The organism is Enterobacter sp. ECC-175 (assembly GCF_043968675.1).
GTDB lineage: Bacteria > Pseudomonadota > Gammaproteobacteria > Enterobacterales > Enterobacteriaceae > Enterobacter.
The window spans coordinates 284520-340321 of the sequence record NZ_CP143776.1; the positions used below are offsets into that span (position 1 = coordinate 284520).

General features: G+C 57.9%; 56 protein-coding genes (2 of these 56 cut by a window edge). 20 read left to right on the forward strand and 36 right to left on the reverse strand.

All coding sequences use genetic code 11. The annotated features are described in order from the left end of the window. The 6 genes from ugpB to livK form a co-directional block, all read right to left on the reverse strand. Window positions 1–325, reverse strand: the 5' portion of a protein-coding gene (gene ugpB / locus V1599_RS01440) for a sn-glycerol-3-phosphate ABC transporter substrate-binding protein UgpB (protein ID WP_112011815.1). Its footprint begins 992 nt before the window's first position; 325 of the gene's 1317 nt are visible here — the first part of the coding sequence; the start codon lies at window positions 323–325; its stop codon lies beyond the left edge, outside the window. Window positions 326–665: 340 nt separating this feature from the next. Beyond that, a complete protein-coding gene (livF, locus tag V1599_RS01445; RefSeq protein ID WP_112011816.1) occupies window positions 666–1379 on the reverse strand; it encodes a high-affinity branched-chain amino acid ABC transporter ATP-binding protein LivF in 714 nt (237 codons plus the stop codon). A 1-nt stretch (window position 1380) separates the two neighbouring features. Further along, window positions 1381–2148, reverse strand: coding sequence for a high-affinity branched-chain amino acid ABC transporter ATP-binding protein LivG (gene livG / locus V1599_RS01450; protein ID WP_297117216.1), 768 nt, complete (start codon window positions 2146–2148; stop codon window positions 1381–1383). Next, window positions 2145–3422, reverse strand: coding sequence for a high-affinity branched-chain amino acid ABC transporter permease LivM (locus V1599_RS01455; RefSeq protein ID WP_112011818.1), 1278 nt, complete (start codon window positions 3420–3422; stop codon window positions 2145–2147). The genes livG and V1599_RS01455 overlap by 4 nt, the downstream gene beginning before the upstream one ends. Then, window positions 3419–4345, reverse strand: a complete 927-nt coding sequence (gene livH / locus V1599_RS01460) for a high-affinity branched-chain amino acid ABC transporter permease LivH (RefSeq protein WP_010436488.1) — start codon at window positions 4343–4345, stop codon at window positions 3419–3421. The genes V1599_RS01455 and livH overlap by 4 nt, the downstream gene beginning before the upstream one ends. A gap of 46 nt (window positions 4346–4391) precedes the next feature. Continuing rightward, window positions 4392–5501 (reverse strand): high-affinity branched-chain amino acid ABC transporter substrate-binding protein LivK, encoded by a 1110-nt coding sequence (gene livK / locus V1599_RS01465; RefSeq protein ID WP_112011819.1) that lies wholly within the window; start codon window positions 5499–5501, stop codon window positions 4392–4394. Window positions 5502–5925: 424 nt separating this feature from the next. Between livK and panM the strand changes: the two genes are divergently transcribed. Further along, entirely contained in the window at window positions 5926–6315 is a 390-nt protein-coding gene (gene panM, locus V1599_RS01470; protein ID WP_395300914.1) for an aspartate 1-decarboxylase autocleavage activator PanM, read from the forward strand. Window positions 6316–6437: 122 nt separating this feature from the next. Here panM and livJ read toward each other — a convergent pair whose 3' ends face one another. The 6 genes from livJ to ftsY all read right to left on the reverse strand — a co-directional run bounded on the left by livJ (window position 6438) and on the right by ftsY (window position 13429). After that, window positions 6438–7538, reverse strand: coding sequence for a branched chain amino acid ABC transporter substrate-binding protein LivJ (gene livJ / locus V1599_RS01475; protein ID WP_146745777.1), 1101 nt, complete (start codon window positions 7536–7538; stop codon window positions 6438–6440). A 197-nt stretch (window positions 7539–7735) separates the two neighbouring features. Beyond that, on the reverse strand, window positions 7736–9001 hold the full coding sequence (locus V1599_RS01480; RefSeq protein ID WP_395300915.1) for a 4-aminobutyrate--2-oxoglutarate transaminase: 1266 nt from the start codon (window positions 8999–9001) through the stop codon (window positions 7736–7738). Window positions 9002–9135: 134 nt separating this feature from the next. Beyond that, a complete protein-coding gene (rpoH, locus tag V1599_RS01485) occupies window positions 9136–9993 on the reverse strand; it encodes an RNA polymerase sigma factor RpoH (RefSeq protein WP_006177943.1) in 858 nt (285 codons plus the stop codon). A 253-nt stretch (window positions 9994–10246) separates the two neighbouring features. Further along, window positions 10247–11302: a permease-like cell division protein FtsX gene (ftsX, locus tag V1599_RS01490; RefSeq protein ID WP_112011822.1), complete on the reverse strand. Its 1056-nt coding sequence runs from the start codon at window positions 11300–11302 to the stop codon at window positions 10247–10249. Beyond that, the gene (ftsE, locus tag V1599_RS01495; protein WP_006177946.1) at window positions 11295–11960 is read right to left on the reverse strand and encodes a cell division ATP-binding protein FtsE; all 666 of its coding nucleotides are present in this window, start codon (window positions 11958–11960) and stop codon (window positions 11295–11297) included. Before ftsE ends, ftsX begins: the two co-directional genes overlap by 8 nt. Before the next feature lie 2 nt (window positions 11961–11962). After that, on the reverse strand, window positions 11963–13429 hold the full coding sequence (ftsY, locus tag V1599_RS01500; protein ID WP_395300916.1) for a signal recognition particle-docking protein FtsY: 1467 nt from the start codon (window positions 13427–13429) through the stop codon (window positions 11963–11965). A gap of 127 nt (window positions 13430–13556) precedes the next feature. Here ftsY and rsmD point away from each other — a divergent pair, with 127 nt between their 5' ends. Then, window positions 13557–14159 (forward strand): 16S rRNA (guanine(966)-N(2))-methyltransferase, encoded by a 603-nt coding sequence (gene rsmD, locus V1599_RS01505; RefSeq protein WP_112011824.1) that lies wholly within the window; start codon window positions 13557–13559, stop codon window positions 14157–14159. Continuing rightward, window positions 14143–14424 (forward strand): DUF1145 family protein, encoded by a 282-nt coding sequence (locus tag V1599_RS01510; RefSeq protein ID WP_010436509.1) that lies wholly within the window; start codon window positions 14143–14145, stop codon window positions 14422–14424. The genes rsmD and V1599_RS01510 overlap by 17 nt, the downstream gene beginning before the upstream one ends. 58 nt (window positions 14425–14482) lie before the next feature. Here V1599_RS01510 and V1599_RS01515 read toward each other — a convergent pair whose 3' ends face one another. From V1599_RS01515 to V1599_RS01525, 3 genes are all read right to left on the reverse strand, one after another. Continuing rightward, a complete protein-coding gene (locus V1599_RS01515) occupies window positions 14483–15805 on the reverse strand; it encodes an MFS transporter (protein WP_297117248.1) in 1323 nt (440 codons plus the stop codon). Between the two features lie 261 nt (window positions 15806–16066). Beyond that, window positions 16067–17092 carry an inner membrane protein YhjD gene (yhjD, locus tag V1599_RS01520; protein WP_112011826.1) on the reverse strand — a complete coding sequence of 342 codons (1026 nt, stop codon included), beginning with the start codon at window positions 17090–17092 and terminating at the stop codon, window positions 16067–16069. Between the two features lie 49 nt (window positions 17093–17141). Continuing rightward, window positions 17142–18041 (reverse strand): LysR family transcriptional regulator, encoded by a 900-nt coding sequence (locus tag V1599_RS01525; protein WP_297117252.1) that lies wholly within the window; start codon window positions 18039–18041, stop codon window positions 17142–17144. A gap of 119 nt (window positions 18042–18160) precedes the next feature. Here V1599_RS01525 and V1599_RS01530 point away from each other — a divergent pair, with 119 nt between their 5' ends. After that, window positions 18161–18919, forward strand: coding sequence for an SDR family NAD(P)-dependent oxidoreductase (locus tag V1599_RS01530; protein ID WP_395300917.1), 759 nt, complete (start codon window positions 18161–18163; stop codon window positions 18917–18919). Window positions 18920–19142: 223 nt separating this feature from the next. Then, window positions 19143–19748 carry a response regulator transcription factor gene (locus tag V1599_RS01535; protein WP_395300918.1) on the forward strand — a complete coding sequence of 202 codons (606 nt, stop codon included), beginning with the start codon at window positions 19143–19145 and terminating at the stop codon, window positions 19746–19748. On the opposite strand, the gene V1599_RS01540 is transcribed toward V1599_RS01535, so the two are convergent. Beyond that, complete coding sequence (locus V1599_RS01540; protein ID WP_395300919.1) at window positions 19727–20065, reverse strand: lysozyme; 339 nt, start codon at window positions 20063–20065, stop codon at window positions 19727–19729. The two genes, V1599_RS01535 and V1599_RS01540, sit on opposite strands and share 22 nt — an antisense overlap. Before the next feature lie 86 nt (window positions 20066–20151). Then, window positions 20152–20676, reverse strand: coding sequence for a GNAT family N-acetyltransferase (locus V1599_RS01545; protein WP_395300920.1), 525 nt, complete (start codon window positions 20674–20676; stop codon window positions 20152–20154). 151 nt (window positions 20677–20827) lie between these two features. On the opposite strand from V1599_RS01545, the gene V1599_RS01550 reads away from it, so the two are divergent. Then, the gene (locus V1599_RS01550) at window positions 20828–22420 is read left to right on the forward strand and encodes an STY4199 family HEPN domain-containing protein (protein ID WP_112011832.1); all 1593 of its coding nucleotides are present in this window, start codon (window positions 20828–20830) and stop codon (window positions 22418–22420) included. Between the two features lie 16 nt (window positions 22421–22436). Here the strand turns inward: V1599_RS01550 and tusA are convergent, their stop codons facing one another. Then, on the reverse strand, window positions 22437–22682 hold the full coding sequence (gene tusA, locus V1599_RS01555) for a sulfurtransferase TusA (protein ID WP_112011833.1): 246 nt from the start codon (window positions 22680–22682) through the stop codon (window positions 22437–22439). Window positions 22683–22850: 168 nt separating this feature from the next. Between tusA and V1599_RS01560 the strand changes: the two genes are divergently transcribed. Together V1599_RS01560 and V1599_RS01565 are read left to right on the forward strand one after the other, a co-directional pair. Beyond that, complete coding sequence (locus V1599_RS01560) at window positions 22851–23516, forward strand: 7-cyano-7-deazaguanine/7-aminomethyl-7-deazaguanine transporter (protein ID WP_112011834.1); 666 nt, start codon at window positions 22851–22853, stop codon at window positions 23514–23516. A gap of 72 nt (window positions 23517–23588) precedes the next feature. Continuing rightward, the gene (locus V1599_RS01565; protein WP_112011835.1) at window positions 23589–24146 is read left to right on the forward strand and encodes a DcrB family lipoprotein; all 558 of its coding nucleotides are present in this window, start codon (window positions 23589–23591) and stop codon (window positions 24144–24146) included. Window positions 24147–24149: 3 nt separating this feature from the next. Here V1599_RS01565 and V1599_RS01570 read toward each other — a convergent pair whose 3' ends face one another. After that, window positions 24150–25367, reverse strand: coding sequence for an MFS transporter (locus V1599_RS01570; RefSeq protein WP_395300921.1), 1218 nt, complete (start codon window positions 25365–25367; stop codon window positions 24150–24152). Between the two features lie 140 nt (window positions 25368–25507). On the opposite strand from V1599_RS01570, the gene V1599_RS01575 reads away from it, so the two are divergent. Continuing rightward, window positions 25508–26557: an AI-2E family transporter gene (locus tag V1599_RS01575; RefSeq protein ID WP_112011837.1), complete on the forward strand. Its 1050-nt coding sequence runs from the start codon at window positions 25508–25510 to the stop codon at window positions 26555–26557. Between the two features lie 103 nt (window positions 26558–26660). Next, window positions 26661–27260, forward strand: a complete 600-nt coding sequence (gene acpT / locus V1599_RS01580) for a 4'-phosphopantetheinyl transferase AcpT (protein ID WP_112011838.1) — start codon at window positions 26661–26663, stop codon at window positions 27258–27260. On the opposite strand, the gene arnF is transcribed toward acpT, so the two are convergent. From arnF to V1599_RS01620, 8 genes are all read right to left on the reverse strand, one after another. Continuing rightward, window positions 27211–27615, reverse strand: a complete 405-nt coding sequence (gene arnF / locus V1599_RS01585; RefSeq protein ID WP_112011839.1) for a 4-amino-4-deoxy-L-arabinose-phosphoundecaprenol flippase subunit ArnF — start codon at window positions 27613–27615, stop codon at window positions 27211–27213. The two genes, acpT and arnF, sit on opposite strands and share 50 nt — an antisense overlap. Beyond that, window positions 27612–27950, reverse strand: a complete 339-nt coding sequence (gene arnE, locus V1599_RS01590; RefSeq protein ID WP_112011840.1) for a 4-amino-4-deoxy-L-arabinose-phosphoundecaprenol flippase subunit ArnE — start codon at window positions 27948–27950, stop codon at window positions 27612–27614. Before arnE ends, arnF begins: the two co-directional genes overlap by 4 nt. Next, window positions 27947–29602 carry a lipid IV(A) 4-amino-4-deoxy-L-arabinosyltransferase gene (gene arnT, locus V1599_RS01595; protein WP_395300922.1) on the reverse strand — a complete coding sequence of 552 codons (1656 nt, stop codon included), beginning with the start codon at window positions 29600–29602 and terminating at the stop codon, window positions 27947–27949. Before arnT ends, arnE begins: the two co-directional genes overlap by 4 nt. Then, a complete protein-coding gene (arnD, locus tag V1599_RS01600) occupies window positions 29599–30501 on the reverse strand; it encodes a 4-deoxy-4-formamido-L-arabinose-phosphoundecaprenol deformylase (RefSeq protein WP_395300923.1) in 903 nt (300 codons plus the stop codon). Before arnD ends, arnT begins: the two co-directional genes overlap by 4 nt. After that, window positions 30498–32480 carry a bifunctional UDP-4-amino-4-deoxy-L-arabinose formyltransferase/UDP-glucuronic acid oxidase ArnA gene (gene arnA, locus V1599_RS01605; RefSeq protein WP_395300924.1) on the reverse strand — a complete coding sequence of 661 codons (1983 nt, stop codon included), beginning with the start codon at window positions 32478–32480 and terminating at the stop codon, window positions 30498–30500. The genes arnD and arnA overlap by 4 nt, the downstream gene beginning before the upstream one ends. Beyond that, window positions 32477–33460 carry an undecaprenyl-phosphate 4-deoxy-4-formamido-L-arabinose transferase gene (arnC, locus tag V1599_RS01610; protein ID WP_395301553.1) on the reverse strand — a complete coding sequence of 328 codons (984 nt, stop codon included), beginning with the start codon at window positions 33458–33460 and terminating at the stop codon, window positions 32477–32479. Before arnC ends, arnA begins: the two co-directional genes overlap by 4 nt. A gap of 1 nt (window position 33461) precedes the next feature. Next, window positions 33462–34601 carry a UDP-4-amino-4-deoxy-L-arabinose aminotransferase gene (gene arnB / locus V1599_RS01615; protein ID WP_395300925.1) on the reverse strand — a complete coding sequence of 380 codons (1140 nt, stop codon included), beginning with the start codon at window positions 34599–34601 and terminating at the stop codon, window positions 33462–33464. Between the two features lie 324 nt (window positions 34602–34925). Next, on the reverse strand, window positions 34926–35432 hold the full coding sequence (locus tag V1599_RS01620; RefSeq protein WP_297117298.1) for a phenolic acid decarboxylase: 507 nt from the start codon (window positions 35430–35432) through the stop codon (window positions 34926–34928). Window positions 35433–35531: 99 nt separating this feature from the next. On the opposite strand from V1599_RS01620, the gene V1599_RS01625 reads away from it, so the two are divergent. Beyond that, window positions 35532–36392 (forward strand): LysR family transcriptional regulator, encoded by an 861-nt coding sequence (locus V1599_RS01625; protein WP_297117301.1) that lies wholly within the window; start codon window positions 35532–35534, stop codon window positions 36390–36392. 53 nt (window positions 36393–36445) lie between these two features. Continuing rightward, the gene (locus V1599_RS01630; protein ID WP_395300926.1) at window positions 36446–37240 is read left to right on the forward strand and encodes an SDR family NAD(P)-dependent oxidoreductase; all 795 of its coding nucleotides are present in this window, start codon (window positions 36446–36448) and stop codon (window positions 37238–37240) included. Between the two features lie 4 nt (window positions 37241–37244). Here V1599_RS01630 and V1599_RS01635 read toward each other — a convergent pair whose 3' ends face one another. Continuing rightward, on the reverse strand, window positions 37245–37772 hold the full coding sequence (locus V1599_RS01635; protein WP_395300927.1) for an NlpC/P60 family protein: 528 nt from the start codon (window positions 37770–37772) through the stop codon (window positions 37245–37247). Window positions 37773–38002: 230 nt separating this feature from the next. Here V1599_RS01635 and V1599_RS01640 point away from each other — a divergent pair, with 230 nt between their 5' ends. Next, window positions 38003–38665 (forward strand): HAD family hydrolase, encoded by a 663-nt coding sequence (locus V1599_RS01640; RefSeq protein WP_112011850.1) that lies wholly within the window; start codon window positions 38003–38005, stop codon window positions 38663–38665. Between the two features lie 57 nt (window positions 38666–38722). Here V1599_RS01640 and V1599_RS01645 read toward each other — a convergent pair whose 3' ends face one another. Both V1599_RS01645 and V1599_RS01650 read right to left on the reverse strand, forming a co-directional pair. Beyond that, window positions 38723–39748, reverse strand: a complete 1026-nt coding sequence (locus tag V1599_RS01645; RefSeq protein ID WP_112011851.1) for a TerC/Alx family metal homeostasis membrane protein — start codon at window positions 39746–39748, stop codon at window positions 38723–38725. Between the two features lie 96 nt (window positions 39749–39844). Then, a complete protein-coding gene (locus V1599_RS01650) occupies window positions 39845–41044 on the reverse strand; it encodes an NAD(P)/FAD-dependent oxidoreductase (protein ID WP_297117312.1) in 1200 nt (399 codons plus the stop codon). 229 nt (window positions 41045–41273) lie between these two features. Between V1599_RS01650 and pitA the strand changes: the two genes are divergently transcribed. Further along, window positions 41274–42773, forward strand: coding sequence for an inorganic phosphate transporter PitA (gene pitA / locus V1599_RS01655; protein ID WP_395300928.1), 1500 nt, complete (start codon window positions 41274–41276; stop codon window positions 42771–42773). 87 nt (window positions 42774–42860) lie between these two features. Beyond that, window positions 42861–43274 carry a hypothetical protein gene (locus tag V1599_RS01660; RefSeq protein ID WP_395300929.1) on the forward strand — a complete coding sequence of 138 codons (414 nt, stop codon included), beginning with the start codon at window positions 42861–42863 and terminating at the stop codon, window positions 43272–43274. Window positions 43275–43314: 40 nt separating this feature from the next. On the opposite strand, the gene uspB is transcribed toward V1599_RS01660, so the two are convergent. Further along, a complete protein-coding gene (gene uspB, locus V1599_RS01665) occupies window positions 43315–43650 on the reverse strand; it encodes a universal stress protein UspB (protein ID WP_102890054.1) in 336 nt (111 codons plus the stop codon). Between the two features lie 282 nt (window positions 43651–43932). Between uspB and uspA the strand changes: the two genes are divergently transcribed. After that, window positions 43933–44370, forward strand: a complete 438-nt coding sequence (gene uspA, locus V1599_RS01670; RefSeq protein ID WP_003861223.1) for a universal stress protein UspA — start codon at window positions 43933–43935, stop codon at window positions 44368–44370. Between the two features lie 68 nt (window positions 44371–44438). Here uspA and rsmJ read toward each other — a convergent pair whose 3' ends face one another. Next, window positions 44439–45203, reverse strand: a complete 765-nt coding sequence (rsmJ, locus tag V1599_RS01675) for a 16S rRNA (guanine(1516)-N(2))-methyltransferase RsmJ (RefSeq protein WP_395300930.1) — start codon at window positions 45201–45203, stop codon at window positions 44439–44441. A gap of 7 nt (window positions 45204–45210) precedes the next feature. Next, window positions 45211–47253, reverse strand: coding sequence for an oligopeptidase A (gene prlC, locus V1599_RS01680; RefSeq protein WP_395300931.1), 2043 nt, complete (start codon window positions 47251–47253; stop codon window positions 45211–45213). Between the two features lie 204 nt (window positions 47254–47457). Here prlC and V1599_RS01685 point away from each other — a divergent pair, with 204 nt between their 5' ends. The 4 genes from V1599_RS01685 (at window position 47458) to V1599_RS01700 (ending at window position 52127) form a co-directional block, all read left to right on the forward strand. Further along, window positions 47458–48300 carry a 23S rRNA (adenine(2030)-N(6))-methyltransferase RlmJ gene (locus V1599_RS01685; RefSeq protein WP_297117327.1) on the forward strand — a complete coding sequence of 281 codons (843 nt, stop codon included), beginning with the start codon at window positions 47458–47460 and terminating at the stop codon, window positions 48298–48300. A gap of 71 nt (window positions 48301–48371) precedes the next feature. Further along, on the forward strand, window positions 48372–49724 hold the full coding sequence (gene gorA, locus V1599_RS01690; RefSeq protein ID WP_112013237.1) for a glutathione-disulfide reductase: 1353 nt from the start codon (window positions 48372–48374) through the stop codon (window positions 49722–49724). 180 nt (window positions 49725–49904) lie between these two features. After that, window positions 49905–50186 (forward strand): monooxygenase, encoded by a 282-nt coding sequence (locus V1599_RS01695; RefSeq protein WP_258458771.1) that lies wholly within the window; start codon window positions 49905–49907, stop codon window positions 50184–50186. Between the two features lie 291 nt (window positions 50187–50477). Next, the gene (locus V1599_RS01700; RefSeq protein ID WP_395300932.1) at window positions 50478–52127 is read left to right on the forward strand and encodes an alpha,alpha-trehalase; all 1650 of its coding nucleotides are present in this window, start codon (window positions 50478–50480) and stop codon (window positions 52125–52127) included. Here the strand turns inward: V1599_RS01700 and aceK are convergent. The 3 genes from aceK to aceB all read right to left on the reverse strand — a co-directional run. Continuing rightward, window positions 52124–53851, reverse strand: coding sequence for a bifunctional isocitrate dehydrogenase kinase/phosphatase (gene aceK / locus V1599_RS01705; protein ID WP_395300933.1), 1728 nt, complete (start codon window positions 53849–53851; stop codon window positions 52124–52126). The two genes, V1599_RS01700 and aceK, sit on opposite strands and share 4 nt — an antisense overlap. 68 nt (window positions 53852–53919) lie before the next feature. Continuing rightward, window positions 53920–55224: an isocitrate lyase gene (gene aceA / locus V1599_RS01710; protein ID WP_395300934.1), complete on the reverse strand. Its 1305-nt coding sequence runs from the start codon at window positions 55222–55224 to the stop codon at window positions 53920–53922. Between the two features lie 31 nt (window positions 55225–55255). Beyond that, a protein-coding gene (gene aceB, locus V1599_RS01715) for a malate synthase A (RefSeq protein WP_395301554.1) crosses the window boundary here: on the reverse strand, window positions 55256–55802 show its end. The gene runs 1055 nt beyond the window's last position; the window shows 547 of its 1602 coding nt (coding positions 1056–1602); the start codon falls outside the window, past its right edge — the gene reads right to left on this strand; its stop codon occupies window positions 55256–55258.

Consider the following 55802-nt stretch of genomic DNA (forward strand, 5'->3'; position numbering starts at 1 on the left):
TGAACACTTCGTAGACCGGCTTGATGGCTTTGGAGGCCATCATAGTGGCGGTACCCACTTCGTAAACCTGTAACAGGGCAGGCGCGTTGCCGGTACGGAAGGCGGCGATGCCCGCGCTCAGGCTCTGCTCGTAGTTGCCTTTGTACACCGGCACAATTTTGTAATCCGGATGAGCGTCGTTGAAACGCTGCGCCAGGGAGTCAACCTCTTTACCCAACTCCCCTTCCATGGAATGCCAGAACGGAATGGTGGTAACGGCCATTGCGTTTGTCGCAAAAGCCAGACCGATTGCCAGACCTAAAGCCGTGTGTCGTAACGATGTCATTGTCATCTCTCTTATTATGCCGGGATGCGCGATATCACGCGTTTTATGCTCGCGAGGTAACATGACATGCTCGAATGACAGAAAAATAACCGTTTGTTTGCAGATAAGTGACAGCCAGGCGTCAGGGGGATGATGGTTGTGTGAAGGGGGATCGGTGCGGTCTGGTGCCCTCACCCCGGCCCTCTCCCACGGGGAGAGGGAGAAAACACTAAAAAAGGCAACTTACGTTGCCTTTTTGCTTTTACCTCGTGCGGTCTGGTGCCCTTACCCCCGGCCCTCTCCCACAGGGAGAGGGAGAAAACACTAAAAAAGGCAACTTACGTTGCCTTTTTGCTTTTACCTATCCGCCTAAATACGCGCTCCGCACCGCCTCGTTCGCCAGCAGCGCGTCACCGGTATCCTCAAGCACCACGCGACCGTTTTCCAGCACGTAGCCGCGGTCGGCGAGCTTCAGCGCCTGGTTGGCGTTTTGCTCAACGAGGAAGATGGTCATCCCCTCTTTGCGCAGCTGTTCGATGGTGTCGAAAATCTGCTGGATAATGATCGGCGCAAGGCCGAGCGACGGCTCGTCCAGCAGCAGCAGGCGCGGCTGGCTCATCAGCGCGCGGCCAATCGCCAGCATCTGCTGCTCGCCGCCGGACATGGTGCCCGCGCGCTGGATGCGGCGCTCCCACAGGCGCGGGAAGAGTTCATATACCCACTTGATGCGGGTCTGAAACTCGTCGCGGTGGGCGAAGAAGCCGCCCATCGCCAGGTTCTCTTCCACCGTCATGCGGGAAAATACGCGCCGCCCTTCCGGCACAATCGCCACCGCTTCGCGCATGATTTTGGCGGTCTGCCAGTCGGTAATGTCTTTGCCATCAAACACTATCCGCCCGCTGGACGCGCGCGGATCGCCGCACAGGGTGCCGAGCAGCGTGGTTTTGCCCGCGCCGTTGGCGCCAATCAGGGTGACGATTTCCCCCTGGTTGATATGCAGGCTGACGTCGTGCAGCGCCTGGATCTTGCCGTAGTGCGCGTTGACCTTGTCAAACGTTAACATCGCTTTTTCCATCTTATGCCTCACCCAGGTATGCGCGGATCACGTCCGGGTTGTTGCGGATCGCTTCCGGCGTGCCGTTGGCCAGCGGCGTGCCCTGGTTTACCACGTAGATACGGTCGGAAATGCCCATCACCAGCTTCATGTCGTGCTCAATCAGCAGGATGGTGGTGTCGTGACGATCGCGCAGCTCGGCGATCAGCTCGTCCAGCTCCTTGGTCTCTTTCGGGTTGAGGCCCGCCGCCGGTTCGTCGAGCATCAGGATTTCCGGCTGCGTCACCATGCAGCGCACAATCTCCAGACGGCGCTGGTCGCCGTAGGCCAGGTTGCTGGCCTGGCGGTTAGCGTGCTGGAGCAGGCCGATGCGGTCGAGCCAGGTGGCGGCGCGCTCCAGCGCTTCCTCCTGCGCGCGGCGAAACGCCGGGGTTTTCAGCAGGCCGGAGAAGACGCCCGTTTTGAGCTGCTGATGCTGCGCCACCAGCAGGTTTTCAATCACCGTCATTTCGCGGAACAGGCGCACGTGCTGGAACGTTCGCACCACGCCCATGCGGGCGATCTGCTGGCCCGACAACCCTTCAAGGTGCTGGTCGCGCAGCATAATAGTGCCGCCCGTCGGCTTGTAGAAACCGGTCAGGCAGTTGAACACCGTGGTTTTCCCCGCGCCGTTCGGGCCGATCAGGGAGACGATTTCTTTCTTATGCAGATCCAGGGAGACGTTGTTGACCGCCAGCAGGCCGCCAAAACGCATCATCAGGCCGTTTACGGATAATAATGGCTGACTCATGCCTGCTCTCCTTTTACTTCCGCATCTTTAAGCTTCAGCTGCGGACGGGTCATCGGCAGCAGGCCCTGCGGACGCCAGATCATCATCAGCACCATCAGGCCGCCCAGCATCAGCATGCTGTATTCGTTAAAGTCGCGCATCAGCTCGCGGGAGACCACCAGCAGGATCGCCGCAAGAATAACGGCGAACTGCGAGCCCATGCCGCCCAGCACCACAATTGCCAGCACGAAGGCGGACTCGGCAAAGGTGAACGATTCCGGGCTGACGAAGCCCTGGCGCGCGGCAAACAGCGTTCCGGCAAAGCCCGCAAACGCGGCGCTGATGGTGAACGCGGTCAGCTTGATGCGGGTCGGGTTCAGGCCCAGCGAGCGGCAGGCGATCTCATCCTCGCGCAGCGCTTCCCACGCGCGGCCCAGCGGCATGCGCAGCAGGCGGTTGATCACGAACAGGGTGATCACCACCAGCAGCAGCGCCACCAGGTAGAGCCAAATCACGCGGTCGGACGGGTCGTACTTGATGCCAAAGAAGTTGCTGAAGGTGTCCCAGCCGCCTTCGCGGGCGGTGCGGCTGAACTCCAGGCCGAAGAAGGTCGGTTTTGGGATCTGGCTGATGCCGTTCGGGCCGCCGGTCACTTCGGTGTTGTTAAGCAGCAGAATACGCACGATTTCGCCGAACCCTAAGGTCACAATCGCCAGATAGTCGCCGCGCAGGCGCAGCACCGGGAAGCCGAGCAGGAAGCCCGCGGCGGCAGACACCAGCCCCGCCAGCGGCAGGCAGGTCCAGAAGCCGAGGCCGTAATAGTGGTTTAGCAGCGCGAAGGTGTAGGCCCCGATGGCGTAGAAGCCGCCGTAGCCGAGCACCAGCAGGCCAGAGAGACCGACCACCACGTTCAGGCCGAGGCCCAAAATCACGTAGATCATGGTCAGGGTGGCGATATCTACCGTCCCGCGCGAGACCACGAACGGCCACGCCACGGCGGCCACCAGCAGCGCCACGAGGAACAGCTTTTGCTTAACGGTGGAGCCGTCGATCGCCGGCAGCACGAATTTAGGCCCGGAGACGCCTTTCAGCGTTTTCTGGAACAGCGGGCGCAGCAGCTGGAACAGGAACACCACCGCCGTGCCGATAAACACCCACTGCCAGCGGATGTCAGGGGCGGTATCGACCACCAGCTTAGTGCCGTTCAGCTCGAGCTGGACGCCCATAAAGACGCCCGCCAGCACGAAGAACATCGCGGCAGAGAGCAGCGCCATGGCAAAATGCATCGGTTTCATACTTTCTCTACCTCCGGACGGCCCAGAATACCGGTAGGCATCACCAGCAGAACCAGAATCAGCAGGGCAAACGACACCACGTCTTTGTATTCAGTGCTCAGGTACGCCGAGGAGAGCGCTTCCGCCACGCCCAGGATCAGCCCGCCAATCATCGCCCCCGGAATGCTGCCGATACCGCCGAGTACCGCCGCGGTGAAGGCCTTCATCCCGGCCATAAAGCCGATGTATGGGTTGATTACGCCGTAGAACTGGCCGAGCAGCACGCCCGCCACCGCCGCCATCGCCGCGCCGATCACGAAGGTCAGGGCAATCACGCGGTCGGTGTTGATGCCGAGCAGGCTCGCCATCTTCAGGTCTTCCGCGCAGGCGCGGCAGGCGCGCCCCATGCGGGAGTAGCGGATGAAAATAGTCAGGGCGAGCATCGCGAGGAAAGTCACCACCCAAATGACCAGCTGCATGGTGGTAATCGACGCGGAGAAGTTTTCGCTCGCGCCCACAATCCACTGGCCGTTGAACAGGCTCGGCAGCGCCACGTCGCGCGAGCCTTCGGTCAGGCTAACGTAGTTTTGCAGGAAGATGGACATCCCAATCGCGGAGATCAGCGCGATCAGGCGCTTGGAGCTGCGCACGGGCCGGTAGGCGACGCGCTCAATGCTCCAGCCGTAGGCGCTGGCGATCACGATCGCGCCGACGAACCCGGCGGCAACCAGCAGCCAGCTGCTGTCGATGCCCATCATCATCAGCGCGGCGATAATCATAAAGGAGACATAGCTGCCGATCATGTAGACCTCGCCGTGGGCGAAGTTGATCATGCCGATAATGCCGTAAACCATCGTATAGCCGATGGCGATCAGCGCGTAGGTGCTTCCCAGCGTGACGCCGTTAAACATCTGCTGCAGGAAATAGAGAAACTGCTCGGACATATGCAAACCTTTTTAAACCCGCCCGGCGGTCCGGGCGGTGGGATGATTATTTGGCGGCCGAGGAAGATCCGTCGGCGTGCCACTTAAAGACACCAAATTCAAATCCCTTCAGATCGCCTTTCTCATCCCAGTTCAGCGGCCCAATCACGGTGTTCGCCCCGTGCGCTTTTAAATCTTTCACCAGATCCAGCGGCTCTTTGCTGCCGGTACGGTCCATTGCCGTTGCCAGAGACTGCACGGCGGCGTAGGTGATCCAGACGTACGGACCGCTCGGATCTTTCTTCTGCGCCTTCAGCGCGTCCACGATAGCTTTGTTCGCCGGGTCCTGGTCATAGCGTTTTGGCATCGTGACCAGCATGCCCTCGGCGGCATTGCCCGCAATGTTTGACAGCGAGGCGTTGCCCACGCCTTCCGGCCCCATAAACTGGGTTTTCAGGCCGGTCGCGCGCGCCTGGCGGAGCATCTGGCCCATTTCCGGGTAGTAGCCGCCGTAGTAAACGAAGTCGATGTTCTCTTTTTGCAGACGGGCAATCAGCGCCGAGAAGTCTTTCTCGCCCGCGGTGATGCCGTCGAAGAAGACGATGTTCGCGCCGCCTTTTTTCAGGCCGTCCTGCACGGAGCGGGCCAGGCCTTCGCCGTACTGCTGTTTGTCATGAATAATGGCAATGCGCTGCGGCTTGACGGTCTCGAGGATGTACTTCGCGGCGGTTGGTCCCTGCGAGGAGTCCAGGCCGGCGGTACGCATGATGTGCGCGTAGCCGCGCTGGGTCAGCTCCGGGTTGGTCGCGCCCGGGGTGATCATCAGAATGCCTTCGTCTTCGTAGATATCGGACGCGGGCTGCGTGGACGATGAGCAGAGGTGGCCAATCACGTACTGGATGCCGTCATTGACGATTTTGTTGGCGACCGCGACGGCCTGTTTCGGATCGCAGGCGTCGTCATATTCCACCGCCACCAGCTTGTCGCCCTTGATGCCGCCCTTGGCGTTGATGTCTTTGATCGCCTGGCGCGCGCCGTTGAACTCCATATCGCCCCACTGGGCAACCGGACCGGACATCGCGCCGACCACGGCAACCTTGATGTCATCAGCCAGTGCAGACTGTGAAATCGCCAGTGCAACCATTCCCGCGATCAATGCCTTCGCGTTCCTTTTCATTTCAGAATCCCCATTCGTGACGTGATGTTTATATTTTGTTTTATTATGGTTAAAAAGCATTCTGTACTTTTAATGAACAACGCTATTTTTACCAGTGCCTTTAATGGTTTAGCGCAGGTTTTTAGTAAAAACCAGACTAAAATCTCTATTTTTCAGGCGATTAAGCAAAGATAATATTCTGAATTAATGTAGAGATAAACAACTAAAAGCGCAGTTTGCAGCATAAAATAACGGGACAATACGCCGAATAAATCACTACCCATCAGGTTAAAATTCTGCTTATTTTTCGATCCATGCGTTTTCGAACTGCGCATTGCGCAGCCAAAAAACTAATCGCCTGGCAAATACATTTAAAAAGAGAAAGCCACTGGAGGAGTAAAATGAGTACACTGCCCGTACTCTTTTTGACGTGGACATGCTGCTAATGAAACTGACTATCGTTCGTCTGGTGACCTTTAGCGACCAGGATCGTATTGACCTGGGCAAAATCTGGCCGGAATATTCCTCTTCATCGCTGAACGTCGATGAGAACCACCGTATTTACGCCGCGCGCTTTAACGAGCGCCTGCTGGCCGCCGTTCGCGTGACGCTGAGCGGCACAGAAGGGGCGCTGGATTCACTGCGCGTGCGCGACGTCACCCGCCGTCGCGGGGTCGGACAGTATTTGATTGAAGAGCTGATCCGCGAAAACCCGAGCGTCACTTCCTGGTGGATGGCGGACGTGGGCGTGGAAGACCGCGGCGTGATGGCCGCGTTTATGCAGGCGTTGGGATTTACGGCGCAGGCGAATGGGTGGGAGAAGCGGCAGGGTTGATCTGTGCGGGCTGGTGCCCTCACCCCGGCCCTCTCCCACGGGGAGAGGGAGAAAAAACGCACCGTCCAGTCCCCTCTCCCTGTGGGAGAGGGTTAGGGTGAGGGCATCAATCCGCACCCATATTATTTGGCATCCGTCGCCGTGCCGTTAGCATGCCAGTCAAACACGCCGAACTCGAAGCCCTTCAGATCGCCCTTCTCATCCCAGGACAGCGGCCCCATCACGGTGTCCACCTTGTTTGCCTTCAGCCAGGTGGCAATTTCCGCCGGATCGGCTGACTGGTTCAGACCCGCCTGCAGAGACTGCAGCGCAGCGTAGGTGGTCCAGACGAACGCGCCGCTTGGATCCTGTTTCTTGGCCTTGATCGCATCAACAACCGGCTTGTTCGCAGGCACCTGGTCGTAGTTCTTCGGCTTGGTCACCAGCAGGCCTTCGGCTGATTCACCCGCGATGTTGGACAGGGACACGTTAGCCACGCCTTCCGGTCCCATGAACTGGGTTTTCAGACCGGCCGCGCGCGCCTGGCGCAGGATCTGCCCCATTTCCGGGTGGTAGCCGCCGTAGTAAACGAAGTCGATGTTCTCTTTCTTCAGGCGCGCCACCAGCGTGGAGAAGTCTTTTTCACCGGCGGTGATACCGTCAAAGAACACGATGTCCGCGTTGGCTTTCTTCAGGTTGTCCTGCACGGAGCGCGCCAGGCCTTCGCCATACTGCTGTTTGTCATGCACAATCGCGATGCGCTTCGGCTTCACTTTCTCAACGATATATTTCGCGGCGGTTGGGCCCTGATCGGAGTCGAGGCCGGTAGTGCGCAGGATCAGCTTATAGCCGCGCGCGGTCAGTTCCGGCGCGGTCGCAGCCGGAGTGATCATCAGAATGCCTTCGTCTTCGTAGATGTCAGACGCTGGCTGAGTAGAGGAAGAACACAGGTGGCCGATAACGTACTTGATGCCGTCGTTCACCACTTTGTTCGCGACCGCGACCGCCTGTTTCGGGTCACACGCGTCGTCATATTTCACGATCTGCAGCTTTTCGCCTTTGATGCCGCCCTTGGCATTAATGTCTGCAACCGCCTGCTCTGCGCCGGTAAATTCCTGGTCGCCGTACTGCGCTACCGGGCCGGACATCGCGCCCACAACGGCCACTTTAATATCCGCCTGAGCCATGGAGCTGAATGCCAACGCCATACATCCTGCCAGTAACGCTTTACCCTTCATATTCATCCTGAGATTCCCCATTATTATGGTTATTACGATTGTTGTGATGTTGTTGTGTAGCGCTTTATTTCATTTATAGGCGTGCTGTTCGCGCTTTTTCAGCATACTCTGCTAAAACATACCCCATTTTTATGATTTTGGAATAGATAATTTGAAATGTATATATGCTAAGCCCGGCCGCCGTAATGGCCGGGCGTTTGGCTTTAACGAGTCAGCGCCGCAGAAATAATATCCAGCGCTTCGCGGAACTGCGCTTCGGGAATGGTGAGCGGATAGAGGAAGCGAATCACGTTGCCGTAGACGCCGCAGCTCAGCAGCAGCAGCCCCTGCTGGAGCGCGCGCGCCTGCACCTGGCGGGTAAACTCAGGCGACGGCTGCCCGGTTTGCGGATCGTTAAATTCTACTGCCACCATCGAGCCCTGGGCGCGGATATCGGCGATATATGGGCACTGGCTTTTGGCCTTATTCAGCACTTCAACCAGGTGATGTCCAAGGTGCGACGCGCGCGTGCAGAGATCTTCTTCGTCAATCACGTCAAGCACCGCGTGCGCGGCGGCAATCGCCAGCGGGTTCCCCGCGTAGGTGCCGCCTAGACCGCCGGGCGCGGGGGCGTCCATCACCTCCGCCCGACCGGACACCGCGGAGAGCGGCATCCCGCCCGCCAGGCTTTTCGCCATGGTAATCAGGTCCGGCTTCACGCAGTGGTTTTCCATCGAGAAGAGTTTGCCGGTGCGCGCAAAGCCGGTTTGCACCTCGTCGGCAATCAGCAGAATGCCGTGTGTGTCGCACAGCGCGCGCAGCGCCTGCATAAAGTCAGCCGGGGCGACGTTAAACCCGCCCTCGCCCTGCACGGGCTCAAGCACGATCGCCGCCACCTGCTCGGGCGAGATATCCGCCTTGAAGATACGCTCTACGCTTTTGATCGCTTCCTGCGAACTGACGCCGTGCAGTGCGTTCGGGTACTGGGCGTGATAGACCGAGCCGGGGAACGGGCCGAAGCCGAGCTTATACGGCGCGACTTTCCCCGTGAGCGCCATGGTCATGAACGTGCGCCCGTGGAACGCGCCGCCGAAGGTAATCAGCCCGGGGCGCCCGGTGTACGCGCGGGCAATTTTCACCGCGTTTTCGACGGCTTCCGCGCCGGTGGAGAAGAAGGCCGTTTTGGCGGGGCCGTCAACCGGCACGCGGGCGTTGATGCGCTCGGCCAGCGCGACGTAGCCCTCGTAGGGGATAATCTGGTATGCGGTGTGGGTAAAGGCGTGGAGCTGCTTTTCGATGGCGGCAATAATTTTGGGATGGCGGTGGCCGGTATTGAGAACGGCGATCCCGGCGGCGAAATCGATATACTCGTTGCCTTCCACGTCCCACACGGTGGCGTTTTCGGCTTTCTCGGCATAGAAGTTACACATCACCCCAATGCCGCGCGGCGTGGCCTGCACGCGCCGCTCGTTCAATTCGTTATTCTTCACGGTCTCCCCCTGATGATCGCATGCGTAGCGCATCAGTAAGTGTTTGCCAGGGGGTGACAATTCGCCAGAGCGGGCGTTAAAAAAACAAAACCCCCGGATTCTCATCCAGGGGCTCTCGTCATACTTCGCGGAAATTACGCTTCGATAGCGGCGCGAAGTTTTTTCATGGCGTTCTTCTCAAGCTGACGCACGCGTTCAGCGGAGACGCCGTAGCGGTCAGCCAGTTCCTGCAGCGTGGACTTGTTATCTTCGTCCAGCCAGCGGGCGCGGATAATATCCTGGCTACGCTCGTCGAGACCTTCCATCGCGAAGCTCAGCTTGTTCGCGGCCTGATCTTCCCAGTTATCCTCTTCAATGCCGTCGGCAAAGTTAGAGGTTTTATCCTGCAGATACAGAACCGGTGCCATCGGCTGGCTGTCGGACGCATCGTCATCGGAAGACATGTCAAAGGTCATGTCCTGCGCGGCCATGCGGGATTCCATCTCGCGGACGTCTTTGCTGGATACGCCCAGCTCGCGCGCCACCATTTCAACTTCATCCTGATTGAACCAGCCCAGACGCTGCTTGGTTTTACGCAGGTTGAAGAACAGCTTGCGTTGCGCTTTTGTCGTGGCGACCTTCACGATACGCCAGTTACGCAGTACGTATTCGTGAATTTCCGCTTTGATCCAGTGCACGGCGAAGGAGACCAGTCGCACACCCACTTCCGGGTTAAAGCGACGTACAGCCTTCATCAGGCCAATGTTGCCTTCCTGAATCAGGTCCGCCTGCGGCAGGCCGTAGCCCGCATAATTACGAGCAACGTGAACAACAAAGCGCAGGTGAGACAGGATCAGCGTTTTAGCTGCTTCCAGATCGCCCTGGTAATGCAGCTTTTCAGCAAGCTCCTTTTCTTCCTCGGCCGTCAACATCGGCCAGGTGTTCGCAGCCCGGATGTAAGATTCCAGGTTACCAACAGGGGCTAAAGCTAAAGTTTGCATTTCTTTGGTCATTCATTCCTCTCAATGTTTCTTCTGGTCCAGGCTGTCCCCGTCAGGCAACAACCATGCCAAAGCGTTTGAGCAACGAGATTAGCATTCACTCTTTTATCAGACAGTGATTTTATCCACAAGTTCCAGGTGCAACAGTGAATAAATTACGCACAAAATGTGACATGAAGATGATACTGCGGGAAAGAGACAACAGGGACATCTTTCCCTGCAGAGCGAACATCTCGGTGCAGGGAAAGATTATATCACGCTTTTATTAGTCGGGAGTAAAGTGACGTAAATGTTGCACGGTGGCGAGCCATGCGGCCACCCAGCCGATCATCGAGCAAACCAGCAGCAACAGCAGGCACTCATCGAACCCTAAGCCACTGATATCAAACTTAGTTCCAAAAACCTGCGCCACGTCGGTCACGGCAGACGAAAGCCGCATCACCAAAATTTCTGACAAAATCAATGAAAGAAATGCACCAGAAAAACCTAATAATGCGCCGCCGTAGAGGAACGGACGCAGGATAAACCCATCCGTTGCGCCAATCAGTTTCTGCACGTTGATGGTGTCGCGGCGGGCGAAGATGCTCAGGCGCACGCTGTTACCGATGACGAGGAATACCGCCGCCACCATCAGCACGCCAATCATCGCCGAGACGCGCCCGACAAGCCCGGTCAGCGCCGCCAGACGGGCAAACCAGCTGTCGTCCATGCGCACTTCATCGATCCCGTTAATCCGGGTGATGCGGTCACGCAGGGTGTTAAGCGAATCGGTGCCCTGGAAATCCAGCTTCGGGATCACCACGGCCACAGCGGGCAGCGGATTCTCTTCAAGCATATCCAGCGCGCCGCCAAAGCCTGACCAGTTGCGGAACTCGCCCAGCGCTTCGTCGCGCGACAGGTAGTTAACCTTCTCCACGCCCTGTTCGGCCTGGATCTGCCCGACCACCTGCGCCGCCGCGTTATCGTCGAGCGCTTTATCCAGGTAAACCGTGATCTGCGGCGACGGATAATACTGCGACGCCGCCTGATTCACGTTTTTATAGACCATGTAGCAGACGCTCGGCAGCGTCAGGGAGATGGCAATCACCATCACCGTGAGGAACGTTGCCAGCGGCTTGCTTTTCAGATCCTGCAGCGCGCCGTGGAAGGCGTAGCGCACCTGTTCGTTAAAGACGTTGGTTTTACGGGAGGCCGGCTTCGGCGCGGCCTTCGCGCGCTTGGGTGCATTGCGGTTGCCGTCACCGCCGCCCTGCGGCTTGCGGAAGCGGTCAAACCGGTTTCCGAACTGCCGAATCTGGTTCATTGCGTCGCGCTTATTCACCGTGGCCTCCGTGCAAATGACCGTCGCTCAGCGTCAGCATGCGGTACGAACGACGGGAAATCAGCCCGATGTCGTGCGTCGCCATCAGTACCGTCACCCCAACGCGGTTAAATTCCTCAAACAGACGCAAAATCCCTTCTGACAGGGCATCGTCCAGGTTACCGGTCGGCTCATCCGCCAGCAGCACGGCAGGCTTGTTCACCACCGCACGGGCGATGCCCACGCGCTGCTGTTCACCGCCGGAGAGCTGGATTGGGAAATTCTTCGCTTTGTCCAACAGCCCGACCTTGTCCAGCGCCGCAGAGACGCGGCGGCGGATATCATCATAGCTGGCACCGGCAATAATCAGCGGGATCGCCACGTTATCAAACACGGTGCGATCCATCAGCAGGTGGTGATCCTGGAAAATCATCCCGATCTGGCGGCGCAAAAACGGCACCTCGCGGTTTTTCAGGCGGCTGATGTCATGGCCGCTGAAGAAGATTTTCCCGGCGCTGGGCCGTTCGATCCCACAGATCAGCTTGAGCAGGGTACTTTTCCCCGCGCCGGAGTGACCGGTCAGGAACGCCATCTCGCCCGGTTGCAGGTGGAATGTCACCCCCTGCAGCGCTTGTCTCCCACCGAGATAGGCCTTGCTGACATGTTCAAAGCGAATCATTGTTAGTCCTCTCGGGCAAATAATGCCTCAATAAAGTCGTCCGATTTAAACGGACGCAAATCCTCAATACGCTCGCCTACGCCGATGTAGCGGATAGGAATGCCGAACTGGTCGGCCACGGAGAAGATCACCCCGCCTTTGGCGGTGCCGTCCAGCTTGGTCAGCGTGATCCCCGTCAGCCCTACCGCTTCATGGAACAGTTTTGCCTGACTGATGGCGTTCTGTCCGGTGCTGGCATCAATGGTCAGCATAATTTCATGCGGCGCATCTTCGTCCAGCTTCTTCATGACGCGAACGATTTTTTTCAGCTCTTCCATCAGGTGCGATTTATTCTGTAAACGCCCTGCGGTATCGGCGATCAGCACGTCCACGTTGCGCGCCTTCGCCGCCTGTATGGCGTCAAAGATCACGGAGGCGGAATCCGCACCGGTGTGCTGCGCAATCACCGGAATGTTGTTGCGCTGGCCCCAGACCTGAAGCTGCTCCACCGCCGCCGCGCGGAAGGTATCGCCCGCCGCCAGCATCACCGACTTGCCCTGCTGCTCGAACTGACGCGCCAGCTTGCCGATGGTGGTGGTTTTGCCCACGCCGTTCACGCCAACCATCAGAATAACAAATGGCGTTTTGCCTTCAATATTAAGCGGTTCGTCAACTTTTGCGAGAATTTCACCCATCTCATCTTTCAACAGGCCGTACAGCGCTTCGGCGTCGCGCAGCTGCTTGCGGCTCGCGCCTTCGGTCAGGCTGGCGATGATCTTGCGGGTGGTTTCCACGCCGACGTCGGCAATCAGCAGCTGCTCTTCCAGCTCTTCAAACAGATCATCGTCGATCTTTTTGCCGCGGAACAGGCTGATAAATCCGGAACCGAGATTTTCTTTGGTCTTAAGCAGACTGCGCTTCAGGCGAGCGAAGAAACCTTCTTTAGTCGGTTTTTCCTGCTCCTGAGCGATCTCCTCAACCGGTTCATCCTCTTCAGCCACCGGCACGACGATTTCCGCTTCTTCTGCGGCCTCTGCCGCCAGCGCCTGGGCTTCCAGCTCGTCGTCGGTAAGCTCAGGCTCGTTGACCGCCTCTTCTTCTACCGCTTCAACGATCTCAACGGTTTCCGCTTCCGCCTGCCACTCTTCGGCAGACACCTCTTCGGCCTTGACCTCTTCCGGCAGCGGCAGCGTTTCATGTTCTATAACCGCCTGCGGCGCTTCGGCAACGGTTTCGACGACAGCCGGTTCCGGCTTCTCACTCTCCTTAACCTCTTGGGTAACCTCAACCACCTCTTCAGCAAAGGATTCAATCTCTTCTTTGCTGTGCGCAGGCTCTTCCGCTTCTACGACCGCGGCGGTTTCAACAGGCGTTTCAGGCTGGGACGGCTCTTCAACGGCCTGTTGCTCTTCGGCTGGCTGCTCTTTTTCTTGCTCTTTTTCACCGAAGCCCAGCCAGGAAAAGAAGCCACGTTTTTTTTGTTTTGCCATCTGCGACTACACTCCTCGCGGCGCTATATACATGGAAGCTAAAAAAATGATGAAATAGTCTAACACTTTACTTAATCGACATCACCGCCCGCAATCGCAGGCCAATTGTTAGCAGAGCTTTCCTGAAATGAAGAAACCCAACCGTGCCTCCGCCGGGCAAATTCGCATTATCGGCGGCCAGTGGCGAGGCCGGAAATTACCGGTGCCGGACAGCCCCGGCCTGCGCCCCACCACCGATCGCGTGCGCGAGACGCTGTTTAACTGGCTGGCTCCGTCAATGGTAGACGCCCACTGCCTGGACTGCTTCGCCGGGAGCGGCGCGCTCGGGCTGGAAGCGCTGTCCCGCTATGCCGCCAGCGCCACGCTGCTGGAGATGGAGCGCGGCGTCGCGCAGACGCTGAAGCAAAATCTGGCGACCCTGAAGGCAACGCACGCCAGCGTGGTGAATACCAACACGCTCAGCTTCCTGGCGCAAAAAGGCACGCCGCACAACGTGGTGTTCGTTGACCCGCCGTTCCGCAAAGGGCTGCTGGAAGAGACGCTGTCCCTGCTGGAAAATAACGGCTGGCTGGCGGATGACGCGCTAATTTATGTTGAAAGCGAAGTGGAAAATGGCATGCCGCCGGTGCCCGCCCACTGGGCGCTGCATCGCGAAAAGGTGGCCGGCCAGGTCGCCTACCGTTTGTATCACCGTCAGGCACAAGGAGAATCCGATGCCGGTACTGATTAACCTGGGACGTTTACTGATGCTGGGCGTTTGGGCGTTCCTGATCCTGAATCTGGTGCATCCGTTCCCGCGCCCGATGAACATTTTCGTGAACGTGGCGCTGATTTTCACCTCGTTCATGCACGCCCTGCAGATGGTGATGCTGAAAAACGGCCTGCCGAAAGATGGCCCGCAGATGACCGGATGGCAGCAGCTGCGCGTGTTTATTTTTGGCGTGTTTGAGCTGCTGGTGTGGATGAAAAAATTTAAGGCGCAGGTGAAGAAATAACGCTTTTCATCAGCGTAATAAAAAACGGCAATCCTTCTGGACTGCCGTTTTTTTTTGCCTAGAGCGACTGGTGCCGCGTTTCGTGCGTAAGCAGCAGCGCGATCAGCGTCAGCGCCGCCATCGCGGCCAGGTAGACGCCGACGTAAAACAGGCCGTAGTTCGCCTGCAGCCAGGTGGCGATATACGGCGCCACGGACGCGCCCAAAATAGACGCCACGTTGTACGAGAAAGACGCGCCGGTGTAGCGCACCTCGGTCGGGAACAGCTCGGGCAGCAGCGCCCCCATCGGGCCGAAGGTCAGCCCCATCAGGCTCAGGCCAATCAGCAGATACGCCATCACCAGCGTCGGGCTGCCAGAGCCTAACAGCGGCGGGAAGACGAAGAGCGCAAACAGGATAATCAGCGTGGTGATGACAATCATGCTCGGGCGACGGCCAAATTTATCCGCCAGCATACCCGATACCGGCACCATGACGCCGAAGCCAATCACCGCCATCATCAGCATCCACAGCACTTCGTTACGCGGCAGCCCGAGGCCAACCGGCGCAGCCGCCGTGCTGTAGGTCATTGAGTACACGGTCATGATGTAGAACAGCGTGTAGGTCGCCAGCATGATAAACGTGCCCAGCACGGTCACGCGGACGTGTTTGGTCAGCAGCGTGCCCAGCGGCACTTTGACCTGCTTCTTCGCCGCCGCCACTTTGGCAAAGACCGGCGTTTCGTGCAGGGAAACGCGCACGTACAGGCCAATCAGCACCAGCACGGCGGAGAAAACGAACGGAATACGCCAGCCCCAGGTCATGAACTGTTCATCGGTCAGCAGCCAGGAGAGCAGCAGGAACGTTCCGTTGGCAAAGAAGAAGCCAATCGGCGCGCCCAGCTGCGGGAACGAGCCGTACAGCGCGCGCTTGCGCGGCGGTGCGTTCTCGGTCGCCAGCAGCGCCGCCCCGCCCCATTCGCCGCCCAGGCCTAAGCCCTGGCCAAAACGCGCCAGCGCCAGCAGCAGCGGGGCTAAAATCCCGATGGTTTCATAGGTGGGCAGCAGGCCGATGGCAACGGTGGAAATGCCCATGGTCAGCAGCGAGGCGACCAGCGTGACCTTGCGGCCCACGCGGTCGCCGAAGTGGCCAAACAGCGCGGAGCCAATCGGGCGGGCGACGAAGGCAATCGCGAACGTTGCTAAAGACTGTAGCGTGGCCGCCGTTGGGTCACCCTGCGGGAAGAAAATATGGGGAAAGACGATCACCGCCGCGGTGGCGTAAATGTAGAAGTCGAAGAACTCAATGGCGGTACCGATCAGCGAGGCGACAACAACTTTGTTGCGCGAGTTGACGGGCGCCTGGTCCGCGTCGGAATCGAGTGTGGTGGCTGTTGCTTGCATATTATTTTCTTATTTTTGACGAACGAAAGGCCATATTACGCACAGCAAAAGCGACATTTCAATCTGTAACAAAGCGGCGAACTGGTGAAAAAAGAGTCAAAAAGTGAATAATGTTCAGCCTCGCCAAAACGCTTCCATGAAATGCTTCACAGATTTTAAATATCAGCAGATAAAACTGGTTTAAGGTTAAATAAAAGTTAATGACTGGATTTATATGCTGAAATGAAGAATCGGGCTGACATTTTCAGCCCGATGATAGGTTTAGCGATGCGTTTTGCCCGGCATGCGCGGGTCATCTTTGTATTCTGCGGTGGCGATCCAGGCCGCGCAGAACAGCGTCAGGCGGGCGAAGAAGTAGAAGAACGCCATCAGCCCGAGCACCGAGCCAAACGCCGCGCCGGAGGGCGATTTCACCAGCGACGGCAGCGTATAGGTCATCACGATCTTAATCACCTCGAAGCCTATCGCGGCAATCAGCGTGCCGCGGATCAGCGCTTTTTTACGCGGGCGATGGCGAGGCAAGCGCCAGAAGATCCAGAAGAACAGCAGATAGTTGGCAAAGATGGAGATCGCCAGGCCAATGCCGCGCCAGGCGGGCTTCAGCCATTCAATGTAGTCCAGATACAGCGCGGAAATAATCATCTGCTGGGCGGAGCCCGCAACCGAGGTGATGGAGAGCGTTACGATCAGCGCCACCAGCAGGCCAATCAGCGAGATGAAGTCGCGGAAATACTTCACCCAGATTTTCTCCTCGTCCTGCGGCGTGCGCTCCCACACGTCGCGCGACTGGGCGCGAATGGCCTCGCGCAGGTTGCCCATCCAGTTAATGCCCGAGTAAAGCGCAATCAGTAAACCCACGATCCCAACGGTGGTTCTCTGCTGCACGGCGGTGTTAATTGTGCTTTTCAGCGTTGCGGCGAGCGTCGGGTCGCTCACGTTATTCAGGATCTTGTTGAAGATGTCCTGAAGCAGCGTGGGGTGCGAGGCGAGAACAAAACCCGCCGCGGCGAAAGACACCATGAGGATGGGGATCATCGATAAAAACGAGAAGTAGGTGATGGCTGCCCCGAACTGATTGCCCAGACGATCGTTAAAGCGCTCGGCGGCGCGGATCAGGTGCGCAATCACGGGAAGCTGCTTTATGCGTTCAGCCAGCGTCAAGGCGGTTCCCAGCGCCTTGCTGGCCGTGCCGGGCTCTTTCGGCTCCTCGGGCCTGGTGTCCATTTTCTTCACAGGCTCAAAATCCAGATGCTGTGTGGGTCGTTGCGGATCGTTTTCCTGCGTCACGCGTCTTTTCCTTTTCGTTTCCAGAATGTATTTGAATTATAGCGTGTGGCTAACCCACGTACGCTTTTGTCTGTTCGGTCAGCCACTCCATGAACAGATGAACCCGACGGGAGAGGTTGCGGCGGTGAGGGTAAATCAGCGAAACCGGCATCGGTTCAGCACGATACTGCGGCAGGATCTCAATCAGCTTTTTCGTGCGCAGCGCGTCGCGCACGCCGACGCGCGGTACCTGAATAATCCCCAGCCCGGCAATGCAGGCGGCGTGATAGGTCTCGGTGCTGTTGACCGTGAGCACCCCGCCCGTTTTCACCCACTGCACGGACGTGCCGTTGAAGTACTCGAAGCCCTGCGGCCGCGTTCCCAGCGTGGCGGCGTAATGCACCACGGCGTGAGACGCCAGGTCGTCCAGCGTGTCAGGATAGCCAAAACGCTCCAGATAAGCCGGGCTGGCGCAGTTAATCACCGACAGCCTGCCGAGCGGGCGCGCGATAAGCCCGGAGTCCTTCAGCGTGCCGACGCGCACCACGCAGTCAAAGCCTTCGCGAATCACGTCCACCAGGCGGTCGCTGCTGCTAAGCTCCACTTCTATGCCGGGGTACTGCTGTAAAAAAGCGGGCAGCCTCGGGATGATTAAATTTCGCGCAATGCCAACGGGCATATCCACGCGCAGGCGTCCGCTGATGCTGGAAGGGTCGTGCTGGAACAGGCCGTCCAGCTCGTCGAGGTTGGTGAGCAGATCTTTTGCGCGCTCGTAATAGACCATGCCGTCCTGCGTGAGGCTGACGCGACGCGTCGTGCGGTGCAAAAGCTGCGTGCCGAGCATATTTTCCAGCGCCTGAATCTGCCGCGAAACGCTGCCCTTCGGCAGGCTTAGCGTCTCCGCCGCGCGGGAAAAGCTCTCCAGCTCCGCGACGCGGATGAATAACTGCATTGCGTGTATTTTATCCATAGGCCCGGCTCATTGTTGTTTTAAATGAAACAGTGAAGCGTTATTACCCATCTTTATTGTTTATTTATCACCTAATAAGCTCTTACTCAATCTTCATAACCAGCGAAACGAGGTTTCTTATGTCTGAACGTATAGCCATTGTAACGGGCGGTAGCCGTGGTTTAGGTAAAAACGCGGCGCTAAAGCTGGCAGCCGATGGAACGGGGATCATCCTCACCTATAACAGCAGCCAGAACGAGGCGCTGGACGTGGTGCGTGAAATTGAAGCTAACGGCGTGAAGGCGGCTGCACTGCAGCTGAACGTCGGCGATATTTCCGCTTTTGAGCGTTTTGCTCAACAGGTGCAGGAGACGCTCAGCGGCGTCTGGCAACGCCACACCTTCGATTATTTATTGAACAATGCCGGAACGGGTTTATACGCGCCGTTTGCCGACACCACGGAAGCCCAGTTTGACGACGCGATGAACGTCCATTTCAAAGGGCCGTTCTTCCTGACGCAGCGCCTGCTGCCGTTAATGGAGGACGGCGGGCGTATTCTGAACGTCTCCAGCGGCCTGGCGCGCTTCACCCAGCCGGGGTCAGGCGCCTATGCCGCAATGAAAGGGGCAATGGAAGTGCTCACTCGCTATCAGGCGAAGGAGCTGGGCGCGCGCGGGATCAGCGTGAATATTATTGCCCCAGGGGCAATTGAAACCGACTTTGGCGGCGGACGCGTGCGCGATAACGCGCAGATCAACCATCATTTAGCCTCACAAACGGCGCTGGGGCGCGTTGGCCTGCCGGACGACATTGGCGACGCGGTTGCGGCCCTTCTCAGCGACAGGCTGGGCTGGATGAACGCACAACGTATTGAAGTTTCAGGCGGGATGTTCCTGTAAGCCGCGTTCTTAAGGGGAGGGAGCCCTTTAAGGAAAACCTTAAGAGAGTTATGTCAAAATCCTGGTAGTTATAAAAATCAATGACTGATTTGTAACGTCAACCTTCATTGAGTTTTTTCTCATATAAAGCCTCTGTAGAATCCCCCCGCTATTCATTGAGATTGTACTATTTACGATGGTATTTGCGGTCAGATTGCGCGGAGCCATCTGAAGGGGAAAAACAATGCGAGTAATCATGTTTGACAGGCAGTCAATATTTATTCATGGAGCGATAAACAGTCTGCGGACGTTAATTCCGGAAATAAATATTACGGGAGCCCGTCAGGCAGATGAATTTTTATCACAGCTATCGGCATCACCCACCGCTATCGCGTTGATTGACGGGAATATTCTTCAGGATGAAAATACCACGCTGCTGGAAGATCTTCAGCTTCGATTTCCCAGATTGCGCGTGGCGATCGTGTTAGCCAAAAAAGACCCTCGATACGTTGAAAAAATTCTGCAGCGAAACGTCATGGCCGTTATTCCACGCAACGCGGCGCCGGAGATGTTTTCTACCATGCTGCATTCTATTGCGAGAGGGATGGTTTGCCTTCCGGGCGAGTGGCTGCACGATCTTAATGCGCCGCAGCAGGATTTGTCGCAGCTCAGCGAGCGCCAGTATGAGGTGCTTAAACGACTGGCAGCCGGCGAGTCAAACAAGGAGATTGGTCGTTCACTGAACATCAGTGCGGGAACGGTAAAAGCACATCTGGAAACCCTGTTCCGGCGGCTGGAGGTCAAAAACAGAACCCAGGCCGCAATGCTCTATACCCGCATGATGGCCTGAACCACCGTGGTTTTAAGTACAGAGATATCATCAAGACTATAAAGTAGTGAAATAAGCGTATCGTGCTGCTGCTGTGTCAATGGCTGGTTAATATTTTCACGCAGCAGCGCTTCCCATATTTGCAGATCGTTTTGGAGCATTATTTCTGCTTCCACAGGCGTAATCAGGCCACTGAATTTTTCCCACGGGCGAATAACGTGACCATATCCTATTACCCATAAGCCTTTCTCATCCTTGTATTTCTCCAGTGAAAGGCCCTGCTGCTGTTTTAATAGCTCAATGGCAGAAGAAGATATCTTAAGCGTATGATCGTTCATATTCATTTCCTCTCTAGGGCGTAAGAGTAGAGGAAATAGGCCCGGAGGCCTATAGGCCAAATGGCCATGATTCAGCTGTTTCTCAATCAATATTCTTTTTTTAATAATCCAAAGAGCCAGTCATTATGCCAGCGCCCTGCAAGGAAATAATTTTCCCGCAGCTCGCCTTCGAGACGGAATCCCACTTTTTCCAGCACGTTTCTGGAGGCAATATTGCCCACCGTCACTGTCGCCGTGAGGCGGCGAACGCCGCCTTCGGCAAACGCAAAATCGCAGAGCGCCCGCAGAGATTCATAGCCGTATCCCTTTCCCTGCGCGAACGGCGCAAAAAGAAAGCCCACCTCGGCGCAATCTTCCTCCCGGTGAATATAGCCCGTCACCCCTAGCGGCGTGCCATTTTGCGCGTCGCGCACCGTAAGGCAGAGCCAATGGGTGCTGCCGGGGCGCCACGGCTGCAGGCGAGCGTCAAACGCGTCGCGAATGTCCGCAACGGAGCGGTCCTGCGCAACATAACGCATTACCTCCGCGTTTTGTTGTAACGCCAGAAAGAAGGGCCAGTCGGCGGCCTGTAGAGGCGAGCAGCGTAAGCGCGCGGTGGTTAAAGCTGGCATGCGGTTTCTCCTGAAAGACCTGCCAATGATTATAGGGTTTGTCACTTTTTTTCAACAAAAACTCAGGTATGGTTTAACGTCGTATTAATAAAAAGAAAAACGGCCAGGACCTGGCTCATTTTGGTGCCTTCGTTGCCTCTCAAGGAAAACAATGACTCTGAGTTCATCACACCGCATCCGCGAACAGTTTGAACACTGCCTGACGGTTATTCGCCACGCGTCAGTAGAGATCCTTCTCCTGCTCAACGTGCATGTTGCCGAAGGTAAAGATCCGCGCTGGTTCCTGGAGCAGCTGGATAACGCCCGCTTAGGGCTGGGCGGCTGGGGTGCGGTGGCAAAGCAGCTCAACCTCAACGACGCGGAGATGTCGGCATTTACGCTGCAGCTTCGCCTCCTGCAGCAGCGCGTTCCCCAGTATGAGAGCGGTCAGGACGTGAGCGAGAACCAGCTTATCGCGGCAATGCGTTTTGTCACCTCGCTGGAGCATCTGCGCCTTCAGCAGCCCCTTCTGACCTACAGCACCGAGCTGGCCCCCGGAGACGAAATTCAGCAGCAGCAGGCGCGCAAGCAGGTACGGGCGATTGAGCTGATGATTAAGGGCCTGATACAGCAGGCGTGGCCCGATCCGGTGCGGCTGAATAACCACCTCAAAACGCTGTTTAACGCCGACCGCGTGCGCCGCTGGCTTAAGCTTGGTGAGATCAACGATATCCTGAGCGGCATGATGTTCAGCGAGCTGGCGCAAATGGTGGTCGATAAAAAAGAGTACAGCCGTTACTACGCCTCGCTGTTCAGCGACCCGATGATGCTGACGCTGCTGGTCGACCCGCGCAAAACGCTGCAAACCTTTCTGGACGACATCCGCCAAATCCGCAACGGCATCACCGTTCAGCAGCCGCTAAGTTCGGCGCAAATTCAGCTGCTGGACACCTATTACTCGCAAATTACCCGGCCCGTGCAGCGCGCATTTGAAGAGGGACGGACGCGCATCAACCCGGCGGGGCTGATGGCCGTCGACGCCAGCGAGCTGCACGCGTTCTGGGAGCACGCGCAGAAAAGGGATCGCGTCACCGGAAGCGATCTGTTTGAGGTGCGCGACACCATTGAAAAGCCGACGCAGCGCGCGCCGCGCACGCCGGAACAGCGCGAGCAGCTGATCTCCGGGGCGCTGTGGGGGGCCGTCGGCGTGATGGTTATCGCCATCGTGGTCGGCGGGTTCATCGTCGTCACCAGCGGTAAGCCGCAGCAGGCCGTGGCGAGCGCGGCAGAACCCGCGCAAGCGCCGCAGGAGATGCGGGAAACGCCCTCCTCACGCGAAACGCTGACCCGCCAGGGCGTGACCTGGGACGAAAACAATTTCCGCTCGGCCATTAACCGCAACGATACGCGCGTCGCGCTGCTCTTCCTGCAGGGTGGAATGGACTGGAAGGTGTCGTGGACGGAAGAGGCTATGGCAGCGGGCCATGACGACGTGCTGGAGCTGATGCTGCGCTACCGGCAGCAGATGGTGGAAAAGAAGCCGTGCCGCCGCTTTATCAATACGCTTAGCCACGCCATGGCAAACGGCGAATCGCTGACGTCGGTCCGCAAACAGTACCTGAAGGCATTTTGCACCGTTCCCGCCGTCGTGAAGCGCCAGCAGCACGACGCGGAGATGGCGAAACGTCGCGCGCTGGCGCAGCCGGACGCGACGACTAAAAAATGGCAGGCAATACAGAGCGCGATTTACGACGTGATTCGCTAGCCCGCCGGGCTCGGCGCTACTGCCCCTTGCGAATCAAATACCGGTACGGCAGCGCGTCGGTCGCCTGGGCCACCAGCTCGTGCTCCATAAAGGTACAAAAGCCGGGAATATCGCGGGTAGTGGCCGGGTCGTCGGCAACGATCAGCAGCGTTTCGCCTGCCTGCATATTGCGTACAGTTTTGCGCACCATCATGACCGGCTCCGGGCAGCGGAGGCCCTGAGCGTCAAGGGTATGATCTGGAGTGGAGAATACGTCGGTCATTTTCTTCTCGTTGGTGTAAAAACGGCTGTAGTTTACGCCCCGCGACTCTCAATGCAAACAGGTTAACGATTGCGTGAAAATCAACCATTGCAAATGACCGTCAAAGCAGTATCATGCGGCGGCTTTATTGGGTTCCCTCACCCCAAATTTTAATCAAAAAGGTACAATATGAGCTCCTTTACACACCCTCAACGCGTCAAGGCGTTGTTCTGGCTTTCGCTTTTTCATCTGCTGGTGATCACCTCCAGCAACTATCTGGTGCAGTTGCCGATCTCCATTTTTGGTTTTCACACCACCTGGGGCGCATTTAGCTTTCCGTTTATTTTCCTCGCCACCGATTTAACCGTGCGGATTTTTGGCGCACCGCTGGCACGCCGTATTATTTTCGCGGTGATGATGCCCGCGCTGTTCGTCTCGTACGTGATTTCATCGCTGTTTTACATGGGCAGCTGGCAAGGTTTGGAAGCACTTACTAACTTCAACCTGTTCGTGGCGCGCATCGCGGCGGCAAGCTTTATGGCCTACGCCCTGGGGCAGATCCTCGACGTTCACGTCTTTAACCGCCTGCGGCAAAACCACCGCTGGTGGATGGCGCCGACCGCCTCGACGCTGTTTGGCAACGTGAGCGATACGCTGGCGTTTTTCTTCATCGCCTTCTGGCGCAGCCCGGACGCGTTTATGGCCGAGCACTGGATGGAAATCGCGCTGGTGGACTACTGCTTCAAGGTGCTTATCAGCATCGTGTTCTTCCTGCCGATGTACGGGGTACTATTGAATATGCTGATGAAAAGGCTGGCAGATAAATCTGAAATCACCGCATTGCAGGCAGGTTAAGGGTTCGCTTTATCAGTTGTGATAAGATGGATGAATGAGCCGCTATGGCCGTTTATCGAAAGGAAGAAGTCAATGCGCAATCTGGTTAAATATGTCGGGATTGGCCTGCTGGTTGTTGGCCTTGCAGCCTGTGATAACAGCGACACCAAAACGCCTGCTCAGGGCGCGTCCGCTGAAAGCAATGCCACGGGGCAGCCGGTCAGCCTGATGGATGGCAAACTCAGTTTCTCTCTGCCGGCGGATATGACCGATCAGAGCGGCAAGCTGGGCACCCAGGCGAACAACATGCACGTCTATTCTGACGCTACCGGGCAGAAAGCGGTGATTGTGATCGTCGGCGACGACACCAGCGAAGATCTGGGCGTGCTCGCTAAGCGTCTGGAAGAGCAGCAGCGCGGCCGTGACCCGCAGCTGCAGGTTGTCACCAATAAATCCATCGAGCTGAAAGGCCACACGCTGCAGCAGCTCGACAGCATTATCTCGGCGAAAGGCCAGACGGCCTACTCTTCCGTGGTGCTCGGCAAGATTGATAATAAGCTGCTGACCCTGCAGATTACCCTGCCAGCGGACGATCAGCAGAAAGCGCAAACCGCCGCGGAAAACATCATTAACACCATCGCGATTCAGTAATTTTCACGATGATGACGTGGCCTCCCGGGCGTGCTCGGGGGGCCATTTTTTTAGCCGCCACGCCAGCAGAAGCGCCACCGCCACCAGGCCCGCCGCGGCAAGATAAATCACCGGCACGCCCGCCCAGGCCATCACCAGCCCCGCCAGCGGCCCGGTGATCCCCAGCGACATATCCATAAACACCGTATAGGTTGCCAGCGCCGCGCCCTGATTTTGCGGCGGCACCGCCTTCACCGCCACAACGCCCAGCGCCGGGAACACCAGCGAGAACCCCGCCCCCGCCAGGAAAACGCCGACTTTCGCCATCCACGGTGCGGTGGCGACGCCGGTCAGGAGCAGGCCAACAATCTCCACGGCGAAGCAGATCATCGCCACGTTCAGGCCGCCCAGGCGGTTTATCCCGTTCGGGAAAAGTAAGCGAGCACCCACAAACGCGCAGCTAAAGAGCGTTAACGCAAAGGCCGCGCCGTCCCAGCCTTTGGCATCGTAAAACAGCGTGATAAACGTTGCGATGGTGCCAAAGCCGGCGGAAGCCAGCGCCAGCGCCATCCCGTACAGCCAGACGCGCCCCAGCACGGCGCGAAACGGCAGCGGCTTGCCCTTGCTGGCCTTGACCTTCGGGCGCGGCAGCGCGAAGGCAATCGCCAGCAGCGCGATGACCATAATCGTGACGGCTAGCCCGTAAAGGCCGCCGTAGGCATAACACACCACGCCGAGCGGCGCGCCGATGGCCATCGCGCCGTAGGTCACAATGCCGTTCCACGAGATCACCCTGCCGATGTGGGGCGCCCCCACAACGCCGACGCCCCACAGCGTGGATCCTGTTCCCGCCAGGCTCTGGCCGATGCCTAAAATCACGCGGCCCAGGCACAGCAGCGCCAGGCTCAACAGCGGCCAGTGGCTGGTGGAGGCGGCCAGCAGGTAGCTCAGCCCGCTCAGGAAGCAGCCGCACAGTCCTATCACGACAACGCTTTTCGGCCCGAACCGATCCGCATAGCGCCCCGCATGCGGGCGGCTCAGGAGCGTGGCAAAATACTGCAGGCTAATTACCAGCCCGGCCCAGAAGGCGTTAAAGCCCATTACGTCGTGAACATACCCCGGCAGCACGGCCAGCGGCAGGCCGATCGTCAGGTAGCTGGCGAAGTTGAAGATAACAACGGAGACAATGCGCAGATTGAGGCGAAATCCGCTCAGCGCCGGTTCGGCGGCAGGTTCGGGCATGACGTTTCTCTGATTTTTGCAACGGTGTTTCACTATTACCACGATGCCCGGTGAAAATCAGCCTCGACTTTCAGATAAGCGCCCCAGACGAAGCGAATCCCGCACACTACACTTAACGAGCCCACGAAAAAGGAAAACCTATGACACCTACCCAGCCCGATAAAGCGGGTTTGCACATTTTATTGAAGCTTGCCTGCCTGGTGGTGATCCTTGCAGGGATTCACTCAGCGGCCGATATTATTGTTCAACTTCTGCTGGCCCTCTTCTTTGCCATTGTTCTTAATCCGCTGGTGACGTGGTTCTTGCGTCGCGGCGTGAGCCGCCCGGTGGCTATCACCATCGTGGTCATCGTCATGCTCATCGTGCTGACGGCCCTGTTCGGCGTGCTGGCGGCGTCGCTCAGCGAATTCTCCACCATGCTGCCGCAGTACAACAAAGCGCTGACCCGCAAGCTGGTTGACCTGCAGGAGATGATACCGTTCCTCAATCTGCATATCTCCCCGGAGCGCATGCTGCGCAGGATGGACTCGGAAAAGCTGATGACCTACGCCACCACCCTGATGACCGGGCTTTCCGGCGCGATGGCAAGCATCCTGCTGCTGGTGATGACGGTGGTGTTTATGCTCTTTGAGGTCCGCCACGTTCCCTACAAGCTGCGCTTTGCGCTCAATAACCCGCAGATCCACATTGCCGGCCTGCACCGCGCGCTGAAAGGCGTAACCAAATATCTGGCGCTAAAAACGCTGCTCAGCCTCTGGACGGGCGTGCTCGTCTGGCTGGGGCTTGAGCTGATGGACATTCAGTTTGCCCTGATGTGGGGCGTACTGGCGTTTCTGCTGAACTACGTTCCCAATATCGGGGCGGTGCTTTCCGCCGTGCCGCCCATGATCCAGGCCTTTTTGTTCAATGGTTTTTATGAATGCATGCTCATCGGGGCGCTGTTCCTCGTCGTGCATATGGTGCTGGGAAATATTCTTGAACCACGGATGATGGGCCACCGCCTGGGGATGTCGACGCTGGTGGTCTTTTTATCCTTACTGGTGTGGGGATGGCTGCTGGGTCCGGTGGGTATGCTGCTCTCGGTGCCGTTGACCAGCGTATGTAAAATCTGGATGGAGACCACCAAGGGCGGGAGCAAGCTGGCGATACTCCTCGGACCAGGGCGTCCCAAGAGCCGATTACCGGGCTAAACCCGGAATGCGGTTAGCCATTCGCGCTGCCAATGGATTATAGTAATGGTTTCGCCGCGTGACTGTGCGGTTCTTACTGCATTAACTGAAGGCCAGACGTTATATGTACCAGGTTTTTCTGGGAAAAATCTCCACGCTAAGCAACGATAATTGGGCTGAAGCGCTGGCCAGACATGCACCGCAAGACGCACGGCGCGCCCGCTGGCTGGCCGGACGAGGGCTACTTTCGCGCCTGTTCGATCCTCAGCCGCTGCCGGAAATTGTCTACAGCGAGCAGGGGAAACCGGGCTTTGCGAACGGTTTTCCGCTGTGGTTTAGCGTTAGCCACTGCGAGGACGATATCGCGCTGATCGTCAGCGATGAAGGTGAAGTGGGTTGTTCGCTGGAGCATATTCGTGCGCAGGATAACTGGCGCACGCTTGCCAACGCGGTCTTCAGCAATGCCGAACACGATGAGCTGGAGCAGGAAGCAGCCGAGCGCCAGCTGGCCGCGTTCTGGCGCATCTGGACGCGCAAAGGGGCCATCATCAAGCAGCGTGACGGCCACCCCTGGCAGATGGTCAGCATCGATAGCGCCGCCGGGTTACACTCGGTCAGCCACTGCCAGATTGACGCCCTGAGCCTTGCCGTCTGTACCGCTACGCCCTTCGCGCTTACGACGACGCTGATCCGCTCGGTCGACGGCGCGCTGGCCGGAAAATAGTCAGCACGCCCAGAATAATACATCCAACGCCCGCCAGCCCGCGCCAGGAGAAGTGCTCTTCCCAGCCTGGCAGCGCGATCGCCGCGGCCCAGACCAGGATATAGCTCAGGCTCAGCAGGGCGTAAGCTTTGCTAAGCGCCATCCGCTGCAGCGCCAGATACCAGCAGCCCATCGACGCCACATATCCCGCAAGGCCGAGCGCCAGCGAGCCGGTGCCGGGAGCGGTATGCCACAGCGCAGCAGCAAACGCGGTGACGTCGCTGACGGGCGGCAACAGCACCATCGCGTGCCGCAGCAGCAGCTGCGCCGCGCTGACCAACGCCACGCTGCATAAGGCCCAAAACGCCCCTTTCACAGGCTTCCTCCCAGCAGAATAATGCCAATGATAATTAAGCCCACGCCGAGCCAGTGGCGCGGCGCAACGTTCTCATGCCAGACCGCTTTCGCCGCCAGCGTCACCCAGACGAAATTCAGGCTCAGCATCGGGTAAGCGATGCCGACCGGCAGGTGCTGTAACACGACCAGCCAGACCAGCATTCCGCTGCCAAGCGCCAGCAGCGCCAGGCCGAGCCAGAGCATAAGATGCCTGCCGCGCCGCCCGGCTTTCGCCGGACGGGTCGCCTGCTTCTGACACAGCTGTCCTGCGCAGCTCAGCAGGCTGGACAGTATCAGCCCGACCCAGACCATCATTGCGGCAAGTACTGCAGGTAGGCCAGACGCCCCTGAACGTACAGGTTGTCCGGTTTTGGCAGCTTCGCCTGCTTGAGGTCGTCGTTTTTCGACAGCAGGATCACCAGAGAAACGCGCCCCTGCTGGCGATGCACCTCCAGCCACTGCGCCAAATCATCCTCGCTCACGAACCGCCCCTGCGCATCCGGGTAGTTCAGGCCGTACTTCAGCTCGCCGCCCTGGCCGTAGAGAATAATGTCGTCACGATTTAGCTCCCACGCCAGCCCCGCCGCCACGCCCACGCTGTTAGCCAGCACGAATTTGCTCTCCTCCAGCGGAACGCGCACGGTATCGACCAGCGACTGCGGCTGCTTCGAATCCACCACGCGGTTAGGAATGGCGAAGCCAATCAACAGCGCCAGCCCGGCCGGGCAGAGCGCAGCCAGCCACCAGCGCTGCGGGCTTCGATGCAGCGTAAACCAGCCCATCACGGCCCACACGAGAAAAGCCACCGCGGCGCAGAAGACTTTATACAGCTCGACGGAGGTCCAGACCGGATGCTTTGTGACTCCCCACGGGGAAACCGCCAGCGCCGCCGCCACACCCAGCACGCCAAAGCCCAGGTTAATCCACGCGTTAATGCGCAGCACCTTCACGCTCTTCCCGGCGAGGGTGCAGGCGTAGCGCGCCATCAGGATCGCCAGCGGGGCAAAGCACGGCAGGATGTAGGTCGGCAGCTTGCCTTTGGCGATGCTGAAGAACAGCAGCGGCATCACCACCCATCCCAGCAGATACCAGCCGCTGCCGTCGCCCTGCCTGTCGCGCCAGCCCAGGCGCAGCGCGCCCGGCAGCAGCGCCAGCCACGGCAGGCTTCCGGCAATCAGGAACGGCAGGTAATACCAGAACGGCGCCTTGTGCTGGGCGTCGCTCTGCGCGAAGCGCTGAATATGCTCCACCCAGAAGAAGTAGCGCCAGAAGTCAGGCTCGCGCTGGGCGATCGCCAGCCCCCAGGGCAGCACGATCAGCACGCAGCTCAGAACCGCCAGCCAGCCGTAGAGCAACACCTCTTTCCAGCGCTTATGCACAATCACCCACGGCAGAACGCCAATCACCGGCACCGCCAGCGCCAGGAAGCCTTTGGTCATCACCCCCATGCCGCAGGCCAGCCCGAGCAGAACATAACCACCGACTTTTCCCATGACGGTTTGCGCCTGCGCGGCCAGCCAGAAGCTGCACATCGCCGCTACCAGCCAGAGGGTGATGATGGGATCCAGCACCGCATAGGTGCCGATACCGTAAACGAGGAACAGGGTGATAAAGATGATGCCGGAGAACAGCGCGACGCGCTTGTCCTGCCAGAGGCGCCACGCCAGCCAGATCACCAGCAGCGCGGCGAACCCGGTGGAGAATATCGCCCCGGCGCGCACGGCAAAGTTGGTGTGGCCGAACAGCAGCTGTCCGATGCTGTTAACCCAGTACCCGGCTATCGGCTTTTCGAAATAGCGCAGTCCCAGGAAGTGCGGCACCACCCAGTCGCCCGAGGCCAGCATTTCGCGGCTGATCTCCGCGTAGCGCGTTTCATCAGGCTGCCACAGCAGGCGAAGATCGACCGGAATAAGGTAGTAAACGATAAACAGTGCGAGAAGCGCTAAGCCGTAACGGGCTGCTTTCATGATGCGGGACTCACGGTGTGTTGATAGCCAAGCCAGCCTTCCCGGCCGGCCATTTCATTGCGTACGATTTTGCCCGGCGGCAGCGTTGAGAGATCGTCCGGCAGCAGCTCGCTGAGCGGGCAAAACGCGATGCCCTCCCGCTTCGCCATCGCCAGCAGCGCGTCGAAATCGTGCTGATACGCGATCCCCTCCACTTCCGCGTGGATGGTATACACCGGCGTGCCGGTATCTCGGTGCATGTGGTCCAGGATATAGCGATTGAACCCGTCGGCGCTGACTTCGCGCCCGACGACTTCATCCCACGTGGGAAGCGTAACCGGAATTTGCACGGTGCCAAACCGGTTCTCACCCAGCTGCGGTAAAAACGGCCCGGTGCCGCGGCAGTCGCTGTTGTAGCGGAACGCGAAAGGTTCTTTCGCTTTCACGACGCGCTGATCCGCCCGCCAGCCCGCCACGGCCGAGCAGCGTACCTGCTGGCCGGTAATGGCCTCCAGCTCCAGCACGCCGCGCTCAATTTCACGCTTCATGCGCTGAATATCCCACACGCCCGCCCACGCCTGCCAGGCGTGGTGATCCCAGGCGTGCAGGCCCACCTCGTGCAGGCGCGCCGCCTCGCGGATAATCGCTTCATTACCCGCACCGATGCGCCTGCCGGGCCATGCGGTACCCGCCAGCAGGATATCCCAGCCGTAAAGGGATGCCGCGCGCGAGCGCAGCATTTTGAACAGAAATGCCGGTTTAACCAGACGCCACAGGTGACGTCCCATGTTGTCTGGCCCCACGCTGAAAAAGAGGCTCGCGCGAACGTCGTGCTTGCTCATCAGTTCCAGCAGCCGCGGTACGCCGTCGCGCGTGCCGCGAAAGGTATCGACATCAATGCGTAAACCGACTTTTTTCATGACGCCTGTTCCGTCAGCTCCACGGTGCGCAGGAAGAAGTCGAGCGTTTCGTCAATGGTTTGTTCCATCTTCACGGTCGGCGTCCAGTTCAGGCAGCGCTTCGCGTTGCGAATGCTCGGCTTGCGGTGCTCAACGTCCTGATAGCCTTTGCCGTAATAGCTGCTGCTTTCCACTTCGCGGAAGCCGGCAAACGGCGGGAAGCGGTCGCGCAGCGGGTGGCGTTCAAAACTGGCCAGCAGCATCTCGGCCAGCTCGCGAATGCTCGCTTCGTTGTCAGGGTTGCCGATGTTGATGATCTGCCCGTTGCAGCGGTTGTCGTTGTTCTCAATGATGCGGAACAGCGCTTCGATGCCGTCGCTGATATCGGTGAAGCAGCGCTTCTGCTTGCCGCCTTCAATCAGCTTGATTGGCGAGCCTTCCACCAGGTTGAGGATCAGCTGGGTGATGGCGCGGGAGCTGCCGATGCGCGCCGCGTTCAGGTTGTCCAGGCGCGGTCCCATCCAGTTAAACGGACGGAACAGGGTAAAGCGCAGCCCCTCTTTTTCGCCGTAGGCCCAGATCACGCGGTCCAGCAGCTGTTTAGAGACGGAGTAAATCCAGCGCTGCTTGTTGATCGGCCCCACCACCAGGTTGGAGGTGTCTTCGTCGAAGTTTTTGTCGGTACACATGCCGTACACCTCAGAGGTGGACGGGAAGATGATGCGCTTGTCGTATTTCACGCAGTCGCGGATGATCTTCAGGTTCTCTTCGAAGTCCAGCTCGAACACGCGCAGCGGGTTGCGGGTGTACTCAATCGGCGTCGCGATCGCCACCAGCGGCAGCACCACGTCGCATTTTTTAATGTGGTATTCGATCCACTCGGAGTGGATGCTGATATCCCCTTCCACGAAGTGGAAGCGCGGGTTATCCAGGAAGCGGCTGATGGCGTCCGAACCGATGTCCAGGCCATAGATTTCGTAGTTATCGTCCTTGAGCAGGCGTTCGGTGAGGTGGTTACCGATAAAACCGTTCACGCCGAGGATCAGCACGCGGGTGCGGCGTTTGATGGCAACCACCGGCGCGCTGGTGATCAGCGCCCCAGCGACCAGACCGAGAGACTGCGCCAGCTGGGTTCCCTGAACGTACAGGCCGTTGTCGGTTTGTCCGGTGACGATCTCCAGCGCCTGCTCGCCGCAGCTGACAATCAGCGGCGAAACGGAGACGACGGTGCCCGGCTTAGCGGCAGGGATGTCGTCACGCACGCGGGATTTCCAGACGATAAACTTGCTGACCCCGGCAAAGCTGTACGCCCCCGGCCACGGATCGGTCACCGCGCGCACCAAGTTATGCAGCTGGCGCGCGGGTTTGGTCCAGTCCAGGCGGCCGTCCTCCGGGTTGCGGCGGCCAAAGCAGCTCGCCTTGCTCTCGTCCTGCGCGGTTTCGCTATACGTCCCCTGAAGGATGGACGGCAGCGCGTCGCGCAGCAGGGTTTTTGCCGTTTCGCACAGCCTGTGATGAAGCTGGAGCGCGGTTTCGTCTTCGTCGATAGCCACGTTTTGCTGCGCAACGATAGCGCCCGCGTCGGCGCGGCGAACCATGCGGTGCAGGGTTACGCCGGTTTCGGTTTCACCATTGACCAGCGCCCAGTTCAGCGGCGCGCGGCCACGGTAGGCGGGCAGCAGGGAGCCGTGCAGGTTAAACGCCCCTTTTGGCGCCAGGCTTAAAATCGCGTCGCTCAGGAGGTTGCGATAGTAGAACGAGAAAATCACGTCCGGCGAAAGGGTCTGAATGCGGTCAACCCACAGCGGGTGGTTTACATCTTCCGGCGCATAAACCGGAATGCCGCGTTCAGCCGCAATGCGCGCCACGGAGCCGAAGAAGGTGTTCTCTCCGGCAGCATCAGGATGGGTAAAGATAGCGGCAATTTCATAGCCCGCTTCCAGCAGGGCCAGCGTGCCCGCGCACCCCATATCGTGATAGGCAAAGACAACGGCTTTCATGGGTGGTTTTCCTCTTGAGACGCTTTGTGTTCCTGACGGACAACACGTTGGATAAAGTAGCGCGGACGCGCGCGAACATCGTTATAGATACGGCCTATGTATTCACCGAGCAGGCCCATGCCAACAAACTGGGCGCCAATGAACATAAACAGCACGGCAAACAGCATAAAGACCCCTTCCGCCGCCCACTGCGGGCCGTAGATCAGCCGCAGCGCGACCAGCAGAACGGAGAGCGCAAACCCGGCCAGCGCGATAACGCTGCCGAAGACGCTCAGCAGGCGCAGCGGCGTGGTGGTCAGGCAGGTGATGAGGTCGTACATCAGGTTGATCAGGCGCATAAAGCTGTACTTCGACTCACCGTGCTCGCGCTCGGCGTGGAGGACGGGGATCTCGGTCGCCTTACGGGCGAAGGTATTTGCCAGAATCGGAATAAAGGTGCTGCGCTCGTGGCAGTGCAGCATGGCGTCAATAATGTGGCGGCGGTAGGCGCGCAGCATGCAGCCGTAGTCGCCCATCGCCTTGCCCGTTGTGCGCTGGATGAGGCGGTTGATGGTGCGTGACGCCATCTTGCGGAACAGGCTGTCCTGGCGGTTCTGCCTCACCGTGCCCACCACGTCGTAACCTTCGTCGGCTTTAGCCACCAGGCGCGGGATCTCCTCCGGCGGGTTTTGCAGATCGGCGTCCAGCGTAATGATCAGATCGCCCGTGACGTGGCTGAACCCGGCCATAATCGCCGAATGCTGGCCGTAGTTGCGGTTAAGCAGCACGGCGACGATATGGCTGCCGTCGGCCTCTGCGGCTTCGGTCAGCATCATCGCGGACGCGTCGCTGCTGCCGTCGTCCACCAGCAAAATTTCGTACTCTTTGTTTAGGGTTTCGCAGGCGGCGGTGGTGCGGCGGATCAGTTCGGGCAGGCTTTCCTGCTCGTTATATACCGGGATCACCACGGACACTTTTTTTACGGGCGGCGCGCTAAACATATCAATGTCCTGCAAGCTGATGGAGCGCGGTAATGACGCGGGTTGTGTCGTCATGGGTCATGTCCGGGAAAAGAGGGAGAGAACAAATGCGCTCGCTGTTCCATTCGGTGTTCGGCAGAAAGACGTCCGGGAAGCGTTCGCGATAGTATTTTTGCGTGTGGGCCGCGCGGAAGTGCAGGCCGGTGCCGATGCCCTTCTCCTTCAGCGCGGCCATCAGGCCATCGCGGGATATCCCACAGCGGGCTTCATCCACGCGGATAATAAACAGATGCCAGGCATGCTGGTGCGGCCAGGCCGGAATGCGCAGCGGCTGGAACGGCGTATCGGAGAGTTCGAGCAGGTAGCGATCGGCGATGTCGCGACGGCGCCTGTTGGCCTCACCGAGCTTGCCCAGCTGCACCAGCGCCAGCGCGGCGTTGATATCGGCCAGGTTGTATTTGAAGCCGGGAGAGATTACCTCCGCCTGCGGCGCGCGGCCGTGCGTCTGGCGATCGTAGGCGTCTACGCCTAAGCCGTGGAACTTCAGGCTGCGGATGCGCTGTGCCAGCTGTTCGTCATCCGTCACCACCAGCCCGCCTTCGGCGCAGGTCATGTTTTTGATGGCGTGGAAGGAGAAAATCGCGGTGCCCTGCCAGCCGACGTGGCGATCGTTGTAGTAGGTGCCTGCGGCATGGGCTGCGTCTTCGATGACGGGAACACCGTGGCGCTCGCCGATCGCGCGGATCGCGTCTATATCGCAGGGCGCGCCGGCATAGTGAACGGGGATAATGGCTTTGGTTTTTGGGGTAATGGCCGCGTCTATGGCGTCAGGGGTGACCATCAGCGTGTCGCGATCCACGTCGATCATCACCGGCGTGGCGCCCAGCAGGACGATCATATTCAGCGTGGAAACCCAGGTCAGGGACGGCGTGATAACCTCATCACCCGGCCCTATCCCCAGCGCCATCAGCGTGACGTGCATCCCCGCCGTGGCGGAGCTAACGGCAATAGCGTGGTGATTCCCCGTTAGCGTACAAAATGCCTCTTCAAGCGCCTGGTTTTTAGGCCCCGTCGTGATCCAGCCGGAGGCTAATACCTCCTGCAGCGCGGCTAATTCCTCGCTGCCCATCGAGGGGCGGGAAAAAGGCAGAAAATCACTCATTATTTATTTCCTTGAGATAAGAAAAGCATCTTTTTGGATAATAGCCAAATGCCGGCAAGTTTATTTCAACGAACCATAAACTCATCTCAAGGTAGCAGCGATTTCTTAGGACAAAATTAAGGGGAGTCTACATAGAAAACTTTAAAACAATTTAAACCTTAATAAACAATTAGTTACATATTTATGAATTTTTCATTTTGTGATGTGGCGATAAAAACCCATTTTTGTTTTTTAAACCAAACATCAACAAATAAACAATTCCCGATATATTTTGTGTAAAACTAAAATATATCGGGAACTTTTCTTTTTAGTTAATTGTCGCGCTTATTTTAAATTTTCCGGGAAGTTGTCCGGCAGCTCGCTGGCCGCGCAGGCAATAACGGTGTCATCGTTGGCGCCGCAGTCGCGAACGAAGGTGATGGTCGCGAATTCATCAATCACTTCGGTTGGATAGGTTGGGCCTGCGTCGCGGTACGAATTCATCAGCGGGATGTGATCGTTCTGGAAGCAGACGGTTTTTTCCGGATTATTCATCACCCAGCGCGGGAAGAAGATGGTGCCGTGGAACAGGTTGTCGCCCAGGTTTGCAATCAGGCTAACGTCGGTTCCGGTCGGTTCCGTCCAGGAAATTTTATAGATGCTTTCGCCAACGCGGACGATGTACGCCTGCTGATCTTTAACCCAGCGGTTGCCTACCAGCCCGCTGTGGATGCGGTAGTCGAGGGTGTTTTCATTTTTGACATAAATCTCGTAGTTCCAGCCGTTATCGTAGGTGTATACCAGATGTTTGCCGACGAAGCCGCTTAAGTCATGTTTGTCGAAGTTGCTCATTGTGTGTCTCCTTTGTTTTGATGAACGTATCGTACCCCTTCAAAAATCAAATGAATAACGCTATGTTTGAATCAAATTAATTCAAAATTTAGATGAGTCATGCACAAAACAACGCTCGAACAATGGTCCTTACTGGAAAAGGTGGTGGAGGCCGGGAGCTTTGCCAAAGCGGCAGAGCTAACCCACCGCAGCCAGTCCTCCGTGAGCTATAACCTCGCGCTGCTGCAGGAGCGCCTTGGCGTGGCGCTGCTGGCGGCAGAAGGCAGGCGGGCCGTACTGACGCCAGCGGGAGAACTGCTTCTGAGCCAGGTCAAACCGCTCCTCAAAGCCTTCAGCTACGTCGAAACGCGCGCGGCGACGTTACGCAGCGGCGTTCGAACGCGCATCGATCTTATGGTAGACAGTATTTTCCCCCGCCGCCGACTGTTTTCGATCCTGCGCCAGTTTCAGCAGCGGTATCCGCAAACGCAGGTGCGGCTGACCGAGGTGCTGGAAAACGCCAGCGTCGACGCAACCAGCAGCGAAGCTGACGTGATGGTCCTCACCCGCCGTCAGGACATCACCGGGCTGGGCGAATGGCTGATGAACGTTGATTTCATCGCCGTTGCCCATCGCGATCACCCCCTCTTTGCCCTCGACGCCCCGCTGAACGACGACATGCTCCGCCCGTGGCCGCTGATCCAGATTGCGGATAGCCACTCCAGCGCCCATCCCGGCACGGAGGCATGGACCTTCTCCACCATTGATGCCGCCATCGAAGCGGTGATTTCTCAGGTGGGCTACGGCTGGCTGCCGGAGGAGCGCATCCAGAGGCTGCTGGAACAGGGCGTGCTGAAACCCCTGCCGCTGAGCCACGGCGTGCGTCGCGCCACGCCGCTGCACCTGATCGTGAAGCGCGCGCTTACGCCGCTTGATGAGCAGGTTGAAACGCTGCTGCACCTGTTTAGTCAGGCCGAGTAACCGCCCGCTGCTATGCTTTAGGGTCTGAACGTGAAAACGACAAGGAGCAGACGATGAAGATTGACCTTTCGGGGAAAGTGGCGCTGGTGACGGCGTCAACCGGCGGCATCGGGCTGGCCATCGCCAGAGGGCTGGCCGAGAGCGGCGCGGAAGTGATTATCAACGGCCGCAGCGCCGACTCGGTAAACCGGGGCATGCAGCAGCTGCAGGAGGCTGTGCCGGGCGTGCAGGCGCGGGCGACCATTGCCGATCTCAGCTCGCCGGAAGGCGTTGAAGCGCTGCTGAAGGTGGCGTCAAACGTCGATATCCTGGTGAATAACGCCGGGATTTACGGGCCACAGGATTTCTACGCCACCGACGACGAGACCTGGGATCGCTACTGGCAAACCAACGTCATGTCCGGCGTACGCCTCTCCCGCGCCCTGCTGCCGGGCATGGTGCAAAAAGGCTGGGGCCGCGTGGTGTTTATCTCCTCCGAATCGGCCTGCAACATTCCAGCGGACATGATCCACTACGGCGTGACCAAAACGGCGCAGCTTTCGCTGGCGCGCGGGCTGGCAAAATTCGCGGCGGGCAGCGGCGTCACGGTGAACAGCGTGCTGCCCGGCCCGACGATGTCCGACGGCTTTGCCGAGATGATGAAAGACGAAATCGAAAAAACCGGTAAATCCCTGGAGCAGCTGGCGAAAGAGTTCGTGATGGCCAACCGCCCCAGCTCGGTGATCCAGCGGGCGGCAACGGTTGAAGAGGTTGCCAATATGGTGGTGTACGTCTGCTCTACCCAGGCCTCCGCCACCTCGGGCGCGGCGCTGCGCGTCGACGGTGGCGTCGTGGATGACATTATCTAATTCGTCACGCCGCACTGCCCGCTACGCGGCGGGCGGTGATGAAATGCGCCTGCCAGTAGTCATCCGTTAAGGCCGAGACCGTCACCCCCTGGCTGCTCGACGCGTGGATAAACTGGCTATCGCCGATGTAAACCCCCACGTGCCGACGGTGCGGGCCGGTCTGGAAGAAAACCAGGTCTCCCGCCTTAAGGCGATACTGCGCCACCTGCACGCCACGCTGGATCTGCTCAGCCGTGGTGCGCGGCAGGCTAAGATGCGCTGCGTCGCTGAACAGGTGCTGCATCAGCGCGGAACAATCTACCCCGCGGTGCGTGGTGCCGCCCCACTGGTAGTGGGTTCCTTTCCACTTCTGATATTGATCCAGAATGCGCGAACGCAGCGGCCCCGTTTCCGGATGGGCGAGCGACGCCCGCGCGGGGGAGATCGCAAATTCGCTTTGCGCCGAGAGCATTGACGCGGGTATCTGAAAGCTAAACGCAGAGAATGAGGCAAAACTTAAAGAGAGTATTGAAATTAACTTTTTAAACGTCATAACAAGAAGCAGCAGTGAGTGATGTTTTCCTTACCTGTGGAGACCAAAGGCCCCCTGAAATATCGTGCGATGTGGTGATAATATAGACAGCTCACTTTTCAACCAACTTATATCGAGTCCACTTTCGGACCTGGGCAGCGCCCACAAAAAAATGACGCGCGGAACAAGGACTGTTGGGCTAAAACGGGTAAACTAATGGGCAGGATATGTATTTCAGCTAAGACTTATTTATGACAAATATGATTGCCGACGAAACGGTGGCCCGGTCTAAGGTACTTTCCGTCTTCGACTTTGACGGAACCTTGACCCACCACGACAGCTTCATTCCTTTCCTGCGTTTTGCCTTTGGTAAACGGTACTTCGCGGGACGGCTGGTGCGCATGGCGCTGCCTACGCTGCACTGTGTTCGCCGCAAGCTGACGCGCGACGAGCTGAAAGAAGTCTTAATTAAAACGTTCCTGACGGGCGTGGACGAGCACTGGCTGCGCCAGCAGGCGGAAGCCTTTTGTGAAAAATACTGGAATAAGCTGATGCGCCCGGCGGGCGTTCTGGCGGTTGCAGCAGAGGTTAATTCCGGTGCGGAAGTAACCATTTGCTCTGCTTCACCGGCGCTGGTGCTGCAGCCGTGGGCCGACAAGCTTGGCATTAAGCTGATTGGCACTCAGCTGGAAGTGAAAGACGGCAAGCTGACGGGGCGAATGACCGGCAACAACTGCCGCTGCGCGCAGAAAGTGGCAAGGCTGGAAAAAGTCTATGGCGACCTGAGCGCCTATCACCTGCGCGCCTGGGGCGACACGCGCGGCGACCACGAGCTGCTGGCGGCCGCGCAGGACCCGCACTGGCGGCATTTCCATCATCCGCGCAAGCGCCGCAATTCGCCGATCAAGCGATAATGCAATCTGGTGCCCTCACCCAGCCCTCTCCCTTAAGGGAGAGGGTGAAAAGCGATATCAGGCTTCACGTTTTCCCGGGAACATGACGCTGGCGACAATTCCCAGCGCCAGCACGCCCAGCACGACAAACAGGCTCGCCGTGGCACCGATGCTGTAACCGTGGTGCCAGAAGTGATCGGTGGCATTCAGCCCCAGCTTAAACGCCACGAAGAACAGCAGCAGCACAACGGCCTTCTCCAGATGCACCAGGTACTGCTTTAGCGCCTCCAGAACGAAGTAGAGCGTACGCAGGCCGAGGATCGCGAACATCATGGCGCTGTAGATAATCAGCGGCTCGCGGCTGACGGCAATAATCGCCGGTACCGAATCAAACGCAAACATCACGTCGGACAGCTCGACCACCGCCACGCACAGCAGCAGCGGCGTGGCGTAACGCTTCGCTTTCTTCACGCGCCCAACCGTTACGTCCTGGTTTTCCGGCTTTTCCAGCTCCGCATCCACCTCTTGCTGGGTCAGAAGAAACTTATTGCTGCTGATTTTCGGCCAGACGGGATAGAACCGCTTCACCAGACGATAGGCAGGGTGACCGGAGTAATCTTCAACCTCATCGCTCTCTTCGTTACGCCTGAGCATCATGACCGCCGTCCAGCCCACCACCAGCGCAAAGATCACCTCAACGTACGGCCCAAGGCTCAGCAGGCTGGTGCCGATGGCCACAAAGATACCGCGGAAAACAATCGCCCCCAGCACGCCCCAGTAGAGCACGCGGTGACGATATTTATCCGGCACGCCGAACCAGGCGAAAATGGCCATCATCACAAACAGGTTATCGACGGAGAGCACCTCTTCCAGCGCATACCCCGTCAGGAACAGGCTCGCCATCTCCGCGCCGTGGTGAACATACAAGAACCCGGCAAAGACCATCGCCATCATGACCCAGAAAAGAGACCACATCGCGGCGCTTTTCAGCGAGATAGGCTTATCGTGGCGGTGCATGAAGAGGTCGATAAACATCGCCCCCACGGCCATCACCACAAAGACAACAACGGTTTCCGTTGGGAAACCGAGATGAGCAGAGGACATACGCAATCCTTTTTAATAACAACACACCATGCAATCCGGCCAAAGCCGATGATAAAAGCGTAAGCCCAAAGCGCGCTATACGCTAAAACGTCACAATTAACCCTGCTTTTCGGCCAGCGCCTGCGCGCACGCCCATGCGCTGGCCCATGCCCACTGGAAGTTGTATCCGCCCAGCCAACCGGTGACGTCCATCACTTCGCCGATGAAATACAGGCCGGGTACGTTACGGGCCTCCATCGTGCGAGAGGAAAGTTCGTCAGTGTCCACTCCGCCGAGGGTCACCTCCGCGGTGCGGTAACCTTCGGTGCCGTTTGGCTGCACGCGCCACGCCGTCAGCGTCTCGACCAGCGCGTGCTGCTCGCGGCTGTTGAGCTGCTTGAGCGAAACGTCCGGGATCTGCCCTAACAGCTGCAAGCATTCCACCAGGCGTTTGGGCAGCTGCATCGCCAGCGTGTTCCTGAGGCTTTGATTCGGGTGCGCGGCGCGCTGATCGTTGAGAAAGCTATCAATGTCGCAGTCGGGCAGCAGATTGACCGTAACAAATTCGCCCGGCTGCCAGTAGCTTGAGATTTGCAGCACCGCCGGTCCGGAGAGGCCGCGGTGGGTAAAGAGCAGGTTTTCGCGAAACACCGTGCCGTCTTCCGCCGTGATGACCGACGGAACCGAAACGCCGGAAAGCGTCTGAAGCTGTTCGAGCAGCGGCTTGTGCAGGGTGAACGGAACGAGGCCTGCGCGGGTCGGCAGCACCTTCAGGCCAAACTGCTCGGCGATTTTATAACCGAAAGGTGAAGCCCCCAGGCCCGGCATCGACAGGCCGCCGCTGGCGATCACCAGGCTGTCCGCGCTGACGCTTTCACCGTTGAGCTGCAGCGTATAGCCCTGTTCGTCGCGCGCGACCTCAAGCACCTCGGTGCGCAGACGCATCGTCACGCCGCCCTTCTCACACTCTGCCACCAGCATATCGACAATCTGCTGCGCGGAGTCGTCGCAGAATAGCTGGCCCAGGGTTTTCTCATGCCAGGCGATTCCGTGCTTGCCGACCAGCTCGATAAAGTCCCACTGGGTATAACGCGCCAGCGCAGATTTACAAAAATGCCGGTTTTGGCTGAGGTAAGCCGCGGGTTCAACATAAAGATTGGTAAAGTTGCAGCGGCCGCCGCCGGACATCAGGATTTTGCGGCCCGGTTTTTTACCGTTATCCAGCAGCAGCACGCGGCGACCCGCCTGTCCGGCCATTGCCGCACAAAACATACCCGCCGCACCGGCGCCAATTACTACGGCATCAAACCTTTCCACGTCAAAACCCTCATCGTTAACTGCCGCGGATTGTAAAGTTTCCTATGTGGTCGCACCAGCGCAAAAAGATAATACAAAGCCATTTCATTGATATTTAAAGAATAACCATTCGGGCGCTTTTCTCAAAACAGGTGGTATGTCAAAAAAAGTCTATATTTCACTTTGCCCGTTGCGCATTTGTCCTGGATAATGCGCCGCGTTCATGTCCTCCAAAATGGCGTAACGTCCTATGCTACATTTGTTTGCTGGCCTGGATTTACATACCGGCCTTTTACTTTTGCTTGCTCTGGTATTTGTATTGTTCTACGAAGCGATCAACGGCTTCCACGACACTGCAAACGCAGTAGCAACGGTTATCTATACTCGCGCAATGCGATCGCAGCTTGCGGTTGTCATGGCGGCGATTTTTAACTTCTTTGGTGTCCTCCTGGGCGGACTGAGCGTTGCGTATGCCATCGTGCATATGCTGCCAACGGATCTGCTACTCAACGTTAGTTCTGGCCATGGTCTCGCCATGGTGTTCTCAATGCTGCTCGCAGCCATTATCTGGAACCTCGGAACCTGGTATTTCGGCCTGCCTGCATCCAGTTCTCACACCCTGATCGGTGCCATTATTGGTATCGGTTTAACCAACGCCCTGATGACCGGTACGTCTGTTGTTGATGCACTCAACATTCCGAAAGTGCTGGGTATTTTTGGCTCTCTGATTATTTCGCCTATCGTAGGCCTGGTGGTTGCGGGTGGATTAATCTTCATCCTGCGTCGCTACTGGAGCAACACGAAAAAACGCGCACGTATCCACCTCACGCCAGCAGAGCGTGAAAAGAAAGACGGCAAGAAAAAGCCGCCGTTCTGGACGCGCATCGCGCTGATCGTTTCGGCTATTGGCGTAGCGTTCTCTCACGGCGCGAACGACGGTCAGAAAGGCATTGGTCTGGTGATGCTGGTTCTGATTGGCGTCGCTCCGGCAGGTTTCGTGGTCAACATGAATGCTTCCGGATACGAAATCACCCGTACCCGTGATGCCGTCAACAACGTTGAAGTTTACTTCCAGCAGCACCCTGTGCTGCTGAAGAAAGCAACGGGCGTTGACCAGCTGATCCCTTCTCCGGAAGCAGGCGCAGCCACCGCACCCGGTGAGTTCCACTGCCACCCGGCTAACGCTATCAACGCGCTGGAACGCGCGAAAGGCATGCTGGGCGATATCGAAAGCTATGACAAACTTAGCGTAGAACAGCGCGGCCAGCTGCGTCGTATTATGCTTTGCATCTCTGACGTGACGGATAAAGTCGCGAAGCTGCCGGAAGTGAACGCTGACGACCAGCGTCTGCTGAAGAAACTGAAAGGCGATATGCTCAACACTATCGAGTACGCGCCAATCTGGATCATCATGGCGGTCGCGCTGGCGTTGGGTATCGGTACGATGATTGGCTGGCGCCGCGTGGCGACCACCATCGGCGAGAAGATCGGTAAGAAAGGCATGACCTATGCGCAGGGAATGTCCGCGCAGATGACGGCGGCTGTCTCTATCGGCCTGGCGAGCTACACCGGTATGCCGGTATCAACCACTCACGTACTCTCTTCTTCCGTAGCGGGGACCATGATTGTTGACGGCGGCGGTCTGCAGCGCAAAACCGTGACCAACATCCTGATGGCGTGGGTCTTCACCCTTCCAGCCTCCATCCTGCTGTCCGGCGGGCTGTACTGGATTTCACTGAAGCTGATTTAATCGGCCAAGAGTGACAAAAAGCGGGTCAGGAAACTGACCCGCTTTTTTTATAAATTCTTTTATGGAACGCAGTCAGGGAAGAAACTCATGCCCTTCAGCACGGCTATTAAATGGACTCACCGACTTATCACGCTTTTCCTTCTACTCCTGGTCGCAGGGTTTATTTGGCTAAACCACCAGCCCGATCCGCGAAATAGCGATGAACTGCAGCGTGTCTATAAGCTGTCCGATAGCGTTTGGCTCTACATGACGGTAAATAATCAGGGCGGAGCAACGGTCCCTACCCTATACCGTTACTATCTTTCGCAAAAGTTAACCGGGAAAGATGCGGAAATTATCCAACAGCTCAATGTTAAATATCCCGTCATTGAAGGAACAGGCACGATTACCGAAGCACGTATAGGTGAGAACGGGAAAGTAAACATCTCATACAGCGGAAAGGTAACGTCAATACAGAAGGATGTTTCAAACCTGCGGTTCTCGGTTAACGCAGAGCAATGAAAGAAAGAAGGCGGAGACATGCTCCGCCTTCTTTTTACGCTCAGTGCCAAATCATCAATGCAATCATACTGACGACAACCAGCCCGCAAAGAGCGCTGGTTAAAATGAACTGACGACGCAGGCGCTCGCAGCGACGGATAAACTCATCATCGTGGTGATCGCGATAGCGCTGGTAGTAGATGTACCCCACCAGACGCATCTGTTTGCTGGGCTGTCCATGCGAGGTGAAGAATCCTCCACCGTCCACATACTGATAAAGCAACGGATCGCAACCACGAAGTACCACTAACAGCGCGCGTAACGATGAAAAATAGCGCGCCATATTCACTATGCAAACCACGCATAACGCCCAAAACAATGCGACGGTGCTAATCATACATCCTCCCCGGCGTCCGCCCATGAAGCGAGGCTTCCGAGCTACCGCACCCAATGCCCTGACAGACAGTTCAGTGAAAGAATGACCAAAAGTCGATCCGGTTCGCATTTTAAAATCCGAACGGCTCATTAAATAGTGTAGGAGATCCGTTAATTTTTTTGCCACAAGGTTAATCGTTATCAACACCAAAGCTTGATAATTTTGTTTAACTGGGCCGTAATGAAAGCAACAGACGACGGCTTTCCCTTTTAGTCATCGATAACTTAAGGAAGGAGTAACACTATGGCTTACAAACACATTCTCATCGCGGTAGATCTCTCTCCAGAGAGCAAAGTGCTGGTTGATAAAGCGGTATCCATGGCACGTCCCTATAACGCGAAAGTTTCTCTTATTCACGTTGATGTGAATTACTCCGATCTCTACACCGGCCTGATTGACGTGAATCTTGGGGATATGCAGAAACGCATCTCCGAAGAGACGCACCACGCCCTGAGCGAACTCTCTACCAACGCGGGCTACCCCATCACCGAAACATTAAGCGGCAGCGGTGACCTGGGCCAGGTGCTGGTGGATGCGATTAAGAAATACGATATGGATCTGGTGGTGTGCGGTCACCATCAGGACTTCTGGAGCAAGCTGATGTCCTCCGCGCGCCAGCTGATCAACACCGTACACGTGGATATGCTGATTGTTCCGCTGCGTGACGAAGAAGACGAGTAAATGCGTTAAATTCCCCTCACCCTAGCCCTCTCCCCATAGGGGAGAGGGAACGATCGAGCCCCTCGCCCCTATGGGGAGAGGGGTTGGGGTGAGGGGATATAGATATCAAACCGATGCCCTTTCGTCGTCACCGCGTTGGCCGTCGCGTCATCCGCCAGCGGCGGCGCATAGTCCGGACGCTTAACCACCACGCGCTTCGTCGCAAGCTGACGGGCGGGCTCCAGCAGGCCGTCTGCATCTAAATCCGGCCCCACCAGCGACTGAAATACCCTCATCTCTTTTTTCACCAGCGCGCTTTTCTGCTTATGCGGGAACATCGGATCGAGATAAACCACCTGAGGGCGCGGGGAGATATCCGTCAGCGCCGTCAGGCTTGAGGCGTGAATGAGCTGCAGACGATCCCGCAGCCACGGGCCGATTTCCGGGTCCGCATAGCCGCGCGCCAGCCCGTCGTCGAGCAGCGCCGCAACCACCGGGTTACGCTCCAGCATCCGCACGCGGCAGCCCACGGAAGCCAGCACGAAGGCATCGCGCCCCAGCCCCGCCGTGGCGTCAACCACGTCCGGGAGATAGCTTCCCTTAATGCCCACGGCTTTCGCCACCGCCTCGCCGCGACCGCCGCCGAACTTGCGTCGGTGCGCCATCGCCCCGCCGACAAAATCGACAAAAATCCCGCCGAGCTTCGGCTCGTCGCGCTTGCGCAATTCCAGATGCTCGGGCGTCATCACCAGCGCCATCTGGTTATCTTCGTCGTGCTCCAGCCCCCAGCGGGACGCTAAAACGGATAAGGCGCCGTCTCCGGCGCCTGTTTCATCTACTAAGCAGATCTTCACGAATCAACTAACCCTTGATGCCGTAATGCTCAAGCATCGCATCCAGCTGCGGCTCGCGCCCGCGGAAGCGTTTGAACAGCGTCATTGGCTCTTCAGAGCCGCCGCGCGTCAGGATGTTATCAAGGAACGACTGGCCGGTTTCGCGGTTAAAGATCCCTTCTTCTTCGAAGCGCGAGTATGCGTCCGCTGCCAGCACGTCGGCCCACAGGTAGCTGTAGTAGCCCGCAGCGTAACCGCCCGCGAAAATGTGGCTAAACGCGTGCGGGAAACGGCCCCAGGTTGGTCCTGGAATAACGGCGACCTGCTTTTTAATCTCGGCCAGCGTTTCGAGGATTTTCGCCCCCTGCTCCGGGCTAAACTCGGCGTGCAGGCGGAAGTCGAACAGGCCGAACTCCAGCTGGCGAAGGATAAACATCGCCGCCTGGTAGTTTTTCGCCGCCAGCATTTTATCCAGCAGTTCTTTCGGCAGCGGTTCGCCGGTCTCATAATGGCCGGAGATAAACGCCAGCGCGTCCGGCTCCCAGCACCAGTTTTCCATGAACTGGCTCGGCAGCTCGACCGCATCCCACGGCACGCCGTTGATGCCGGACACGCCCGCGGTTTCGATACGGGTCAGCATGTGGTGCAACCCGTGGCCGAATTCGTGGAACAGGGTAGTCACTTCGTCATGGGTAAACAGCGCAGGCTTGCCGTTCACCGGACGGTTGAAGTTACAGGTCAGGTAGGCGACCGGCTTTTGCAGTGAACCGTCGGCTTTACGCATCTGGCCCACGCAGTCATCCATCCACGCCCCGCCGCGCTTGTTCTCACGTGCGTAAAGGTCCAGGTAGAAGCTGCCGCGCAGCTCGTTCTTCTCGTCGTACAGCTCAAAGAAGCGTACGTCCGGGTGCCAGACGTCGATGTCTTTGCGCTCTTTGGCGGTGATGCCGTAAATGCGCTTAACCACTTCGAACAGGCCGTTAACCGCTTTGTTCTCCGGGAAATACGGGCGCAGCTGCTCGTCGCTGATGCTGTAGAGATGCTGCTTCTGTTTTTCGCTGTAGTAGGCGATATCCCACGGCTGCAGCTCGTCCACGCCGAACTCCGCTTTCGCGAAGGCGCGCAGCTGGGCCAGCTCTTTCTCACCCTGCGGACGGGCGCGTTTCGCCAGATCGGTCAGGAAGTCGAGCACCTGCTGTGGGTTCTCCGCCATTTTGGTGGCGAGGGATTTGTCGGCGTAGCTTTCGAAGCCCAGCAGCTGTGCCAGCTCGTGGCGCAGGGCGAGGATTTCCGCCATCACCGGGCTGTTATCCCATTTCCCCGCGTTCGGCCCCTGATCGGAGGCGCGCGTGCTGTAGGCGCGGTACATCTCTTCACGCAGCGCCTGATTATCGCTGTAGGTCATCACCGGCAGGTAGCTCGGGATATCCAGCGTTAACAGGTAGCCTTCCTGCTCTTTCGCTTCGGCCTGCGCTTTCGCCGCCGCCAGCGCGCTTTCCGGCATTCCGGCCAGTTCGGATTCATCGGTAATCAGCTTCGTCCAGCCCATGGTCGCATCCAGCACGTTGTTGCTGTACTGGTTGCCCAGCTCGGACAGGCGCGCGGCGATTTCGCCGTAGCGTTTTTGTTTTTCTTTCGGCAGGCCAATGCCGGAGAGCTCAAAATCGCGCAGCGCGTTATCGACCGCTTTTTTCTGCGCGGTGTTGAGGGATGCGTAATGATCGCCGTCGCGCAGGTCGCGGTAGGCTTTGTACAGCCCCTCATGCTGGCCAACCCAGGTGCTGTACTCGGAGAGCAGCGGCAGGGTTTGCTCGTAGGCTTCGCGCAGTTCCGGGCTGTTTTTCACCGAGTTCAGGTGGCTTACCGGAGAGAAGATGCGCCCCAGCACGTCGTCCACCTCAGCCAGCGGCTGACACAGGTTTTCCCAGGTATACGGCGCGCCCTGCTCGACCACGTTTTCAACGGCCTTGCGGCAGTTTTCCAGCGATTTCGTCACGGCTGGAACAACGTGCTCGGGCAGGATTTTAGAAAACGGCGGTAGCGAGAAAGGCGTCAGTAATGGATTGGTCATAAGCGCTGTCCTGTCAAATAGGTGAATGAAGCGCGCGTCCGGCGCTGTGCATATTGAAAGTGTAATGGGGTTAATTGTAGAGGATTTCAATGCCGGGCGTTGTGGAAAAAGCCCGGTGACGCTGCCTTACCGGGCCTGCGGGTAATCTTCGCCGTTCTGCTGTAAACTGTGGCAAATCGTCATTTCAGCGGAATTTCATTACCCATGCTCAGTTATCGCCACAGCTTCCACGCAGGCAACCACGCCGACGTCCTTAAACATACCGTTCAGAGCCTGATCATTGAGGCGCTCAAAGAGAAAGACAAGCCGTTTCTCTACCTGGACACCCACGCGGGCGCGGGCCGCTATCAGCTGAGCGGCGAGCACGCCGAGCGTACCGGCGAGTATCTGGAAGGCATCGCCCGCATCTGGCAGCAGGACGACCTGCCGGCCGAGCTGGAGCCATATATTGGCGTGGTCAATCACTTCAACCGTAATGGCCAGCTGCGCTACTACCCGGGTTCACCGCTGATCGCCCGTCAGCTGCTCCGCGAGCAGGACAGCCTTCAGCTCACCGAGCTGCACCCGAGCGACTTCCCGCTGCTGCGCTCAGAATTTCAGAAAGATAACCGCGCCCGCGTGGATAAAGCCGATGGTTACCAGCAGCTGAAGGCCAAGCTGCCGCCAGCTTCGCGTCGCGGTCTGGTGCTGATCGACCCGCCTTACGAAATCAAAACCGACTACCAGGCGGTGGTCACGGGCATTAACGAAGGCTACAAGCGTTTCGCCACCGGCACCTATGCCCTGTGGTATCCGGTGGTGCTGCGCGCGCAAATCAAACGCATGATCAAAGAGTTAGAAGCCACCGGCATCCGCAAAATTTTGCAAATTGAGCTGGCCGTGCGTCCGGACAGCGACCAGCGCGGCATGACCGCTTCCGGCATGATCGTCATCAACCCGCCGTGGAAGCTGGAAGCGCAGATGAACAACGTGCTGCCATGGCTGCACAAAACGCTGGTTCCGGCCGGAACGGGCCACGCTACCGTGAGCTGGATCGTACCGGAGTAATCGCAGTCATCGGTGGAAACTATTGATTTCAGGTATACAATCGCGGCAATTAACGATTAAGGACAAGACCCATGAGCAAGCATTATGACTACATCGCCATCGGCGGCGGCAGCGGCGGCATCGCCTCCATCAACCGTGCAGCCATGTACGGCCAGAAGTGTGCGCTGATTGAAGCCAAAGAGCTGGGCGGCACCTGCGTAAACGTAGGTTGTGTACCGAAAAAAGTGATGTGGCACGCAGCGCAAATCCGTGAAGCGATTCATATGTATGGCCCGGACTACGGCTTTGACACCACGATAAATAGCTTCGACTGGGACAAGCTGATTGCCAGCCGCACCGCCTATATCGACCGCATTCATACCTCGTACGATAACGTGCTGGGCAAGAATAACGTCGACGTGATCCGTGGGTTTGCCCGCTTTGTGGATGCGAAGACGATCGAAGTGAACGGCGAAACGATCACCGCCGATCATATCCTGATCGCCACCGGCGGCCGTCCGAGCCACCCGAACATCCCTGGCGTGGAATACGGCATCGACTCCGACGGTTTCTTTGAACTGCCTGCCCTGCCTAAGCGCGTTGCCGTGGTTGGCGCGGGCTATATCGCGGTCGAACTGGCCGGCGTGATTAACGGCCTGGGCGCGGAAGCGCACCTGTTCGTGCGCAAACACGCGCCGCTGCGCAGCTTTGACCCACTGATCGTCGAGACGTTGGTTGAAGTGATGAACGCCGAAGGCCCGACTCTTCACACCAACGCGGTGCCGAAAGCGGTCGTGAAAAACGCAGACGGCAGCCTGACGCTGGAGCTGGAAGACGGCCGCAACCAGACCGTTGACTGCCTGATTTGGGCAATTGGTCGTGAACCGGCTAACGACAACTTTAACCTTGCCGTGACCGGTGTGAAAACCAACGAAAAAGGCTATATCGTTGTCGATAAGTTCCAGAACACCAGCGTTCCGGGCATTTATGCGGTGGGCGATAACACCGGTGCGGTTGAGCTGACCCCGGTCGCCGTTGCGGCGGGTCGCCGCCTCTCCGAGCGCCTGTTTAACAACAAGCCGGACGAGCATCTGGACTACAGCAATATCCCGACCGTGGTCTTCAGCCACCCGCCTATCGGCACCGTTGGCTTAACCGAGCCGCAGGCGCGCGAGCAGTACGGCGAGGACCAGGTGAAAGTCTATAAATCGTCCTTTACCGCGATGTACACCGCCGTCACTTCGCACCGCCAGCCGTGCCGCATGAAGCTGGTCTGCGTCGGGCCGGATGAGAAAATTGTCGGTATCCACGGCATCGGCTTCGGCATGGATGAGATCCTGCAGGGCTTCGCGGTGGCGCTGAAAATGGGCGCAACGAAAAAGGATTTCGACAACACCGTGGCGATTCACCCTACCGCGGCGGAAGAATTCGTTACCATGCGTTAATCCTTCTTATCCGCGACAAAAACCGGCCAGCAGGCCGGTTTTTTTATGTCTTTGACGGATAACCCCAGCGGGTTGTACAAACGGTAACAAATTTACCCTCTGCGCGCGGTGGAATTAACTAATCTTAGAAGGCGTTAACCACCTTTCTGTGAATACGTATAAAAGATTAGAGAGATGAAAATGCACGTGAAGATTTCCGCCAAACTGATGGCCAAAATGCACCTTTTCCTCGCGCTAATATGGGCGATACTGACTATTCCTACCCTGCTGTGGTGGAAAAACAGTATTCTGTGGGTCTCACTCATGAGCATTTACGCCATCGTTATTTCCCATCTGGCCGCGTATAGCGCCGCCCATGCGGAAAAAGCGGCCAGCAAGGCAATGGAAAAAAGTGAAGGTGCCAGCCATAAAGCGAAACAATCCGCTACCAGCCTTTCAGGCAATGCGCGACAGGCGCACTGAAACTGTATTAAAGCGTTAAAAACGCTATTTACAGCCCTACAGGCAACGGTCTTTACCGTGAAGGCGGAATACTGAATGCTCTGAATTTTTTTCCTGCCTTTTGCCCATCAAATCAATATTAATATCCAATTAATCAATAAGATAATCAGCTTTTAACCTATTTACATCCACTTTGAAAGCGTGATCAAGCGCACACTTAGCGCCGCATTAACCGAAGCGAATGTCTACGCTTAGAAGATGACCGGGAAAAACCCGTATTTGTTACGACAAAAACCGGAGGTCCTGAACACCATGTTCAACCAGAAACTAAAGACTGCCGAGGATATCGAGTTCGAAATTGCACAAGAGCTGTGCTACGAAACCGATCCCTGCGAGTTGAAGCTGGATGAGATGATTGAAGCAGAACCGGAGCCGGAGATGATCGAGGGGCTTCCCGCCTCCGACGCCCTGACGCCCGCAGACCGCTATCTTGAGCTGTTCGAACACGTGCAGTCATCGCGGCTGTTTGCAGATAGCAAGACGTTCCCCGACTGCGCGCCCAAAATGGACCCGCTGGATATTCTGATCCGCTACCGCAAGGTGCGCCGCCACCGCGATTTCGACCTGCGCCAGTTTGTCGACAACCACTTCTGGCTGCCGGAAGTACTGACGAGCGAATATGTCTCCGACCCGGGCCTTTCGCTGAAGGAGCACATCGATAAACTCTGGCCGGTGTTAACCCGCGAGCCGCAGGATCATATTCCGTGGTCGTCGCTGCTGGCGCTGCCTCAGGCCTATATCGTGCCGGGCGGACGCTTCAGCGAAACGTACTACTGGGATTCCTACTTTTCCATGCTGGGGCTGGCGGAGAGCGGACGCAACGATCTGCTGAAATGCATGGCGGATAACTTTGCGTGGCTGATCGAGCGTTATGGCCATATCCCGAACGGTAACCGTACGTACTACCTGAGCCGCTCCCAGCCGCCGGTGTTTGCCCTGATGGTTGAGCTGTTCGAGGAGGACGGCGTGCGGGGCGCGAAGCGCTATCTGGACCATCTGAAAATGGAGTACGCCTTCTGGATGGACGGCGCGGAATCGCTGCTGCTTAATCAGGCCTACCGCAGCGCGGTGCGCATGCCGAATGGCTCCTTGCTTAACCGCTACTGGGACGACCGCGACACGCCGCGAGACGAGTCCTGGGTGGAAGACGTGGAAACCGCGCGCCACTCCGGTCGACCTCCGAATGAGGTTTATCGCGATCTGCGTGCCGGCGCGGCCTCCGGCTGGGATTACTCTTCCCGCTGGCTGCGCGATCCGGGTCGGCTTGCCAGCATCCGCACCACGCAGTTTATCCCAATAGATTTAAATGCATTTCTGTTCAAGCTGGAAAGCGCTATCGCCAATATCTCTGCCTCAAAAGGGGATAAAGAGGTCGCTGAACAGTTCCGCCACAAGGCCGCTAACCGTCGTGAGGCCGTGAATCGCTATCTATGGGACGAGGAGAACGGCTGTTACCGCGACTATGACTGGCGACGCGAGGAGATGGCGCTGTTCTCTGCGGCCAGCATCGTGCCGCTGTACGTGGGCATGTCGACGCATGAGCAGGCGGAACGCCTGTCCGACGCCGTGAAGGCGCGCCTGTTGACGCCGGGCGGCATTCTGGCAACGGAATATGAAACCGGTGAGCAGTGGGACCGCCCCAACGGCTGGGCACCGCTGCAGTGGATGGCGATTCAGGGCTTTAAGCAGTACGGCAATGATTCGCTGGGCGATGAGATTGCCTGGAGCTGGCTACAGACCGTCAACCACTATTACAAAACGCACCACAAGCTGATTGAGAAGTACCACATCGCCAGCAGCACCCCGCGCGAAGGGGGCGGGGGCGAATATCCCCTGCAGGACGGCTTCGGCTGGACCAACGGCGTGGTGCGGCGGTTAATCGGCCTGTACGGTGAGCCTTAGGCCGCGTAGCGCACGCTAAAACGCTGCCGCCTGCGGTAGGCATAGACGTCTTCGACGTGCCCGTTTTTAATCCGCGTTTGCAGGCCGCGCCAGTAGTCGGCGCGGAACAAATCCGCGTGCATCTCTTCAAACAATGGCCTGATGCGCCGATCGGCGCACAGCCAGTGGCGAAACTCCTCAGGAAAAACGTCCCCGGGCGAGACGCTGTACCACGGCTCGCCCGAGAGCTCATCCTCCGGATGGCGCGGCGCGGGAATATCGCGGAAATTCACTTCCGTCATGTAGCAAATTTCATCGTAATCGTAGAACACGACGCGCCCGTGCCGGGTCACGCCAAAATTTTTATACAGCATATCGCCAGGGAAAATATTGGCGGCGGCAAGCTGCCTGATGGCATTGCCGTACTCCTCTATCGCATCGCGCAGCGCCTGCCCTTCGGCCTGCTCAAGCCAGATGTTCAGCGGCACCATCCGCCGCTCGATGTAAAGGTGGCTGATGGAAATTTTATCGCCGAGATCGGTCAATTTCCCCGGCGCTTCCTGCTGCAAAAGCGCCATCAGCGCCGGGTCGATTTGCCTTTTATCCAGCACGAAATTTTCAAACTCCTGGGTATCCGCCATTCGCCCGACGCGGTCGTGCTCCTTCACCAGCTGATAGCAGGCGCGAACGTGCGCGGCGGTCATCTCCTTCTGCGGTGCGAACCGGTCTTTGATCACCTTAAACACGCGGTCAAACCCCGGCAGCGTAAACACCAGCATCACCATACCGCGGATGCCGGGCGCTTCGATAAACTGCTCGTCCGCGCAGGCAATATAGTGCAGGTATTCGCGGTAGCTTTCGGTTTTGGCGTGCTTCTGGCAGCCAATGGCCATGTACAGCTCGGCGGTGGTCTTGCCCGGCAATATCTCCCGCAGCCACTCGACGAGCGCCGCGGGCAAGGGGGCATAAACCATAAAATAGGATCGGGCGAACCCAAAGACGATGCTGGCCTCAGCGCTGGTCGTCAGGCAGGTGTCGATAAAAAGTTCGCCGTCATCGGTGTGATGAATAGGCAGCAAAAACGGAAAAACCCCCGTTGGCGTGGCGAGCTTACCCACCAGCCAGGCCGCTTTATTACGATAGAACAGCTCATTGGCAATCTGAAGATGACTGCATTTTAGCGTCTCTTCGTCGAAATTCTCATGCAAATGCGCAATGATGTAGCCCACATCGCGCGCGCGATTTTGCCACGGCAAGCGTAACGGCAGGTCGCTCAAAACCCGGTTCAGCAGTATGTTCCAGCCGCCGTCTGGAAAGAAATCCTTCGCCAGCGGACGGGGAATGGTGCGAAAGCGCCGCGCCGGCTGGGAGCTGAAAATAAACAACCGCTCGGGAGATAGCGAGCGGTGGTCAAATAACCGGCAATAGACGGAGTTGAAAAAGCTCTCCGCAATCTCGAAGCGAGGGTAGTCGGGTAGCAAATGGGTGTAATGCTCCTTCACGCGCAGTAAAAATTCCGCGTCCGGGCTTTTACCGTCGGTAATACAGCGCAGCTGCTCCACCACGAGACCCACATGGTGATCGTAGAGATGGATACGCTGCTTCATGGCCTGCTGAACCGCATGCCAGTCTGCATGCTCAAAGCGCTGCTGGGCACCAGAGGTCACTTCCAGAAAACGTCCGTACTGGGCGTCAAAACCCTGCAGAATAGTTTGGGCAATCAGTAATTCCAGGCCACGCGACATATATTCCCCTTACCCCTCACCCCGGCCCTCTCCCCAAAGGGGAGAGGGTTAGGGTGAGGGGGAAAAGATTAGAACTGTGTTTCTTCGGTTGAGCCCGTCAAAGCGGTGACGGAGGAGGTCCCGCCCTGAATAATCGTGGTCACATTATCGAAGTAGCCGGTGCCCACCTCCTGCTGGTGCGACACGAAGGTATAACCCTCTTTACCGGCCGCAAATTCTGGCTGCTGCACCTTCTCAACGTAGTGCCTCATGCCTTCACCCTGCGCGTACGCGTGCGCCAGGTCGAACATGTTGAACCACATGCTGTGAATGCCCGCCAGGGTAATGAACTGGTATTTGTAGCCCATGTCGGAGAGCTGCTGCTGGAAGCTGGCAATGGTTTTGTCGTCCAGATTCTTCTGCCAGTTGAAGGACGGCGAGCAGTTGTAGGCCAGCAGCTTGCCCGGGTATTTCGCGTGGATGGCGTCGGCAAAGCGTTTCGCCAGCGCCAGGTCCGGCGTAGAGGTTTCACACCACACCAGGTCAGCATACGGCGCGTAGGCCAGGCCGCGGCTAATCGCCTGCTCAATACCGGCATGCGTGCGGTAGAAGCCTTCGCTGGTGCGCTCGCCGGTAATGAACTCGCTGTCGTACGGGTCGCAGTCAGAGGTGATTAGGTCAGCCGCATCGGCATCGGTACGCGCAATCACCAGCGTTGGCACGCCCAGCACGTCTGCGGCGAGGCGCGCGGCAACCAGCTTCTGAATCGCTTCCTGAGTCGGGACCAGCACCTTGCCGCCCATGTGCCCGCATTTCTTCACTGACGCCAGCTGGTCTTCGAAGTGTACGGCCGCTGCACCGGCCTCAATCATCGATTTCATCAGCTCAAAGGCGTTGAGCACGCCGCCGAAGCCCGCTTCCGCATCCGCGACGATCGGCAGGAAGTAGTCAATAAAGCGCGGATCGTTTGGCTCAATGCCTGCGGCCCACTGGATCTGATCCGCGCGGCGGAAGGTATTGTTGATCCGATCCACCACCGACGGCACGGAGTTGGCCGGATAGAGAGATTGATCCGGATACATGCTGGAGGCCAGGTTGGCATCTGCCGCCACCTGCCAGCCGGAAAGATAGACGGCTTCTATACCCGCTTTCGCCTGCTGCAATGCCTGCCCGCCTGTCAGCGCGCCCAGGCTGTTGATGTAGCCTTTTTTAGAGCCGCCGTGCAGAAGACGCCACATTTTTGCCGCGCCGTTCTGCGCCAACGTGCATTCCGGATTGACCGAGCCGCGTAATTTCACCACTTCTTCCGCGCTGTACGGGCGGCGAATGCCCTCCCAGCGCGGCTGAGTCCACTCTTTCTGTAATTCTTCGATTTGTTGGGTACGGGTTTTCATGTGCAGATGCTCCATATTGTTATGTGGTGAATTACGCCAGGAAGCGATAGCCCGGCAGGGTCAGGAAGTCGATTAAGTCATCTGAAGTGGTGATTTGCTCCATCAGGCGTGCGGCATCGTCAAAGCGGCCGCTGCTGTAGCGGTGCTCGCCCAGCTCGTCCTGAATCACCCGCATCTCTTCGGCCAGCATCTGGCGGAACAGGGGTTTAGTGACGGGCTTGCCGTTGCTGAGCGTTTTCTGGTGGTGTATCCACTGCCAGATAGAGGTACGAGAGATTTCTGCCGTGGCGGCATCCTCCATCAGGCCGTAGATCGGCACGCAGCCGTTGCCGGAAACCCATGCCTCGATGTACTGCACGGCAACGCGGATATTGGCGCGCATGCCCTCTTCGGTGCGTTCGCCCTCGCACGGCGCCAGCAGCTGTTCGGCGCTTATTGGCGCATCTTCCTCGCGTAAGACAGAAAGCTGATTTTTACGGTCACCCAGCGCGCGGTTGAACACGTCCATTGCCGTATCTGCCAGGCCCGGATGCGCAATCCATGTGCCGTCATGACCGTTGCGGGCTTCCAGCTCTTTA

Bases quoted from the DNA above. Each gene is read 5' to 3' on its own strand.
- gorA (WP_112013237.1), top strand. From the start codon at position 48,372: ATGAGCAAGCATTATGACTACATCGCCATCGGCGGCGGCAGCGGCGGC.
- V1599_RS01540 (WP_395300919.1), bottom strand. From the start codon at position 20,065: ATGAACGATCATACGCTTAAGATATCTTCTTCTGCCATTGAGCTATTA.
- rpoH (WP_006177943.1), bottom strand. From the start codon at position 9,993: ATGACCAAAGAAATGCAAACTTTAGCTTTAGCCCCTGTTGGTAACCTG.
- uspA (WP_003861223.1), top strand. From the start codon at position 43,933: ATGGCTTACAAACACATTCTCATCGCGGTAGATCTCTCTCCAGAGAGC.
- V1599_RS01515 (WP_297117248.1), bottom strand. From the start codon at position 15,805: ATGCAAGCAACAGCCACCACACTCGATTCCGACGCGGACCAGGCGCCC.
- V1599_RS01700 (WP_395300932.1), top strand. From the start codon at position 50,478: ATGTTCAACCAGAAACTAAAGACTGCCGAGGATATCGAGTTCGAAATT.
- V1599_RS01640 (WP_112011850.1), top strand. From the start codon at position 38,003: ATGACAAATATGATTGCCGACGAAACGGTGGCCCGGTCTAAGGTACTT.
- prlC (WP_395300931.1), bottom strand. From the start codon at position 47,253: ATGACCAATCCATTACTGACGCCTTTCTCGCTACCGCCGTTTTCTAAA.
- V1599_RS01530 (WP_395300917.1), top strand. From the start codon at position 18,161: ATGTCTGAACGTATAGCCATTGTAACGGGCGGTAGCCGTGGTTTAGGT.
- arnC (WP_395301553.1), bottom strand. From the start codon at position 33,460: ATGTTTAGCGCGCCGCCCGTAAAAAAAGTGTCCGTGGTGATCCCGGTA.
- livF (WP_112011816.1), bottom strand. From the start codon at position 1,379: ATGGAAAAAGCGATGTTAACGTTTGACAAGGTCAACGCGCACTACGGC.
- V1599_RS01635 (WP_395300927.1), bottom strand. From the start codon at position 37,772: ATGACGTTTAAAAAGTTAATTTCAATACTCTCTTTAAGTTTTGCCTCA.
- arnB (WP_395300925.1), bottom strand. From the start codon at position 34,601: ATGAGTGATTTTCTGCCTTTTTCCCGCCCCTCGATGGGCAGCGAGGAA.
- V1599_RS01625 (WP_297117301.1), top strand. From the start codon at position 35,532: ATGCACAAAACAACGCTCGAACAATGGTCCTTACTGGAAAAGGTGGTG.
- V1599_RS01645 (WP_112011851.1), bottom strand. From the start codon at position 39,748: ATGTCCTCTGCTCATCTCGGTTTCCCAACGGAAACCGTTGTTGTCTTT.
- V1599_RS01510 (WP_010436509.1), top strand. From the start codon at position 14,143: ATGCCGGTACTGATTAACCTGGGACGTTTACTGATGCTGGGCGTTTGG.
- ftsY (WP_395300916.1), bottom strand. From the start codon at position 13,429: ATGGCAAAACAAAAAAAACGTGGCTTCTTTTCCTGGCTGGGCTTCGGT.
- V1599_RS01455 (WP_112011818.1), bottom strand. From the start codon at position 3,422: ATGAAACCGATGCATTTTGCCATGGCGCTGCTCTCTGCCGCGATGTTC.
- livJ (WP_146745777.1), bottom strand. From the start codon at position 7,538: ATGAATATGAAGGGTAAAGCGTTACTGGCAGGATGTATGGCGTTGGCA.
- uspB (WP_102890054.1), bottom strand. From the start codon at position 43,650: ATGATTAGCACCGTCGCATTGTTTTGGGCGTTATGCGTGGTTTGCATA.
- V1599_RS01575 (WP_112011837.1), top strand. From the start codon at position 25,508: ATGACACCTACCCAGCCCGATAAAGCGGGTTTGCACATTTTATTGAAG.
- V1599_RS01565 (WP_112011835.1), top strand. From the start codon at position 23,589: ATGCGCAATCTGGTTAAATATGTCGGGATTGGCCTGCTGGTTGTTGGC.
- V1599_RS01620 (WP_297117298.1), bottom strand. From the start codon at position 35,432: ATGAGCAACTTCGACAAACATGACTTAAGCGGCTTCGTCGGCAAACAT.
- V1599_RS01570 (WP_395300921.1), bottom strand. From the start codon at position 25,367: ATGCCCGAACCTGCCGCCGAACCGGCGCTGAGCGGATTTCGCCTCAAT.
- rsmD (WP_112011824.1), top strand. From the start codon at position 13,557: ATGAAGAAACCCAACCGTGCCTCCGCCGGGCAAATTCGCATTATCGGC.
- V1599_RS01545 (WP_395300920.1), bottom strand. From the start codon at position 20,676: ATGCCAGCTTTAACCACCGCGCGCTTACGCTGCTCGCCTCTACAGGCC.
- V1599_RS01695 (WP_258458771.1), top strand. From the start codon at position 49,905: ATGCACGTGAAGATTTCCGCCAAACTGATGGCCAAAATGCACCTTTTC.
- panM (WP_395300914.1), top strand. From the start codon at position 5,926: ATGAAACTGACTATCGTTCGTCTGGTGACCTTTAGCGACCAGGATCGT.
- arnA (WP_395300924.1), bottom strand. From the start codon at position 32,480: ATGAAAGCCGTTGTCTTTGCCTATCACGATATGGGGTGCGCGGGCACG.
- V1599_RS01660 (WP_395300929.1), top strand. From the start codon at position 42,861: ATGCCCTTCAGCACGGCTATTAAATGGACTCACCGACTTATCACGCTT.
- arnD (WP_395300923.1), bottom strand. From the start codon at position 30,501: ATGAAAAAAGTCGGTTTACGCATTGATGTCGATACCTTTCGCGGCACG.
- livG (WP_297117216.1), bottom strand. From the start codon at position 2,148: ATGAGTCAGCCATTATTATCCGTAAACGGCCTGATGATGCGTTTTGGC.
- V1599_RS01685 (WP_297117327.1), top strand. From the start codon at position 47,458: ATGCTCAGTTATCGCCACAGCTTCCACGCAGGCAACCACGCCGACGTC.
- V1599_RS01535 (WP_395300918.1), top strand. From the start codon at position 19,143: ATGCGAGTAATCATGTTTGACAGGCAGTCAATATTTATTCATGGAGCG.
- V1599_RS01525 (WP_297117252.1), bottom strand. From the start codon at position 18,041: ATGGATAAAATACACGCAATGCAGTTATTCATCCGCGTCGCGGAGCTG.
- arnT (WP_395300922.1), bottom strand. From the start codon at position 29,602: ATGAAAGCAGCCCGTTACGGCTTAGCGCTTCTCGCACTGTTTATCGTT.
- V1599_RS01550 (WP_112011832.1), top strand. From the start codon at position 20,828: ATGACTCTGAGTTCATCACACCGCATCCGCGAACAGTTTGAACACTGC.
- livK (WP_112011819.1), bottom strand. From the start codon at position 5,501: ATGAAAAGGAACGCGAAGGCATTGATCGCGGGAATGGTTGCACTGGCG.
- aceA (WP_395300934.1), bottom strand. From the start codon at position 55,224: ATGAAAACCCGTACCCAACAAATCGAAGAATTACAGAAAGAGTGGACT.
- livH (WP_010436488.1), bottom strand. From the start codon at position 4,345: ATGTCCGAGCAGTTTCTCTATTTCCTGCAGCAGATGTTTAACGGCGTC.
- pitA (WP_395300928.1), top strand. From the start codon at position 41,274: ATGCTACATTTGTTTGCTGGCCTGGATTTACATACCGGCCTTTTACTT.
- acpT (WP_112011838.1), top strand. From the start codon at position 26,661: ATGTACCAGGTTTTTCTGGGAAAAATCTCCACGCTAAGCAACGATAAT.
- aceK (WP_395300933.1), bottom strand. From the start codon at position 53,851: ATGTCGCGTGGCCTGGAATTACTGATTGCCCAAACTATTCTGCAGGGT.
- ftsE (WP_006177946.1), bottom strand. From the start codon at position 11,960: ATGATTCGCTTTGAACATGTCAGCAAGGCCTATCTCGGTGGGAGACAA.
- V1599_RS01560 (WP_112011834.1), top strand. From the start codon at position 22,851: ATGAGCTCCTTTACACACCCTCAACGCGTCAAGGCGTTGTTCTGGCTT.
- arnE (WP_112011840.1), bottom strand. From the start codon at position 27,950: ATGATGGTCTGGGTCGGGCTGATACTGTCCAGCCTGCTGAGCTGCGCA.
- V1599_RS01630 (WP_395300926.1), top strand. From the start codon at position 36,446: ATGAAGATTGACCTTTCGGGGAAAGTGGCGCTGGTGACGGCGTCAACC.
- tusA (WP_112011833.1), bottom strand. From the start codon at position 22,682: ATGACCGACGTATTCTCCACTCCAGATCATACCCTTGACGCTCAGGGC.